The sequence below is a fragment of the SAR324 cluster bacterium genome, from assembly GCA_015232315.1.
Classification (GTDB): domain Bacteria; phylum SAR324; class SAR324; order SAR324; family NAC60-12; genus JADFZZ01.
Genome location: JADFZZ010000031.1, coordinates 1 through 57,671 on the forward strand (window position 1 = coordinate 1; position 57,671 = coordinate 57,671).

The window sequence follows — 57,671 nt, forward strand, 5'->3', positions numbered from 1 at the left end:
AGGGAGTGTGGCCTTGGCTTCGGTGACGGCCTTAAAAAAGAATCAGGAATATCCAACCTGGTTTAAGCATCATGTCCTTGAGTTTAAACTGGTTGCGTAAAATACACCTGCACAGGTGGAAATTTTTGCTTTGTTAAAGAATTGCTGGAGTTTTTTTTATGGAAGTTGGATTAAAGGGGCTGGCATTCATCGGGAATCGTTGATTCCTGTATCCGGGTATCTGTTTTCGAGGGGAAAATATGGAAATGCAGGGTTACGCTCATCCCAAATTCTGGCGGGTCGCCAAGGTTTTTGAACAACAATTACAGCATATTCGCGGAGGCGCCGCGGCCTGTGTGTATTATCAGGGTGAACCTGTTGTTGACGTATGGGGCGGGGTCATGGACGCGCAGGGGAATCCATGGAAAAAAGATACTCTGGCCCTTAGTTTTTCGACGACGAAAGGTGTGACTTCGACCTTGATCCATATTCTGGCAGACCGGGGCTTGATTGCGTATGATGAACCGATTGTTTCCTATTGGCCTGAGTTTGCGGCACATGGAAAAGAGACCATCACCATGCGGCATCTGCTGTGTCATGAATCAGGACTGTATGGCATCAAGAATATTGTAGAAGATTTTGAAGACACTCAAGACTGGCAGTTGATGGCCTCCCGACTGGCTGAAAGTGACCCGGCGCATGCTCCAGGCAGGGCCAGCGCATACCATGCGATCACCTATGGGTGGCTGTTGGGAGAAATTGCTGAAAGAGTGACTGGAAAAACGTTTGGGCAACTGATGGAAGAAATGTTGATTCAACCGCTCAAACTGGATGGGCTTTATATCGGTGTTCCTCAGGAACAGCTCAACCGTGTCGCTGAAATTATTGATCCCCCTGTCGCAAAAGCGATTCAATTTCTGGATAAAGCCTCAGATTATCATCCGGATGTGATTTTACCAAAAAATTTTCCTGTCAGTTTGAGACGCATCAAAAAAGCTCTGCTTCCCAAACATGTGGAACTCCTGTTTCACAGTGTGCCGGAATATCTCAAAGCAGCCATACCCTCAGCCAATGGGGTGTTTACAGCCCGTTCGCTGGCAAAAATGTATTCCATGCTGGCCGCAGGGGGTACGCTCGATGGGGTAAAACTCTTGTCTCAACGTACCATTTTTGAAGCAGGGCGAATCCAGAGCCGGAAATTTGACAGGGTTGTTCCGATTCCGTTTCACTGGCGGATGGGATACCACAGCATTCCGTCCATCTATGGCTTCATCCCCAAAGCCTTTGGTCATCTGGGACTTGGAGGTTCAGGCGGTTGGGCTGATCCGGCCCGTAACCTTTCCTTTGGCATGGTTATTTCTGATAGCTGGATTGGTATGCCCCGAACTGAAATGAAAGCAACAATCGTGGGCAGTGCCGCACACCGTTCGGTGTGATTCACAATGTTGCGCGGGGGCGACCCGGTCGCCCTCTTTCATCCACTTAAAGAATTATTCCCTCTTCTGTATTGATCATGAAAAATAAACTACTTCTATGCGTTCTGGTATTCAATGTGACCCTTCTGGAAATATTTGTGTTTGAATATGCACAGTTTCTTGCATCGTCCTTCCTGTCAGATTTGAATATTCGCGTCCTTCTGGGGTCACTCATCGGCATCCTGAACACAAGTCTGCTGTTTTATCTGTATCGACATTATGAACGCCTGCATGATGCGTTGCGCCAAAGTAACAATGACCTGAGGCAGGAACACCAGACCCGGCAACGCACTGAAAAAACCCTTAATCATATTTTATCCGTCACCACAGAAGGTTATATTCATCTGGATCTGTCCTCACACATCATTGAGGTCAATCCTTCTGTTTCTACAATTCTTGGTGTGCCCATGGACAGCCTTCTTCATCAGAGCTTGTTTAATTTTATTGAAGATGGTCCTGCGGAAGACGCAATGCTCCATCAGTTGGATCTGCTGAAGTTAGGACGCAAATGCAATTTTGAAATAGAACTGGTGCATGACCAGAAATTCAAGGTTTCCTGTCTGTTTCATGCCAATCCGCTGATTTCGGAAAAAGGTGATTTTATTGGTTTTTTCGCGATGATCACGGATATTTCAAAACAAAAACACATTGAGAAATCACTCCGATCAAACAAGGCCGATCTTGAACAGGAAGTGGGGAAAAAGCTTCAGGAACTGCAAACCATGAATCAGCAATTGCAGGAGGAAATCGCCGAGCGCAAAAAAACAGAAACAGCCCTGCGGGAAAGCGAGGAACATTACCGTTTGGTCACGGAAGCCGCCACTGACGCGTTTGTCACCTTTGATGAATCCGGAAAAATATTGTTCGTGAACCATGTGACTGAAAATTTGTTTGGTTATTCCACTGAAGAGTTGCTTGGCATGCCGGTGATGCGTCTGCTCATGGATCTGTCAGAGATTCATCATCTGCTGGAGGGTTTGTATGTGCGCAATGAGATTATTCCGTATAACTCCAAAGAAATCACCGGGGTTCATAAATCCCGGGTGGAGATTCCCCTCGAAGTGTCGCTTGGAGTGTCTTACAAAAGCAATCATCCCCTGTTTACAGGTATCTTCAGAAACATCAAAAACAGAAAAGAGGTAGAAAAAGAATTGATCGAACTGGCAACCGCGGTGGAACAAGCCGCGGAAACCATTGTGATCACAGATGTCGATGGAAACATTAAATACGCGAATCCGGCCTTTGAACAATCCAGCGGGTATTTTCGGCATGATGTGCTGGGGAAAAATCCCAGAATATTGAAAAGCGGTCGGCACGATCAGGCGTTTTATCAGAAAATGTGGAGCAAAATATTGACGGGAGATGTCTGGCGGGGGCGCATCACCAATCGCAAAAAATCAGGCATGCTGTATGAAGAGGAAATGACCATTTCGCCCATCAGAAATGACTTGGGCCTTATCACCAATTTTGTGGGTGTCAAACGAGACATCACCCATGAAATCGAACTGGAACAACAAGTGCGTCAATCACAGAAAATGCAGGCGATTGGAACACTGGCCGGTGGAATTGCCCATGATTTCAATAATATTCTGTATGCCATGATGGGTTATACAGAAATGACAAGGGATGATCTCCCCCCTGATTCTAAACTTGCCGGATATCTTGACCAGGTGATGCTGGCAGGAAAGAGAGCCAAAGATCTGGTTCAGCAAATCCTGACCTTCAGTCGGCAGAGTCAGGAGGAAATCCATGAAGTGATGGTGATGCCCATTTTGAAAGAAACCCTGAAGTTTTTACGGGCCACTTTGCCCACAACCATCCGTATTGATCAGCAACTGGATTTGCAAAATGGACAGGTCATGGCAGACCCGACCCATCTCCACCAGATCATCATGAATCTTTGTACAAATTCGGCCTATGCCATGCGTGAAAAAGATGGTGTGTTGAGCATTAAACTTGAGCAAACAGAGATTGATTCTACCAACAAGAATTTGATTCCGCTGTCCGTTGGAAAATACCTGAAATTAACAGTCCAGGACACTGGAACCGGTATGTCCCGGGAAGTTAAGGACAGAATATTCGAACCGTTTTTCACCACAAAACCTGTCGGCGAAGGTACCGGAATGGGGCTGTCGGTTGTGCATGGACTCGTTCAGAAATACAAGGGCTATATTTCTGTTGATAGCCAGGAAGGAAGAGGAACCTCTATCTCTGTTTTTCTGCCCCTGATTGAAAAAGGTTCAGAACAACCGGTTATCCCGACGGACCGCTTGAATCATAAAGGCCATGGACGCATCCTGCTGGTGGATGATGAATCGAGTTTGCTGGAATTGATTCTCAAAATTCTCAAACGAATGGGCTATGAAGTGACAGCCACAGCACAAAGTTTGAAAGCTCTGGAAATCTTCAGCGACAGCCCTGAAGCGTTCGACCTGATCGTGACAGACCACACCATGCCCCATCTTACCGGTGTGCAACTGGCACAAAAAATTCACCAGATCCGTGCGGATATTCCCGTTATTTTAACAACAGGTTATCACTCTTCCGAGCATCTTGTCATAGATCAACAGGACATCCATGCCATCTTGCAGAAACCGGTTGACAGAAATCTGCTGGGACAAACCATTCAACGGTGTCTCAATTCTCAGAATAAACAAACCCTGCAAAATAAGTAGAGACTTACAAATTGTGCGTCTCTACAGATGAAACGTTGCATTGCAGAGACGTAGAGACTTACAAATTGTGCGTCTCTACAGATGAAACATTGCATTGCAGAGACGTAGAGACGCACAAATTGTGCGTCTCGTGCAAAACCATGATCCCTATTGAAGCAGAGACGTAGAGACTTACAAATTGTGCGTCTCTACAGATGAAACATTGCATTGCAGAGACGTAGAGACTTACAATTTGTGCGTCTTGTGCAAAACCATGATCCCTATTGAAAAGGAAGATGTTTGTTGCGGGGGAGACTTTTCCAGGCATTTCCGGCATGTTTTGTGGAACTCCACAGCAATCCCGTAATCAGCAAGGACGAGGTCAGGCACCAGATACAGGTAGCCCCAATGATGAAAGGTTCTAAAAAGGTCAGGTAAATTGCAAACAGGGTTCCTGCAAGCGATATTCCCCAGAGAAGTAATGCCCAGAAGGGTTTCCAGGCGGGAATCCCGTAATATTGAAACAACCATATTGCCAGGATGAGTCCATAGCCTACAACCCCTGCAACCCCGACAGGAAGCCAGCCCCACAGATAGGCATAGGAACTCTGCTGAACAGTATTGCAGTCGCCGACAGGACCACAAATTGCGACAGAATGGGATATCTCAAGATAGGAGAGATAAGTTGCAACCATGATTCCCAAAACCGCAAGCACCGGGATTTTGCGGGGCAGTCTGGTTTCGGCAAGATTTTCAGGGGCGTTTCGAAACAAATAACCAACACCTCCCAAACTCAGGATCATCCCCACCAGCACAATCACAGCCAAGGTGTTTCCTGCGGGATCGGCAAGAAAATTCTGCAGAAAAGAACGTTCTTCAGCGGAAGCCTCAAAATCCGGTTGAGTCCATTTTTCGTCCAGACCGGGAACGGTCGGCCAAGTGAGGCCTCCCTGCTGGAGTCCTGCTTCAATCAAACCTGTCAAACTGGCAGGAATCTCCAGGGCACCCACCAGGATTGTATCTCCAAGAATCAAGGTTGGCACTCCCCAGCGTTCTTTGGGAATATTGAAATGAGCGATGGTATTCTGGTAGAGTTGCTTGCCTTCCGGAGTTGAAATATTGACGGTCGCAATTTGCAACTGTTTGCCATATTTCTGGAGGAGGGGCGGTAAATACTCTGTCATTATCTGATGACAATGTGGGCATGTGGGCGAAAAAAACAGAACAGCCTGAATGACAGGTTGCTTGCTCAACACCACAGGGCTGTTCATTCCCAGTAGAAGCACGATCAGTAGTCCTGTTCTTTGTATCCTTGCTCGCATTTGTACCTTTTATTTGACGGGATCTTCATTAGGCACAAATTCGCAGGAAGCGGCTTCTACCTTTGGTTGAGCACAGTCAGATTCTGCCGTTTTTTCTTCTATTTTCTGAGCTGTTTTTTCGGATGGAGCCATTGGAGTTTTTAATTCTTCATCTGAATTTTCCTGATTTATCCGGTCCACTGGAGTTGCTTGAGGAGCAATGGAATTATTTTCTTTTTTCTCACAAGATATGAGGATCATTGAGAAAAACACGATGATCGGGATTGAACAGTATTTAATTTTTTTTATTACGCTCATAGCCTTTGTCTCCTGTTTCCTGTGTCTTCGTAGAAAAGTTACCTATCAACTTATATTTGGAAGTGGTGTCCTCTTGACCAACTGGAGAGAACTTGAATACTGTAAAATCAGCAACTTAAAAAGTTCAAGATCCCTCTCATGCGTTCTGGATGACAAAAAAACACAATTGCGCGACTGTGACTGTGTTACTTCCCTGAGCAGGAGAAAATTCACAAGCCCTTAAATCCCAATAAGGCTGGTCTGAAAAGTTTATAAGCGCTCAGGACATGATGATCTTGAAGGCTCAGATTGACCATGATAAGGGTGTACCATCTTTCTGTAATTCATACAGGATCGGGCCTGCCGGGATAATAAAAGCGCAGACTCATGCATCACCAGACAACTGAACCTAAAGAGTCAACGCCTATGAACAGTTTAACAGGATTTGTCATTAAATTCATGTACCGCATTGTCAAACATGTGGATATCGGGGAACTCGCAAAAGCAATCAATCAGATCTATCTGGATCACCCTGATTTCACCACAGATCTGCTTGGAAAAATTGATCCCGTCAATATGGGAAAATCTTCTTCCAAATTTCTTGAGAGCTACCCTGATTACCTGTGCAAACTGATGAGTGCCATTGATCCGCGTCTTGTGGGGAATTTTGTCAACCAGATTTTCACCCAGGAACCAGACTATCTTCCAACGCTTGTTTCCCGGATTCAACCTGAATCACTGGGTGAGTTCATGAACAGACTGATGACGCTGAATCCTGAGTTTGTTTCCAAACTGGTTGGAAATATTGCCCCGGAAAAACTTGGACAAGCCTTGAAACATTTGCTTGAAACCAGACCTGAATTTTTTAGGGAAATTCTGGAAAAAGCAGACCCCGAATTATTACAAAAACTGGTTTCACCCCAATCCTGATCAACCCTGTTATCTGAAGGAATGCAATGTCCGGATTTTATGATAAACTGAATGAAGTGGTTCAACTTAAAAAAAGCTGGTTATGTGTCGGGTTGGATCCTGTTCTGGAAAAATTGCCTGAAGGCATCGAAAAATCCCCTCAGGGAGTATTGCGATTTCTCAGGGAAATCATCAATGCGACGGCCCGTTGGACGCCGGTGTATAAACCCAATTTTGCCTATTTTGAGGCCTTGGGCCCTGAAGGCATGTCGGTCCTGAAACAAATCATCGAGGAAATTCCAGCCGGGGCATTGGTGATTGGTGATGCCAAACGGGGAGATGTCGGGCATTCCTCAGCCATGTATGCCAAAACCCTGTTTGAAACTTTCGGTTGTGACGCGGCGACAGTTTCACCGTATCAGGGGTATGACTCGGTTGAACCTTTTCTCAGTTATCGGGATAAGGGAACCTTTGTTTTGTGCATCACATCCAATTCAGGTGCGGATGATTTTCAAAGGCCTGCGGATCTGTATCTGAAAGTTGCCCAAAAGGTGTGTGAGTGGAATCAGTTCGGAAATTGTGGTTTGGTCGTTGGTGCTACCCGGCCAGAGTTGGTAGAAAAAGTCAGAAGTGTTTCCGGACCCATGCCGTTTTTGATTCCGGGCGTGGGCACACAGGGGGGGAGTCTGGAAAACACGCTACAAAATGTTGCCGATGGGACCCCTATCCCGGCCCTGATCAATGCCTCACGGGCAATTTTGTACAGCTCCTCCGGCAGAGATTTTGCGGAACAGGCGGCCATTGCCGCTGAAGAATTATGGAACCAGATCAACCAGTGTCGCCTTTGACATCTGGTCATGACTCCGCAGAATTCTTTAGTCTTGCGATCAAACTGGAGGTATCCCAGCGTTTGCCTCCCATTTTCTCAATTTCCGCATAAAATTGATCGACCAGCGCTGTTAAGGGCAGAGATGTTCCGATATGACGGGCTTCTTCCAGCGCGATTCTTAAATCCTTGCGCATCCATTCCACCGCAAAACCAAAATCGAAACGGCCTTCCAGCATGTTCAAATATCGGTTTTCCATCTGCCACGACTGTGCGGCACCTTGTGAGATAACATCCACGACCGCATGCGGATCCAGACCTGCGGAAACCGCAAAATTCAACCCCTCTGCCAAGCCTTGAATAATCCCGCCGATACAGATCTGATTCACCATTTTTGTCAATTGGCCATAGCCTGAAGGTCCCATGAGGCGTACAATCCTGGAATAGACTCTTATTGCCGGTTCTGCTTTGGACAACGCATCCTGTTCGCCGCCCACCATCACACTCAATCTCCCTTTTTCAGCACCGGACTGTCCACCGGAAACCGGCGCGTCCAGAAAATCAAATCCCCGGCTTTGTGCCTGTTGAGCCAATTCTCGAGCAACCTGGGCGGAGGTGGTGGTATGATCCACAAACACGGATCCGGGTTTCATTCTGGAAAACGCTCCCTCGGGTCCCAAGGTGATTTCAAGAATATCTTCATCTCTGCCGACACAGGCAAACACCAGATCCGCATTTTCAGCGGCCTGTGCGGGCGTTTCGCGAACCTCGCCGCCAAACTCAGCCACCCACTTCACAGCTTTTTCCCGGGTGCGATTATAAACCGTAACCGAATACCCGGTATTTTGCAGACGTCCCGCCATGGGATAGCCCATGACACCCAGACCAATAAACGCAACGTGTTGACTCATGGTTTCTCCTCTACCAGAATTCCATTATGTTTCAAAAGGGGAAGGATGCTTGGACTCCGTCCGCGAAACTCTTCAAACAGTTCCATCGGATCATGACTTCCCCCGGGTTCAAGGATTGAATGTAAAAAATCGCCACCGGTTTCAGGATTAAAAATGCCTTCTTCTTCAAACCTTGAGAAGGCGTCACTCGAAAGCACTTCGGCCCATTTGTAACTGTAATATCCTGCGGCGTAGCCGCCTGCGAAAATATGCGTAAAGCCATGCTGGAACCGATTGTAGGGAACAACCGGAACCACGGATACGTTACTGCGGACCTCATCCAGAATTTGCTGGACCCGTCCACCATGTGCGGGCTGATATTCCTGATGAATCCTGAAATCGAACAGTGAAAATTCCAGTTGACGCATCATTTGCATGGCAGACTGGAAATTTCTGGCTTTCAACAGACGTTGCAGTTTTTCCGGAGGCAATGGCTCACCTGTTTCATAATGGGCTGAAACGAGTTTGAGCGCGTCTTCCTGCCACAACCAGTTTTCCATGAATTGACTGGGCAGTTCCACTGCATCCCAGGGAACACCATTGACCCCGGCCACATCAGGATAATCCACCAGTGTCAGCATGTGATGCAGGCCATGACCGAATTCATGAAACAGAGTTTGAACTTCATCATGGGTGAACAATGCGGGTTTGTTGCCAGAGGGTTTATTCAGATTGCACACCAGATACGCCACCGGGCTTTGCAATACCTGATCACTTTTCCTGAAACGGGACATGCACTGGTCCATCCATGCCCCGCCCCGCTTATGCTGGCGGGCATACAGATCCAGATAAAAACTGCCCCGATGATTTTCAAATTCATCAAATATCTGAAAAAAACGCACAGATTCATGCCAGACATGCTCCGTAGGTGCTTCCCTGATGTCAAGACCATACAGGCGTTTTACAATTTCAAACAAGCCTTCCAACACCCGGTTTTCAGGAAAATAAGGCCTGAATTCTTCACTGGATACCGCATAGCGTTCCTGTTTCAGTTTTTCCGAAAAATACGCCAGATCCCAGGAAGCCAGGTCGGATTGGCCAAATTTTGTTTCGGCAAATTCCTTGAGTTCTGCCATTTCTTTCATGGCGCTGGCTTTGGAACGATTCGCCAGATCTGTGAGAAAATTTAATACCTGTTCCGGATTGGACGCGGTTTTGGTGACCAGTGACAGTTCTGCGTAATTGGAAAATCCCAGCATTTGAGCCTTTTCATGTTTCAATGCCAGTAATTCTTCCATGATCCTGGTGTTGTCCCATTTTCCGGCAAACGGCCCCTGATCTGAAGCCCGTGTGACATACGCCGTATAGATTTCTTGCCGGAGTGCCCTGTTATCCGCATAGGTAATCACTGCCAGATAGCTGGGAATTTCCAACGTGATCAGATATCCCTCCATAGCCCGTGATTTCGCGGTTTCAGCCGCGTTTTCCAGTGCGGATTCCGGCAGTCCCTGCAACCCCTCCGTTGTGGGGAAATGCTTGGTCCAGGCCATGGTCGCATCCAGCACATGATTGCTGAACGTATTGGACAGTTCGGCCAGTCGTTGCTGAATTGCCCTGTAGCGGGTTTTTTCTTTTTCAGGCAAGCTGACTCCGGATAATTTGAAATCTCGCAGGGCATTCTGAATGATTTTCTTTTTCACATTATCCAGTTCCTGATATTCCGCACTTTCAGATACTTGCAAAATGGCCTGGTACAACCCGGAATGCTGTCCCAATTCTGAGGAATATTCAGACAGTCTCGCGATACAGTGATTGTACACTTCACGTAATTCGTCATTGTTGGCCACCGCGTTCAGATGACTGATGGGCGACCAGATGCGGCTCAGATGATTGTCATCTTCGGCCAGAGGATGCATCAGATTATCCCATGAATAGTGAACTGAAGCCGCAAGGAGTTCTTCCAGATGAGCCTTGTTCCGGTCAATGACAGCATCCAGCGCTTCCTTCATGTTTGCCGGTGTGATTTCCTTGAAGGGGGGCAATCCTTTCATACGCTGAAGTGGGTTGAACATAGATCTCCTGTTTTGAATGAAATATGAAAAATCAGTGAGGTTTGAATTTTACTCCGAACCCGGATTCAATTGTTGCTGAAGTTGTTCAGCGACACGGTTGGTTTGTTTGGTATAATATTGATGAAATTCCATCATCAGCGATTGGCCCTTTTTCAACAAGGCCTGGGCATTGGCGTCATTGGGTTTTTTCATAAGGCCCGCCAGTCCTTTTGCCATGTTTTCCGCTCCTGCCTGAAATTTATCCCGGAACATTTGCGCAAATTCAGAATCCACACTTTTCAGAAATTTTTCGGAAGTGAGTTTGGCATAATCCCGGATATAAATGAAATCCTGAACCAGTTTCAGCATTTCTTCAGGCGTTTTGGGGAAGTCCTGCTGTTGGACCTGCGCCCATTTCGCAAAACTTTTGGTCATGTTGTCAACAGCCTGAAAATCTTCCGGTGAAATTTGCGGAATAATCTGGGCCAAAACCGGAAAGCCTGAAAAGAGCATGAAAACCACGATAAACATCACTCGCATGACTGCCTCCTTTGTGCCTGGGCAAGACGTTCTTCAATTACGGGTTTGAGGATTTTATAAAGATCATCCAGATGGTTTCTTACCCGTGTGATGGATTCGACATCCAGATCCTGAACCAGAAATTCCACATAACTGCTGATCAACTCCGGAGAAACCCTGCTTTTAAGTTCTGTCAGCAACTGGTCCACGGTTCGGACGCCCGCATTGATCCAGTTTGGAATGGCCCCCACCACACCCAGCGAAATTTCAGGTTCGTTCCATACAATAGTTTTGATGGTTTCCGGCAACTTATCCAGCGGAATATTCCGGATCCAACGGGCCGCTGTGCGCCGCACCCGATTTTCTGTGAAGAATGTCTGGGTGGTATGACTGATCATTTCCATAATTCCATCATGACTGATTATGGAATGTATGAATTCATCCACATGTTTTTTAATATCTTTTTCATGAAGAAATGATTCAATGAAGCCTAATAACCCCAAGTCTTCAAGTGCCATAATGCGTCCTGTACAGAAGGCTTTTCAAATATATTTTTAGGGGATTCAGTTCAAAAAAACTGAGAACTGAAAGCTGAGAACTTACCACTGTCGAACAATTTAATAAAATTTCCACGGAAGAAATTCAAAATTATTTTTTATAAAAAATCGCACAGGAACCCATTATGATCAAACCTTATAAGTACCCGACTATAAATCTTTAAACATTTTTTCTGGTTCCCTACCTCTGGTGCAAGGCTGTTAAGTTAGAAATTACCTGCGAGAAAATCCCCCTTTTCAAAGTGGGCATGGGGGATTTAAAGCTCAGAATAACATCCCCCTAACCCCCTTAAACCAAGGGGGAATTGGTGCCAGTGACTTCACAGGGCTTAACTTAACAGACGTGTACCTCTTGGTGGGGAACCCTCTATCCTACCTCCGGTATTTTGCCAATGAGCCAAGGGTACCAGAGGTGCATTGTGGATGATTCGTTGAGGGCTTTTGCCGGCAAACTGGAGTTATACACTTTGTCTTGCGGCGAGGCCCTTGGCCTGAATACTCACGCCGGTATGGAAAATAGAGAGCTGAGAAGAATTCCTAAGTTGACGACATTGGGGGGCACGTAGGGGCAGACCTGTGTGTCTGCCAAAGATCAAGGCGACCACACAGGTTCGCCCCTACATATTGTGGCCGAAAACAGGATCACCCCTCAGAGCGGCAATCATATCCGGCAGAAGCGTCTCATCCATTAAACCTGGCGGCTCGCTGAATGAGTTTATCCAGCCCCGGTTCTTTCGGGTTGAGCGGGGTTCCGGGGTGAATACACTCTGCGGGACATTTTTCAGCCGCAGATACCAGATGTTTGAACGTTCCTGCGAGCGGATTTTTAATCATGGCAAGTTTGTCTTCATTGTACCCGAACATCGTCGAATTGACGGCAATACAATCCCCGCAGGAAGTGCATAACACGGATTCAATCCAGGGTGCTTCAGAAGCAGGTCCTGAGGTTGCAGGACCTGTTTTTGATTCAGGCTCCGCGTTCGTGGAAAATGTCGGCGATTTATCGTCACGCGGTGATACCGTTGCAGAGTGCATCGGTGCGGACGTTGCAGAAAAAACAGACTCGCCCGCATCGAGATTCAACAGAGTTCGAGCCAGATTTTCCATTGTCTGCCGTGCGGCATTCTGACTGACTTGCTGAATTTTTCGGGCATGTGCCTGTTCCAGTTCTTCAATTTTTTGTTCATATTCCTGCGACACCTCCCTGCGTGCTTTTTCGGCGGCAATCTCGGCGTGATAATTTCTGGTTCCGCCAAGATCCTGGAGCATGTGCCAGAAATCGAGCCGTTCCTTGCAGGTTCTTACAATGGCAAAAGAAACCAGCACCCGGTGGATCTTGCCCTCCGTATCAGCCATCCAGATAAACGGGCGTTGCCGATAATACTGCTCCTGTGGACCTTGAAGAAATTCCTGCAACGGCACCATTTCGGGTTTCACACAAGCATCTGGAACAAGCAGAAAGTTGGACCGAAATTCCGGAATCAGCGACGCATAGTCCGCAAACGTGAAGTCAAAGCCACGCGACTGGTTTTGCCCTGCATCAGTCTCGATCATGATTTCATACTCCGGCCAGTCCTCAAAGGCGGACGGATTGATGTCTGTTGAAAAACGACTTCCCCACAACAAACCTTTTTCTGGATCATAACTGAACAGGGGAAATTCCCGGCCTTCAATGGCCGCATGTGTCAATAACCATGGTTGCAGTTCGTCAGAAGACCATGAAGGACTGGATAAAACATACAACAACGCTGATTTGGCGATGTTCAGGCCTCTGGTGATGGAAGTGACACAATGCTGGATGAGTGCGGTTGACGCTTGAGCGACATAGGTTTGTCGATGAGAAACAGCCACTTCGCCCAGTTCCAGACGGAGGGTGTGAAGCATGTCTCCCTGTGCATCGGTGGCACTGGAACCAGACTCGGTTTTCAGGATCACGATTTTTACGGGTTTTTCACTCAAGAGCAGTCTGGAAAGATCGGAAAAGCCATTGTGCTGAATGGTGCGTTCCTCTTCAAACATCACCAGTGGCGGGCACATCTCCAGTTCTTCAACGGTCATGAATTTCCAGTCAAAATGCTCAAAATAATCATCATGGATGGATTCATCATACTGCTCCTTCAGTTCCAGTTTTCCAATTCTCAAGGCTTTGATCAGCTCAACCCATGGTTTGATATGCACCTCAAATCTTGTTTGAAGTGTCTGAAATCCCTGTTCTGAAGAATAAAATTGAGGTTTGCATTCCGGAAAAAACATCTGGAGGGCTTCGGAACAATGACGGAACGCGATTGATAGCGCCAGACTTGTTTCTGAAGCAAACAAGCGTGGAACATCATCAAAAGTTTTCAGAACATTGCGAATGCGCTCCAGACGTCTGTTGGATAACGGATTATTGGCGGATTCCGGTAGCACCCTGGACAGGGCCAGTGGATTGATAAACGCACTGCCCAAGCCCAGTGATGACTGGATTTTTTCGGGGGAATGACCTTCTTTCCCCTTGGACTGATTGATCCAGAGCATTGTTTCAAGGGGTTGCCGAAGTTTCTGGATTTGTTCCTGAATCCTGGTTTCTCTGGTTTTTGTGTCTCTTTTCAACAGTGCGGCCATGAGATAGATGGGGGTTTCCATACAGAACGGAACCCATATCCCTCCGGGAATATCCCGGAGCAACACATGGACGGAGCTGTCAAATTGTTCCTGATCGACTGGATTCCAACCATGTTTGATCTTGTCCAGAGCTTCTCCCAGAAGGGCTTTTCCTTCCAGGGGTTTGCTTTCGAGCATGACCTTGTCGCGGATCAAGGATTCCAGACGGTCCAGATTGTCTCTAAGCAACCGCCCTTCTGAAGGCGCCAGTGTTTTTTCAAGAGAACGTTCCAGCATGGTGCGCAAGGGTTGGATCACTTCATTTCCCGATGCGTTTCCATCGGTTGTCACCCACAGGGGATAATCATGGCGGATATGTACCGGCTTACGATAGAGCGACAGCAACGGCGGCAACAGGCTGGGGTCAAGAGCGCCTCCAGATCCTGTTCTCATGAAATCTCCTGCTTTTTTCCAGAATTCTTTGGACTCCGGAGTCAGCATGTCGGAAGCAGGAGGATCCTTTTGCATTTTCAGGGTTGGTTTTGCCTGAGACAAAAGGGGTTTGGAATCAATTTCAGATGGTGTCATATAGCCTCAGCAGACAAAACGTTAAACAGCGTAGCGGTCCAGTTGACGGTTCAGTGCTTCTTTTTTCTGTTCAATGGTAAAACCCATGTTATGCGCTCCATAGTCATTGTAACAGGCATTGCTGGTATTCTGATACAGCAGACCCAACGGAATCTTGTCTTCTCTTCCTGCGACTTCCCGGGCTTTGTTCAAATCAGAGGGATCATGTTCCAGAATATTCGGATACCGTTTTTCAAGAGCGGCATCCATTTGAATGCCCTTTTGATGCCTGAGCAGAAGCGAGGCGTCCGCGTCATGCGCCAAGGTTTCAAACGCATCAGCATTGAAATGCGGACAACGTTGCAGGATTCTGACAAAGGAAAATCCCTTGTGTTCATGAGCCGCCATCAGCGTGGCGTACATATGGGGCGGATTCCAGTCTGCGGTTTGGGCGACAAAGGAAACATTGCTGATTCCAAGGGTCGTGGTCAGTGGATTGATGGCGGGAAGAATGGAACCTTTGGGGTGCGTGTTGGATTTGGTTCCTATTCGTGAAGTCGGAGATGTCTGTTTTTTAGTCAGACCATAAATTTCATTGTCCAGCAACATCACGGTGAGGTCCATGTTGTAGCGGACCGCATGCACCCAGTGACCGGCGCCAATGGAGCAACAGTCGCCATCGCCGGTGGCCACAAACACATGCAGATCAGGTCTGCGGAACTTGATGCCTTCAGCCACTGGAAACGCACGGCCATGCAATCCATGGAATCCGTAAGTTTTCATGTAGTGTGGAAACCGGCTTGAACAGCCGATACCTGAGACAAAAACAGTTTTTTCAGGAGGGAGTTGACGGTCTCTGCACAACCGTTGAATTACAGTCAACACGGTGTTATCGCCACATCCCGGACACCAGCGGGGTACATTCCCTTCATAATCCTTCAAGGTGTAATATTCTTCAGGAACTTCCAGAATACAGTCTTCGGATAATCCAAACATAGAACCTCATTGTAAAAAGTGGATAATTTTTGAGAAACTTGCGCCTGAATCAGGAAATTCCCAATTCCTGTTTAATCAGATTCACAATGGATCCGGGACGGATGGGTTGTCCATGAACATTGGAGTAAAAATCCACATCCGTGAGGGTCTGTGCTCTCAGATACCACGCAAGTTGAGAATATCTGCGGTTCTCGCTGGTGATGATGGAACCATCCAGTTTATCTCCATAATTGTTTTCTACCGTCATGATTTTTTTGAACCGTTTGAACAATTCAGGCAGTCCAGGTTCAATCGGAGACAAGAATCGAAGATGGATTGACGACACACGTCCACCCATTTTCTGAACTTTCCCCACGGCTTCCTCAATAGCGCCCCGGGTAGAGCCCCAGCCAACTATCAACAAATCCCCTTCATCATTTCCCATCACTACAGGGGGTTTCAGGGAGCTTCTGAAGGTAGCGATTTTGCGACTTCGATTATCAGATGAAACCTGATTGATCGCGGCATCATAGGCCACTTTGCTGTTGGAATCATGTGCCAGACCAGTCAGTGTGTACATTCCGTTTTTTTGTCCGGGAATGGGGCGTGGAGACAAACCCGTTCCGGGATCCCATTGATAGGGTCTGACTTCAGGATTCCACGGGCTTTGATCCACTGGCGGCGCCACCCAGTCCGGGTTGAATTCAGGTCGGGGAAACGGTTGAACGCCTGTGGCAAGATTGGCATCTGTGAGCAGAATAACCGGCATGCGGAAGGCTTCTGCCAACTGTCTGGCCACAATGACAAAATGAAAACACTCTTCAATGGTTGATGCGGCCATCACTATTTTTGGCGCGTCACCGGGTTGTCCATAAAGAGCATAAAGCAGATCGCTCTGCTCGACTTTGGTGGGGAGTCCTGTCGAAGGTCCACCTCGTTGCACATCCACAATCACCAGCGGAACTTCCGCCATGACCGCCAGTCCAAGAAATTCGGTTTTCAACGCCATTCCAGGACCCGATGTGATGGTGATGGCGGTTTTTCCGGCATAGGAGGCCCCAATGGCAAATCCAATCGCGGCAATTTCATCTTCTGCCTGATGAACGAGTCCGCCCGCGGATTCAAAAAATTCTGCCAGATAATGGGATGCGGATGTCGCGGGGGTGATGGGATACATGGAACAGACTTCTATGCCGGCGGCAATCGTACCCATACCGATGGCTTCATTGCCGTTCATGACCACTTTGGGGCTGGTGTCCGATCCGGGCGGGATGTTGTATTGAAAATCAAGATGTGTCACGGCGTATTGGCGGCCGGCATTCAGCAGGTTGATATTTTTTTCGATCACATTTGCTGATTTTTTGGAAAACGTGTGTTTAATTTGTGCTTCAGCAATGGACATATCCCGATCATAAATGCCACAGAGCAGTCCCAGAACCCACATGTTTTTTCCCAGTGCGGGATTTTCCACAATTTTCTGACATTCTTCCTCCATCGGTATTTCATGGACGATCATGCCCATTGTCCGGAATTCTTCAACCGCTTGCGTGTATTGGGAAACAATTTCAGGATCAATGTGCGTGGCCCATTTATTTTCCAGTAGCAGAATTGTTCCTGCCTTGTAGGCTTTCTGGTCGATCCGCCCGTAGAGTACCTGTTCATTGAACGCAATGACAACATTCGCTTCATCCCCCATGTTGGTGACAGCCTTTGAGCCAATCCTGATGCGGATGCCGGAGGCCCCGGCTTTGGAACGAGCGGGAGGTTTTACTTCTGCGGGGATGATTTCCACAGTCCAGGTTCCATTGTTCATTTTGGCGCACAACGCACCGAAACTCTGCCCAGCTTTCTGGGCACCTTCTCCGGAATCACTCACAATTTCAATAATGTGTTCATCCAGCGTGACAGCTTTGCCTGAATCTGAAGAGGTGACTTTACTCAGAATATTCTTGATTGACATGACAACCTTCATGATAAAAGGTTAAGAATCCGAGGTGAGAATAAAACGCGTTTGCGGAAGGAAATCTTCCATATTACCTGGAATTGAAGTGGCTTATAACAGCCTTCCATGACAAGTGCAACCTATTGATTCCATGATGTATAAATCAATTGAATTCTGAACCATCGATTGAACTGATCTTGCGGATCAAGGGGAATGATTATCGACCTGACAGCAGTACAAACCATTGTCCCTGAACAACTCCCAACGTTGTGATCTGCATTTTCTGATTCCATTGATCCCGGACCCAGTCATGCGGAAACTCGCGGGAAATGCTCCACACCTGATGGTTCCAGCCGGTATTTCTGGTTGTTACGGTACACAATTCATTACTGGAACAACCAATTGCCGTAATGAAGTCATCCTGCCGCTGATATTCCTCAAAAAGTTGTTGTGAAAATTGTGGTTCCCTGAGCAGTCGTTGATCATGGAACCTGGCATTTCGAGACATTACGAAAGTCCATTGATTCCAATGCTGTCCTGCTACGGTGAGGGAATAGCCGTCATTCCATTTTTCCTGTATCCAGCCTGCTGGGAAGTCAATGCTGTGATACCATATCTGGTCCTGAGACAAGGCATCTCTGGACATCACAACCAGCATGGGGCGATCACCGATTACCTGGGTGATCTGATAGCCGTCATTCCATTTTTCCTGTATCCATTCTGCAGGCCATTCCTCAGTAAGTTTCCAGCATTGTTCACCCGGACTGTCTGTTTTTGACATGACAATGGCCCATAATCCATTGAGATAACTGCCACTGGTCAAAAAATAGCCTCCGTTCCAATGCTCACTAATCCAGTTATCAGGAAAGTCCTGTGTCACGTTATAGGCCTGTTCCCATAAAACAGGCTGTTGCACAAGGGGGACCTTCGTGAGCAAGTTGATGTCCTTTACGGATGTTGGCAGAACGTCTTGTTCAAGATCATTTGTTTCGGTTTCAGGGTGTAAGGTCGCTGTAAGAGGTGTTGCGGGTTCTGCCGGGTTGTCATTTGTATTGACCAATGTTTTCAGTGAAATGGATGGGACAAAGCGAACCTTGTTTTTATTTCTGGAGGATACAACCTTGAAAATTCCGAAACTGCTGAGAGAAATTCTATGGTGAGTGACTAAATTTTGCTGAATGGTAGTCAGCATGATTTCGAGCATTTTTGACACTTCAGCAGGGTCCATCGTGATTTTTTTTGAAACTGTAGCAATCAATTCTTTTTTATTCATGATCATTCTCCCTTCGTGGAATTTGCCAATTGTACTGCAAAAAAAAGCATCGTTTATCAGTCTACAGAACAATAAATGACTTTTTTTTAAGCAGTCTCACCCAGAAATATCCTCTGCTCTACCTTTCAGCAATGGTAATGCCACTTGATTGAGTCTCGACAGAAATGCTTCTTACAGGTCTGGTTTACCGGAGGCTGAAGGGCTAGAGACTATTTCTGAAAGGTGCCCAACGTTGATTTCCACAGATTAAATGGGGTGCCCATAGATATCTTGAAACTATCCTCAATTGAGATGATTTTAGCGATACCTTTTTATTTTTCAAAAATTTCTCATGAGAACGAACTATGTCAATTAGCGGATGGCGACCTGAATACAGTCTCAATATTGCTTTGTTGGATGAACACCATCAAAAACTTTTTGCGGGAATTCAGCAATTGAAAGACTCGTATGGAACCCACGAAGAGATTCCTGTTATTTATGAAACCCTGAAATTTTTTATGGATTACGCGATCTTTCATTTTTCTGAAGAAGAGCGCTTGATGCGGGAACATGATTATCCCCATTTTGAAGAACATCTGGTCGAGCATAAAGACTTCGTAAAAGCAGTCCGGAAGACGTTTGTGGAATTTCAACGGACAGAGGAATTTCCTGATGACTTTATGGAATATTTACAGCAATGGCTGGTCAGGCACATTTTGAATGAAGACCGGAAATACCAGTTCACGCTACATCAGAATGGAATTTATTGATCTTCTTTTCCTGATTTACCGGGAATTTTGAACTCCTGAAGTTGCTGGTTCAGTTCAGTCGGATCACGTCGGTCTTTGGGGATGCCATTCACTTCCTTGCCATCAGGCTTGTACATGATGAATAAATAGTTGAAGCCCCTCAAAAAAAAGTTTCCTTCCACTGCCGCAGTGTGCCAGTTGTTTCGTTGTAATTTCCGGTTATGTCTTAACACTGAAATGATATCGACGGGCACAAACGATTCACAAAGCAATTCAAACAAACGAAAACCAATCGGCATGAACGGTTTGCCTTTTTCATATGAATCACTCACGTACAAACCCATATATCTTCCGGGACGCATGACTCTGTGAATCTCATGAATCACAGCCCCCATCGCAAGGTAATATTCTTCTGAAGTGGCTTTCAGTTTGCCAATACACCCGGCCTGATTGGAATAGTTGACATGGTCTGAATAAGGCGGATCCACAAACACGAAATCCGCTTTTCCATCTTCCAGAGGCAATTTTCTGGCATCCGCCCTGAATATATCCTTGCGCGACGGTTCAATATCATACCCCAACGCCCGACGGTTCAAATCCCGGGAAACATCAATGGTCGTTCCCGAGCCACACATGGGGTCCACAATCAGATCTTTGGGGCGTGTATAGCGCTGAAGCAGATTCCATATCACATAGGCGGGGGTTGCGCCGATATAATGTTTTAAGGATTCCATGGAGGGATCATAATGCTGGGAGGGGTATTCCCATAAGGACAGCGTTTGTAGTTTTAAGGTCGGTTTTGCCATGGTCTTTCTCAGTTTAAAATTATCGTAAGCGTTCAGCTTTCAGTGTTTAACGGCTGAACGCTTACAAATTATCATTCAAAATAATTTGAATCCATACCCTGCCCTCTGAGCATTCTCAAGTGAGTTCCTTGAGGCTCTGTCAATCAATCCACAGAACCAGGGAATGGCCAATAACTCCTTGACATCCCTGATTTTCAAACATACGTTTCCTGTGCATCGCCATTTCTTCCAAATATGTTAACACTGTTGATCAAGAGGATTATGAGAAGAATCAAACTGATATGGCTGTTATATCCTGTATTTTTAGGCACCATGCTGATCACCTTGCTAGGCATGGCGTGGTATGCCTCGCGGACCTTCAATACTTTTTATTCAAACTCGGTTGAAAAACATCTGAAAGATCTGGCCTATACCACAGAACGACTCATGTCAGGACTTGTAAACAACAGTCAGAAAAACGTAATTTCCCAGTTGTGTGAAGAACTGGGACAGAAAACCAGCACACGGATCACTGTCCTGGACATTACCGGCAAAGTCCTTGGTGATTCCAGAAGTGATCCCGGGAAAATGGAAAATCATGCCAACCGTCCTGAAATCATGGCGGCCATGAACGGTGCCACCCAATCCTCGATACGGTTCAGCAAAACACTTTCACAGCAAATGATGTATGTCGCGGTTCCCATTCTGGCAGAACAAAAAGTGGTTGGCATTGTGCGCACCTCGGTTGCCCTGAAAAATGTGGGTCAAACGCTGAGAGAAATCTACGTCAACAATCTGGATGGGGTATTGATCCTGGCATTGTTGTCCATGCTCATCAGTTTTCTGATTTCCAGAGGCATCAGTCGTCCACTGGAACGCATCAGGGAAGGCGCAAAACAGTTTGCTTCAGGCAATTTCATGGAAAAACTGCCGTCACATCATTCTGAAGAAATTGATGACCTGGTTCACACCTTGAATCAGATGGTGGATAAACTCAATGACCAAATTCAGCAGATCACCCATCAGCGGAATGAAAAGGAACTGATTCTGAACAACATGAAAGAAGGTGTACTGGCAGTCGATCATGACGAAAATATCATGGACATCAATCCTGCCGCCGCCAAAATCATGGGCGTTCAGGATTTTCATGTCAAGGGCCGTCATTTGTTGGAACTGACCCGGAACCGTGATCTGAAACGATTCATCAACCGAACCCTTGAAAGCGACCACCCCATTCAGGATGAAATTGCCTTCTGGAATGAAAATGAACTAACGCTCCAGATCAGCGGCATGGCCTTGCGAGATATCCACGGTCAACGAATCGGCTCGCTGATTGTCTTCAGTGATGTGTCCCGAATCCGGAAACTGGAACATATCCGCAGTGAATTTGTGGCCAATGTCTCTCATGAACTCAAAACGCCCATCACCTCCATTCAGGGGGCCGTGGAAACCTTGCTGGACGGTGCGTCCCAAACGCCGGCGGATCTGGAACGATTTCTTAAAATGATTGAGCGGCAATCACACCGTTTACTGGCCTTGATTGAAGATCTGCTTGATTTGTCCAGAATTGAACAGGATGCTGAACAGGGCTTGGTTGAACTAACTCACTTTGCCTTGGGAGATGTTGTAACGACAGCATTGCAAAATTGTCATGGTATCATTGAAGACAAGCAAATGATTGTGGATAACAGGACCAGTGATTCGATCAAAATCCATGCGAATCCGTTGCTGATGGAACAGGCTCTCACCAATCTCCTGACCAATGCGTTCAAATATAGCGACCCTGGCAAAACCGTCACTATTGATGCCTCAGAACAGAATCAGCGCATTATGATCCATGTGCAGGACCAGGGATGGGGAATTCCAGACGCCCATCTGCCTCGTCTGTTTGAACGGTTTTATCGGGTTGATAAGTCCCGAAGCCGCGAGATGGGCGGCACCGGACTGGGGTTGGCAATCGTCAAACACATTGTGCATGCTCATAAAGGTCAGTTGTCGGTTAAAAGTGAACTGAGGAAGGGGAGTGTTTTTACCATTGAAATCCCAATAACTCCACCAATGAATCAAGATTAGGGATGCGAGAAGTGGGAACAGGCATTTTTTACGTATTTCTGCTCCCCCCCTTTTCCCTTTAACCTTTAACCTTTAACCTTTAACCTTATTTAATAGGAGTCCTATGAAAACATCGGTCAGACACCCGGCAGTAGCTTCGATGTTTTACCCGGGTAATCCCTTAGAATTAAAACACCAGATTCAGGACTTTCTGGGGCAGGTATCAATGACGGTGGCACAACGCCCCAAGGTTCTGATCGCACCACATGCAGGATACATTTACTCTGGTCCCATTGCCGCTTCCGGCTATAAAATGCTGGAACCCCAGCGTCAATCCATCAAAAAAGTGATCCTGCTTGGACCAGCGCATCGTGTTTATCTTCAGGGACTCGCCGCGCCTTCTGTTCACTATTTTGAAACACCTCTGGGCAAGATTCTGCTGGATCGTGAGATGCTGGATCATCTGCTCATTGAATTCCCTTACGTGGTCACAATGGATCAGGCTCATACCCAGGAACACAGTCTGGAAGTCCACCTCCCCTTTTTGCAAATGTTGCTGGCTGATTTCACGCTGGTTCCACTGGTCGTTGGCGACTGCTCCCCGGAAAAAGTAGCTATGGTTCTGAACAGATTGTGGGGAGATTCAGAGACACTGATTGTTATCAGCACCGATCTGAGTCATTTTGAATCCTATACCAAAGCTCAAAATCTGGATCTGCAAACGGCAGAAACCATTGAGGCCTTTGACTATGAAAAACTGTCACATCATGGGGCCTGTGGTTATTTTCTGGTACGAGGAGTGCTGGCTTGCGCAAGGGAACGACATATGCAGATCAAACGGATGGACTTGCGCAATTCCGGAGATACCGCGGGTGACAAATCAAGGGTTGTCGGCTATGGTTCATGGATTCTCTCAGAATTTGATCAGAAAGGGAATTAGTGGCATTTCATGGGGGTAAAACAGGAGAAGGGAGACCGAATGGACCTTGAAAATGAGAAAAAACAGCTTGCGAATGAACTTGCCCGAGACATGCAACAGTCGCTGGATGCGCTGTTTGCGGAAAGCATTGAGCTTGAAAAAAACGAACGGGAACGTGATGACCCTTACGGTGGCAGTGAGCTTGATAAAATGAAGGCTGAGTACCGCAGGGGAATGGTTTACGCACTGCAAAAAATGAAACGGGTTCTCCTGGTCTATAAACAAAAATATGGAAAATTTGACTGAACGGAGTCCTTATGTGTCCATCAAATTTAACATTGTTTTTGTGTCTCATCAAATTTGAAAACGCTATAGGAATGTTTTAAAGCTGTGCCACCCTGTGTTCTATGGCTTCCACAGACGCTAAAATCATGGATATTTCCCGTTCCTGTTTTCGCCATTTCTCCGGAGACGGGGTTGACAGCGTCATTTGGGAAACAGGCAATGATTGGGAGACCACCTGTTCAATCCGTTGATCCCAATGAAACTGGGCAAACCGGCTGATTTCACGAATGGTTTCCCCAGGGTTCTGAATTAAATCCGCATATCGAATCAGGCGCCAAGAGTCCTGAGGCAGAGCCTGGAGATCATCCAAAATGCAGGAATTAGCGGCGTTCCATTGATACGCCGCGATTTCCACGAGTGAACTGTTTTGCAAGGCGGACCATCCAGGTGGTAACAGAAAACTCCATTCCTTATACGGCCATCCCGGTAAATCCCGATAAGCGACAAAGCGTCTTGACCTCCAGCATTCCACCATACTGCTGATATTTTCTCGTGGATCCCGATACAGATAAATAAAAAGAGCCTCTGGAAATACTGTTTTCAGAAAAGGAATGCGCAATGCGTTTTTAGGGGTTTTTTCCAGAAACCGGATCTGGAGAGGTCGTTGACTGACTGGAAGGTCAAGATACGCGCAGCCATCTCGATCCTGCAATTCCCGGACGAACCGCTTTTTAAGAGTCTGGGCAACAGGATGAGGCGCATCCTTTTCACTCAAACGATTTGAACTGAACTCGTGAGATGACGGATGAAGGGCTTCAATACCTTCTATCAGTTCGTGACTTTCTTCGCCTATTGTCCATAAATTTGGAAAATGCGCTAAGGTATTAAATAAAAGAGTACTCCCGGCTCTAGGTGGAGATACAATAAAGAGCGGGCGATCAAATTGAGGCTCAGGAAAAATCTCGGTTAGACGTTCCTGTGACATATGAATTTTTTGTTTGCTTTTTAACCTGTTTTTGGTGAGTAGCAGCCTGCTAAGACGTTTGGGTTCCGGTGGAGACATTGTTAACATGGAACGGATCACCTCCATGGCATATCGACCCTTGCTGTCGGGAGAAAGTATTTTGTTGACGTTGGGGACAATTTGCTCATTGAAGTCCAGAATGAGATCCTGATAGGCTAATTCTCCCGTAGGATGATGTCCAAATCGGGAAAACGCCTTCTTCCATTGACTTCTAAAGTCCTCCATCGACTGAACCAGATTTAAAAACTCCGCTTGAAGCATTTTTGATTGTTCTGCCCCGGAAAGAATATCATCGGTCAATTCACTGATTTCCTGCGGTGTCAGTACTTCAAAGCAATAAGGCTCTAAAACAATTGAATTCTGATCCTTGGGGGAAGATGGCATTTCTTGAGCATAGAAATCATTCGGGCTGTAACCCGGCGCACAGATTTGTTCGGGTTGAAGCAATTTTTTTTCAATCGCCGATGATCCTTTTGTTTCTATAATCAGATGAAAACAGTCTTCTGCGGACCCGTTAATCATCCAGTGCTTCATGGTCTGGTCAAAAATCCAGGTATCCCCGGATGCCATGTGGATACTTTTATCATTACAAAATAATTTGACCGTGGGATTCGTCACAAGCGGAATATAGAGCGACACCCTTCGAAACCAATGGTAATTGTCAGCTCTCTGGACCGGGGTCTCCGCCCCTGCTTTGAGTCTGGTTACACGACAACGGGAAATGGGAATATTGAAGGTGCTTAATATTTGACCAAAGTAAGGACAATGCGCCATGAGGTGCGTCGGTTTGGTTTGACCAGCCAAAGCAAAATCATGATTGGGGAGCCCCCCGGCTGAGATCAATATGATGGAAGAATCACCAGCGTCTGTGGGAACATGAAAAAACCAATCCGACTCGCTGATTTGAGATAATTCTTGTTCCAGTTGTGCGGAATCAAAGCGAAATGGAAGATGATAAAATTCAGTATTCAATTTCATATATTGAATAACTCAGCCGTTGCATCGTTAATAATTGGTAGTGACTGGTCAATTTTCAAAAAATAAGTATTGTACATGCGGTTTAACTTGGTTAAGAATCAAGCTGATTTCTTAAATCAAAAATACGCTGAAAATACAATGTCTCATTTCTCCGGTTGAAGGTTGAAAAATGAAACAAGATCAAGAATCAGCTTATAAATTTTCATCTCTTCCGTAAGCATTCAAAATACGTTAAGTATTAGATTGTAAACGCATGACAGGTAAAACATATCTGGACCATTGATTAACCCGAATCTAGAGAGTGCTATGAAAACAAAAAAAATCAGTAAATTGCTAATGTCCACTTTGAGTATAGCAGCAGGACTCACTTTGATGAGTACGGATGTCGTTCAGGCTGCTGAAAAAAATCTGAATGTTCAAGGACGGTTAAGAGCCTGGATGTCCGCTGAATCTAAAACACCAGACAAGGACTCGGATACCGGATCAACTCTTCAAGTGGATGCGGATGCCAGATTTGGCGCAAACGGACAAAGTGTGGGGAATGATGGCTGGACTGTGGGATTTAAATTGGAAAGTGAAGGTTTGGCAGGGAAACCCATTACCGTAAATCGTGATCGGTGGGTGAGCCTGGAAAATGATTCATTCAAAATCGTTTTGGGAAATCAATATCTTGTTGGAACATATGGTGGGGTGAAACTTAAATATGCTGGAATCAAGTCCAGTATCCGTTACATCCTGGATTATTACCTGTTCCGAAATGGTGTGACCTACTACATGAAAGGTCTGGATGGAATGGAATTTAAAACAATGTTGCTTGTCAACGATGATGATGGCGCAGGCAGAGGTGAAATTGGATTAGCGCCTTCGTTTAGAATGAATATTACCGATTCCATGACGATCTCAACTGAGGCAATTGCCACCACCATTACTGGTGATGAAAAGGTCAATCCTCAAGTTGAGGGTTATGAAAAAGCCGAAAACGGTTTCGGTTTATTGTTTGAAGGAAATTTCGGGATCGGTGTTTATCTGGGAATGGATTCACTCACTTCCAAATTGACCAGTGCTACAGCGGAAGCCGAAGAAGAAACCCAGGTAATGAGCGTTATGGGTGGACTGAACTTTGCTATGAGTGACATCAGTGGTGTAAATCTTGAACTCGTGAGTGCTTCTGAAAAATTAGATGAAGCCGCGGCCGTAGTTGAAAACTCGCTTTCGTTGTCTTATGGAACCCAATTTGCAGACATCAGATGGGTTGTGGGAATTTATTCCATCACGATCTCTAATCCTGATCAGACAAAAATTAAAAATAGAGGCGTTTGGCGTGGGGGCGGTATTGATGGTTATTCGTCCACTTCACTCGACATTGGTACCGTTTATAAATTCTAACAACCGGGTCGCTATGAAAGACTGATAGACCTACCACTCAGGTATGCTTGATGATGCAATTATAGCCATTGCTTCATCAGCAACCTGTGTGATTTGCCCTTGACGTGAGCCTTTGAATCCAGTCATTGATGTTTTCCCTGTTCTGCCTCATGCAGAAAAAGGCTGTAAGATTTGAGGTGTTTTTCAAAAGAACTTTACAGTTTGTCTTCTCAACAACGGAAGATATCTTTCGTCACTCCTTAAAATCCCTCGTCACTCCTCGTTAGAGTTTGTCTTCTCAACATTTCAGCATTTTTGTATCCCACACCAATGAATACCGCTATCCGCACAAAACTGATTACTATTGTGATCATATCTGTTTCCCTGGGAGCACTGTTCAACATTGGTTACATGAATTGGCGGGCTACCACACTGGCTTACCAGGCCATCGAAAGAAAAGCGTTGTCCATGTCGGAATATGCGGCCTTCAACAGTGCGCCCAGTGTGTTGTTCGCCAATGAGGAAGTGCTTCATGAAATGCTGACCGGACTCGAAAGCACCGCGAATCTGATCTATGGGGTATTTGTCAATAATATGGGAGAGGTTTTATCAGAATTGCATCAGGACAGGATGAAACTGCCTGAACCTTTGCCCACACCAGATCACACCACCAGTATTCTGGATGATGATCAGATTCATGTCATTTCGCCTATCAGGGACAGTGATGAAGTTGCCGGATTTTTATACCTGAGCCTGTCCTTGGCTGAAACTCAGGAACAATTGAGAAAGAATCTGGTTGAATCCATTCTGCTGGATGGTGCTCTGGCTGTTCTAATCACGCTGTTGCTGATCTGGAATCTGAACCGAATGATTCTGAAACCCACGATGCTTCTCTCGTCAAGCGCAAAACTGATCAGCATGGGGAACTACAAAATTGATGAATTGATCACACAAATTCATGGACGGGATGAAATAGCACAACTGGCCCAGGCCTTTCTGGACATGGATCATTCCATTCTGGAAAGCCAGAACGCCCTGAAAGAACAGAACCGGGAATTGAAAGAACGGGATGAACGACTTGAAACAGGGGTTCAATTTCTGTCCAATTATTTGCCCAAACAATTTGTACAGGATCTGCTGAATGAGGATCATACCGACATCCGAAATATCCCTGAACGCAAAATGCTCACGGTCTTTTTTTCTGATCTGAAAGGATTTACCAATTTGACCGATCAACTGGAAGCGGAAGATCTGTTCCAACTGCTGAACAAATATCAAAATTTGATGACCGGCATTATCCATAAATATGATGGAACCCTGGACAAATATCTGGGTGATGGATTGAAAATATTTTTTGGCGCACCGCATGGCTACGGCACTCAGGAAGACGCCCTGCGAAGCTGTCTGATGGCGCTGGAGATGCAGTCTGAAATGAAAAATCTGCGAAAAACATGGTTTCGCCAGGGCATTGAAACCCCGATTGATCTGAGAATCGGCATCCATACCGGCTTCTGCACCGTCGGAAGTTTCGGCTCAGAAGCTCGCATGGATTATACAGCGATTGGTCCCGCGGTAAATTTCGCGTCACAACTCGAAAGCGAATGTGTGCCCTCCAAAGTTCTGGTGAGTCAGTCTACCTGGAATCATATTCATCCCTTCCTTCAGACAGAGCCTCATGAAACCCTTGAAGTGAAAGGCTCAGATGGTGAAAAATCGCCCACCTATCTTTTAGCTGGCATAAAACACGATATTGTGGAACAGACCACACATCATGCCCTGTCAAACAGTCTTTTAACTATCATCAGAACCATGCCGACAACTCTCACTCAGGATTGAAAACATGTTGACCGGAAAAAGCCACAAAGCACCAACCCTTCTTCGACGAAAACGACTGCTCCTGTCCCTGTTGCTGGCAGAGTTTCTGCTGGTTCCGGGATGGAGCTGGGCGCTTGAAACCATGGACATTCCTGTCGAATTGCAGATCAAACTTCTGGTTCAGGCTTCAACCTATGACCGTAATCAAAAAAATAAACCACCACCGGGGGTACTGCGTATCGGCGTCATTCATACAGAGTCCACTGATTCTCAAAAAGTGGCCGATGAAATAATGGGGCAGTTTGCTGAGAAACACATGACAGTCCGGAAATATGAACTTCAACTCGAATCAATTACCTTCAAGGACGCGTCCAATCTCAAGGAAGCCACACGTTCCAGAAACATTCACATGTATTACATCGCGCCGGGTAACAGAAATAACCTTTCCACCATTATTGATCTGGGCAAAGAGATGAAAATTATGACCATGACCGGAGTGGCGGATTATGTTTATGCCGGAACAACCATAGGGGTTCAGAACAACGGTTCCAGACCTCAATTTCTGTATAACCAGCAAAGCGCGGAAGAAAACGCTGCTGATTTTGACGCCAATTTTTTAAGAATGGTTAAATTTGTTAAATAATCGCCCACAGGAAACATTATGAAAACATGGTTTGTTTTGCTACTGTTCCTTGTGATGGTAGCGCCCTTATTGGCCCAACAAGCCGATGAATCCTCTCTGGAGGATTCTATCGGATCAGAAGAATTTATCATGGATGAATCTGTCGAAGATCTCCTCAGCACAGAACTGGTCACCATCACTTCCCGTCAGGCACAATCAACCGCGGAAGTTCCCAATATTGTCACCGTGATTACGGAAGAAGAAATAGCGCAATCAGGCGCCAGAACACTGGGTGACGCCCTGTCGCTGGTGCCCGGAATTCATGTCAGGCATACCAGTCCCATGGGAATCGTGGATAATACGGTACGATCTGAAGTATTGCTGATGCGGGGGGTGGTGTTCGGTTCAAACCGTCAAATCCTGATCATGATTGACGGACAACGGATCAATAACAGCCAATCAGGCGGAACCGATGGCACACTGCCGGCTGTTCCGCTTTACAACGTCAAACGGATTGAGATCATCCGGGGTCCGGGTTCATCAGGTTACGGCACGGGCGCGTTTGTGGGAGTGGTGAATGTCATCACCAAAACAGGCCGTGATATCCGTGGCGGTTCGATGGTGATCAGTGCCCACAATCACGGTGGAAAACAGATTGGCCTCTCGGCCGGAAACGCGTATGGCGACTGGAGTTATTCCTTTCATGGCCTTTATTCCCAGGAAGACGGTCAGGAGCATGAAGCCAAAAAATCCCTGGCAGGAACCCAAACCGTCACAGATGGCGGCATGACTCAGAACGCTGACTTGCGTCTGAATTACCAAAACCTGGAATTTCACTATCAACAGTATCAGCACGACAATGACCCTTATTTGATGTGGGGAAATCCTAATCCCGCGGATGATTCGAGTTTGTTTGACAGAGGATATACCAGGCTTTCGTCCATCAGCTATGAAATTCCTCTGTCTCATGGAACCATTTACGCCTCCATCGGGTACTCGGATTTCAATGCTGAAAACGTGGGTGTGGAAATTGAAGCGGAAACTCTGGATTATTTGAGTGCTCAGGGTTCCTTGAGTGGCAATCCCTCATCCTCAGGCGGCCCACCGCCTTCCAGACAGAACCCACCACCACAAAACAGCGGTGGAACGGCGCAACCGTCTTCCACACAAGGGGGAACCAGTTCGGGAACACAACCGTCTTCCACACAGGGTAGCACCAATGCGGGATCCCAACCCGCGGCCGGTACAACCAGCAGTGAAAATTTCCGGAATCCCAGCCGCAAGGGCCGTTTCGTAAACGAAAACCGTCTTGAAAGTAAAATCGACTGGCTCTACACCGGATTTGAAAACCATGTCTGGGAAATAGGGTTCAGCCAGTCCCGTGAAACTCTGGTGAATTACGGAGTTTTCTACAACGCGCAGTCCGCGGATAAAAGCTCGACAGGTTCGTTTGCCGCCAATGACTCGGACACGACCCTGACTCTGCTACAAAACAGAACCAGAGAAATTTCCGGGGTATATGCCCAGGACAACTACCGGATGACCACCGACCTTTCTGTATACATCGGTGCCCGCTATGACAGTTACAGTGATTTCGGTAGCACTCTCAACCCCAGATTAGGTATGGTTTATCGACTCACAGACCAGCAGGTGATCAAACTGCTTTATGGTCAGGCCTTTCGTGCGCCATCGCTGTTGGAGCAGGCTTCCTATGAACCCATGACAGGTTCCCTGGCTGAATATGATCTGGATCCTGAAATCATCAATGCGACCGAAATCGCCTATCAATATGGAATCTCCAGGCGGATGAAATTCAAAATAAATCTGTTTAACAATGAAATTCACAACATTATTTTTGCCAATCCCGGGAGTGTCTACAACATGAGTTATATGACCTCTCAGGGTAGCGAAGCCGAACTGCGGATTGAATTTCTGCCAGATCATTATTTTATTTTCAACGCGTCCTATGCCACAATCGCCTTTCCTGACCGGGATTCGACCGTCACAAATCAGTTGTTGCCCCAGACAACAGCAAATGTGATTTACAATGTACCCCTTTTCCGGGTCATGAACCTGAACACCTCGGTGTCTTATCGAAGCGAACAAAAAGTGGAGGAGTTGGCTCAGGAAACAATGCTTCCAGCCTATGTCATTGCCAATACGCATCTGACCATCCACCCTTCCGGATTTCGTTCCTGGGAAGCCTTTGTCGGTGTGACCAATCTGACCAATGAGGAATACTATTCGCCCATCATCAAATTGAGTGAGGAATCTCAACTGAGAAATTTACCTGTGTATACAGCCTATCGGGAAAATCATCTTCAGGAACGGGAACGTGAGTTGCAGGTGGGAATGACTCTTAAATTTTGAGAGCGAAATGCGCGTATCTTCCATTCGTGTCAAACTGGCCGGTATTGTCATCCTGTTCATTCTGGCGGGTTCCCTGTTGAACATCCTGTATAATGCCTGGAGCGCATGGTCCCTTGCCCGGAATGCCATCCGGCAAAAAGCCGTTTCCGTAGCGGAATTTGCCGCGTTGAACAGTTCTCAACCGGTCTGGCTGAAAGATGGCCTCGTTCTGGAAACATCCCTCCAGGGTTTGGAAAAAAATCCTGATCTGGTCTATGCGTTATTCACGGACGATGCCGGCGAAGTTTTATCCTCGTTGCCTGAAACACAACCCCCTCCATTTCAGGCAGTGGAACAGACAACCGTTCTGTTCCAGAATGATCAGATTCAGGTCAGTGTGCCGATTGACCATGAAGCCAACAGGGTCGGCTATTTATTTCTGGGACTCAGCCTGGCAGAAACCAATCAACAATTGATCCAGGATGTGAAACTGGCGTTGGGCTTCAACCTCAGCATGGGAGTCATCATCATTCTGCTACTGCTGGGAATGTTGCGTAAAATACTGCTACACCCGCTCAGTTTGCTGTTTTCAAGTGCCAGAAATATTCAGAAAGAACAATTATCCATTCAAGCCCTGACCTCTCAAATCCAGTCAAAAGATGAAATGGGGCAACTGGCACGTTCTTTTGAAGAAATGACCGGGGCTCTTGCACAAAGTCGAGCCACAATCCTCCGTCAAAATGAAATGCTGATTGAAAAGAAAAATAGACTGGAATCCATGATCCGCTATCTTTCTTCCTACTTGCCCGGTCCTGTCGTGAAACATATCCTGGCTCAAGGGGAACAATCTGGCGGGATTTTATCCAAACGGGCAAAAATATCGTTTTTATTTTCGGATTTAAGCGGTTTTGCCCAACTGACCACAGCCCTGGAAGCTTCAGAATTATCCAAACTACTGGAGATATATCAGGATGAAATGACCCGGATTGTGAATCGATATGAAGGCACCCTGGTGCAGGTGCTGGGAGATGGCATGATGATCTTTTTTGGCGCACCCCAAACGCATGGTACTCAGGAAGATTCATTGCGAACCTGTCTGATGGCGATGGAAATGCAAAATGCCATCAAACCCCTGGAACATCAATTGAGCGCACAGGGCTTGCATATCCCGCTCAACATGCGCATCGGTATTCATAGCGGATTCAGCACTGTCGGCAGTTTCGGCACAGAATCCCGGCTGAATTACACCGCGCTGGGACTGTCGATCAATCTGGCGTCCCGCCTGAAAGATGCCTGCCCTCCTGGGGGAGTGCTGGTCAGCCATCCGGTGTGGGCAAATATTACTGATTACATTCAGGTCGCTGAATATAAAACGTTCACACCCAAAGGACTCAAACGACCCATGTTGACTTATCTACTGGAACAACCGCAGAAACACATTGTGGAGCAAGCCATGCGGGATCGTCTCTCCACCACGTTTCAGGAAATTTGTGAAACATGGGCACAGCATCCTGTCATCCTGGATGTTCAGGCCCAAATTGCCATGAATGTCTCCATTGGAAAACAATGACCGTTTAATCAATTTGTGGGAGGATTATGATCGTGAATGCCAACTATCCTATTGTTGAATATAAACAAGGGGACATCGTGTTTGAGGAAGGCGATACAGAAGGACATTTTGCCTACCTGATCCTTGAAGGTTCCATGGATGTTTATCGAATAATTGACGGCAAAAAAATCATTCTCAACACCTTGCCTCCACGAGAGATCTTCGGGGAGATGGCGGTGATTACGGCAGAACCGAGATCCGCGTCCGTTGTAGCGGCAGAAGACTCAAAACTGGTGCGTATTGATGAACGGTTGCTGATGAAAATGCTGGGGGACAGCGACATGATCGTCAAAGCCATCACCCAGCAATTGATCCAGCGCTTCAAAATGAAAGACAAACAGGTCACCGCCCAACTTTCCGGAAATCCGTTTATGAGCTTTTCTCATCTGACACATCTGCTGTATTACAAACATCGTGGTGTTCTGGGTTATGGCGATTTATGTGTCACAGTGAAGGATATCCTTGCGGTGTCACATCTGGAATTGAACAACATGCTCAAATGGATTCAACAGGCATCGCTCCTTCAGATTGAGACGGTGGACGGGAAAAAAATGATCAAGATCCCGAATCACAAGGAATTCATGGCAAATATCCAGCTACTGGAGCAGGAAAAACCCTATAAAACCATGAAACAGGAAGAGCAGTATCTTGATATTTTCACGCTGGCCAAAGAACTCAAATGCAAACCTCAACAGATTGTCACCCAGATTCAGGCAGGCCGCTTTCCAGTGGATACCCTGTTTTTTCCCAAAGCAAAAACCCTGGAATGGTATGTGAGGCACCAAAGTCAGAATGAAGTACAAAGTAACCAGGCTGAATCAGCTTCAACGGTGAAAAAATAAGGAATGGCAAAAGAATAAGTTGTCAAAGTTTGCTCGTGCCCTACGTCCCGTGGGGCACGTTATCCACCTGGCGAAGCTCTGCTTCGCACCCACCTCCGGTGGGTCATGGAACGGTTACGAACGTCCCGTTCGTAAGCAGAAAGTTTTCCATGTTATTTTTTGAACGTTCACCTAAGGGAGAATCATGAGAATATTCGTGTGTATTGTATTTTTGATGATTTCAGGTAAGGCCTTTGCGTTATCACCCGGAGTCAAGATTGGCGGCGTGCAAACCGCGCCGGGAGTGATTGTAAAAAACAATGTCACCGGAGCTTCAGGACATATTCAGGCCAGTGCGGATCAGGGCGGAACCGCAGGGTTGTTTTTTGCCCCTGATCCCAAAGCGGTTTTTGGACTATTCATCCATCTGGATGCGTTTAACTTCATTGCTGATAAACAGGCAATTGGGGATCAAAAGACTAAAGTCACGCTAGGATCGAGTGTTGCGGCAACAGTGGTGGAACTGGTTCCCGGTGTCTCGATGGCCATGCATTTCACAGACAGTTCCTATATTTCACTGGGCGCTGGAATGGGTGCCCGCTATCTGGATCTTTCCGGAAATATTTACCTGACTGAAGACAGTCAGGTTGAAACCTGCACCACCGGAGCCACAGAACTCAACGCACAAGTCATGCGCGCCAACTGTAAGCGTGTTACCGTCAACCAAATCCTGCAAACCACAACGACCGTGATGCTGGCTGACGTGAAACTGGGTGATTTTCTGCTTCAATATTCTGTGGCGACCTCCAACCTCCAGGGCACTTCCCAAACCAAGGAAATTGATAAAAAAATCGGTGATTTCCAATATCAGGTTTCCATGACAACCATCAAGCTGGTGTATGTCTACATGTTCTGAGTTTCTTGCAAAAGCCTGCCAGAAAATTTCGCTGAAACCCTCAAAACCAAACCCAATCTGAAAACTTTGGTTTGTAAAAATCCCTCACGTTGTTCTGTTAGACTCTTATCAAGAGACTAACCATAAAATACAGGACACACTGACTCATATCAATTGAGGCGATCCATACCGCCCATCATGCGAATCCGCTCTTCAGGGGTGACAATTTCCAAAATCCGGACTCCGAATTTTTCATTGACCACCACGACTTCGCCTTTGGCAATCAATTTGCCACTGACAAACAGATCCAGATCTTCTCCCACAAGTCGATGTAATTCAATCACAGACCCCTGCCCCAAAGACAGTAAATCGCCAATTTTCATTTTGGACCGACCTACTTCAAAGGTCACATTGAGTTGCATATCCAGCAGAAAATTGACATCAATTTCAGCGTCTGGCTCTGTGACTGCTGATGGAACAGCGGACTGGACAGAATTGATCAGAGACTGGATATCCCCCTGGTTCATCTGGGTGCTACCCATTCCTGAACTGGGTTGGATTTCATTGAGCAACTCGTCAATGTTCACCTCGGCGGGTTTTCCGCCACCTGAAGTTTGCTGGATTTCGGCCAGCAATGAAGCCATGTTGGAATCAAGTTCATCATCATCCAGTTCAGCATCTGAAGCATTGACTCCGGCAAACTGATTGCTGTCAAGAAGTTCATCAATGAGATTTTGATCGACGTTAGACTTGCGGGTGGTGCCACTGGAAGGGGTATCATCCGGAGAAAATGACGTATTCAGTAGCGCATCGATATCATCCTGCGCCATGGAACCACCAAAGGCAGATTCTTTTTTTTCTTCTTTAGGCGCACTGTCCCCGGCAATATCAAAATTTCCATTCAGCAGCGCATCAATGTCAGCCTGGTCCATTGCCATAAGAACTCATTCTCCCGGAAATTGAAGGATGTGATTCAGATGTTTCCTGAATTTATGTGATTGTCATTCTGAAGCAACACTATCGTGCGTCTCTACGAGTTGGAGTATCCAGCGATTGCGAAGTTCAGGAGGATTATCGCAACTGATGGGACTCTCAAATGTTTTTCGTATCAGGCTCAAGGTCAACGATTTGACAGGATTCGTAGTTGGCGAAGTGAGTTCGATGTCGCAAATCAGATTTTCGTTTTCCATTCTGGTCTGACGCAACACAGGACGTGCATCAAAACCCTGTTCATAACAAAATTGCCGGGCATAGGCGTCAGCAATCTGAGAAATGTCATTCAACCACGCATTGCCCCGATAGGCCGGACCATACACACGGTTTTGCAACAACATAGTGACCCATGTGGAAACATTTTCCCCGGTCAACCAGCCATAAACGTCTGCCTGGGGAAACACCATGGCTGTAGCGGCAAAGCGGTGCCCGCCAAGGTGAGAGCTTTCCCAGACATCAATGTCCGGGTGGGCAATTTCGTTTCGAAGTGACTGATAAATTTTCTGTCCATACCTGGCACAGCATTTATCATGCCGACCATGGGTGCATACGAAAATTTGAAGATTGTCCACCGGAGCCGGGGGAAACTCCTTCAGCGGGGTGCCTCCGACATGGTTTTCCAGGACCTCCATCAAACTGTCGCGTGGAACATTCCGATATTGTCTGGAATCTGGAAAAATCATCACGGTGTGTTGTTCCGGTGATGTCCGGGATTGGCTGATGAGACGCAATTGAACTTTTCCCTGGAGCCGTTTTTCCTGTGCCTCAAGCCATGGTGCCAGTTTTTCAGGAATAGCAGGCGTGTCCAGCGCGTCATACCCCCATTGCGCTTTGGGCCATGATATAAAAACAAACATTTTTGCGTGAGGCGCTGTACCCGCAAGGGGTTCTTTGAGTGCTAACGCTTTATCAGTACAGAATACATCATGAGAAAATGAAGTCGTTTCCATAAGGCCATTTCATAGAGATTCAAAAGGGGATTCAAAGACATCAACAGAAAAATCAGGCAACTTCCAGTTCCAGATCACTTTGTTGCTGGATATTCCATTTTTCAACACTGAGTTCAAAATCATCATGGATGGTGCAGTGGATCGGCCCCATGCTTTCAAGTTGAACGACACGGATGATTTTCATTTTGGCCATCTCGAGCATCGCCATGAAGGTAAGAATGATGAACGATTTTGAGAGATCTCCGGTAAACATGTCTTCAAACAGAATTTGAGGAGAAAGCCAGAATTTATCAATCAGTTCATTGATCCGGTCTTCAATCCGGTATTTTTCCATTTCCACGATATGTGTTGTGATTTTGGGGCGGCGTTCCATCACCCGCTGAAAGGCTTCCATGAGGGCGTAAATGGAAACTTCTTCAAACACGGGATCTTTTTCCTCAATATCAGCCAGCAGAATTTCCTCCTGCTCAGGCCGGCCAAACACATCCCGTCCCAGGATATCCCGGACAGACAATTTATAGGCCGCGTCCTTGTATTTCTGATATTCAATCAGTCGGAGTCTCAGTAATTCTTCAGGGTCGTCCTCATCCGGCACAACTTCTTCGGTTTTAGGTTTGGGCAGGAGTCTGCGGGATTTGATGAGAATGAGCGTGGCGGCAATATCGAGAAACTCACCCGCGATATCCAGATTGATGGATTGCATGATGTTCAGATAAGACAAATAAGATGCCGTCAAATCGGACAGACGGACTTCGTAGATATCCAGTTCTTTTTTACGAATCAGGTGCAGAAGTAAATCCAGCGGACCTTCAAACACTTGCAACTTGATTTCAAGGGGGTTATCCGGGTTAGGAAAAATGGCAAATTCTTCAGGAATCGCTACGGGATTCATCGGCTTTCTTTTCTCACACGCTGGGGCGGAATGATTTCTTCAATCACTTCCTTGTGCAGTTGTTTGGTTTCGTTGGCTTTGTGATAACGTTTTTCAACAGTGGTGGTGACTTCCAGCAGGTCTTCCTGATTATGAATAATGTAAGGTCGAATGAACAGGAGCAAATTGGTTTTTTCCACTTCATCCTCACTGTTCCGGAACAACCAGCCAATCAACGGCAAATCGCCAAAGCCCGGAATTTTGGTGCCTGTCTTGCTCACTTTTTCATTGATCAAGCCACCAAGAGCCACAATCTCACGGTTACCGGTCAACACTGAGGTTTCCAACTCACGTTTGAGTGTGACAACACCAGCCTGATCGACTTCAACCGGACGGGCGACAATATTGCTGGATGTTTCCTTAATTTGCAAGAGGATGCTGTCATCGCCACTGATTTGTGGCTGGATCGTTAACATAACTCCAACATCACGGTATTCAATCTGTGTTGTACGGTTGCCGCTTGCGTCCACCACCGAGTTGGTTCCCACTGGAACCACCGTGGCCACATTGATGGTCGCTTCTTCATTATTCAGCATGAGGAGTTGAGGGTTTGCCAGAACATTGATTTCCGAATCACGTTGTGTGGCATTGATGAATGCGCTGAAGGTAAAAAACTGCTCTCCCCCCATTTTGATACTGCCGCCAACCGTTCCCAGGGTAAAATTTCCAGTGTTGGAAATGGCTTCTGTTGCTGTCAGCGGTTTGCCATCAGGAAAGCCACCGACAGAAGCACCACCCGTCCGGGGTGCCGCCGCATTCCAGTCTACGCCCAGTTCCAGGCTTTTGCTGAGTGAAACCTCCACAATCATGGCTTCCACATAGACCTGCAATCTGCGAGAGTCCAGTTTTTCCACAACACGGTCCATGGTTGAAAAGATCTCGGCAGGACCAAAAACCAGCAAGGAATTGGTTGCTTTGTCAAAACTGATGGACACCTCACTTTTTTTCTGTGAGCCGGATGCCGGTGCCGCGTCTTTATTTCCACCGGCGACATCTGTAATTCCTCCAGTGAGTTCTTTCAACAGTTTGGAGACGTCTTCCGCAATGGCGTATTTGAGCGTATAAACCTTGAAATTGCCGCTACCTTCGCCCACGGGCACATCCAGTTTTTCCAGCAGGTCAGTCGCTCGTTTTGTACTTTGAGGGTCGGCAATGATCAGCAGGGCATTGAGCCGTTTTTCCGGAATGATTTTAATGTTGCTGACCGCGTTTGCATTACTGCCGCCCTGGTCGGGGCTGGCAGGTTTATTCATGGTGGATTCTTCCTGAAATACGTTTTTCAGCATCGCGGCGGCATCCTGTGCAGACGCATATTCCAGACGATGAAATGTTGTCTGAAAACTTCCGGAACTTTCAGAAATATCCAGCTCCTCCAGCAAGGCCAGAATCCGTTGAACCGAGAAACTGTCAGCGACCAGCAGTAAGGCATTCAACCGGGGTTCCGCGATAATCGTGACACGACTGTCGGGTGAGGCCTCGCCTTTTCCTTTTCCAGCAACCACCCTGTCTGAAAACACACGAGACAGCAAGGAGGCCATCGTGTTGGCTGAAGCGTATTTCAAGGGATGCAACTTGACCTGAACATCTCCGCGAGACACATCCAGTTTATCAATCAGATTGTCAATTTCCTTGGTAGTCAGAGGATCCGCGATAATGATCAGCGCGTTCAGATTATCAAACGGGATCACCTTGGTGGGAATGGCAATCGGTGGGTTGCCCGCATTGGCATCACCAGCCGGTACAGGTTTGGCCAGTTGAGACTGATTGCTATAAATCTGGGTCACGATGGATCCAACCTGGCTGGCAGAAGCAAATTTGAGTTCCTTGACGGTCAGGGTCGCGCCAATTCCCTGCGCTCTGACATCCACTTCCTCAATAAACTGGATGATCTCCTCAGTCACATTTTTGTTGGCCAGAATGATGATGGCGTTGAGTTGTTCTTCCATCATGAGTTTGATCTTTTCACGTCTTCCATTGTTGACCATATTGGAAAACAGACTGGAAACCGTGTTGAACACATCTTTGACCTGCCGGTTCTTCATGTTGTAAATTGTGACAAGTTGTTTGCTCACTTCCGGTTCACGAACATCCAGATATTTGATGATGTCCGTAACACGTTCCACATTGATCTGGGTGTCAATGATCAACAGCATGTCCAGGGGTTCATAGGTGATGATGATTCCGGATTTCGAAAAAATCGGCGCAAGTGCCGCTTTCAATTGCTGAAGATCCGCAAACTGAATCTGTACCAGCCGCATCATAAAGGTATTCTGTGGATCATCAATGCGGACATTGCCCGTGATGAGCGGTAGTTTGGAATATTTGGCATTTTTTTCTTCCAGAATTTCAACTACATTGCTGTTTTCGCGACGCACCATGGTCAATCCCTGGGCAGCAAGGAGTTGTTCAAAAATAAAAAAAGCGTCCGCAGCGGTCACTTTGATATTCGGTGGCGATGTGATGGACATTTTGCCCTTCAAATCATTCTGCTTGTAAACAAAAACTGTTTCTGTCTCGGTGGCGATTATTTTTATAAACTGTTCCAGATCGACTGTCGGTGGCAGGTTGATCAGAACCTTTTCCTTGTCTTTTGTTTTTGGAGGGGCTGTTTTTTTGGGGGGAGGAGGAACCGGCTTGGGTGCTTCTGCTACAGGTGTTGCTGCCGGTGTTTCCTGAGCTTGAACCATAGAAATACCGCCAAGGACAATGCTCACGAGCAGTAATAAAAAACTGTGTTTCAGGAATGATTTCATAAAATAATTTTCCATCGAGTGTTAATCAAAACCTTGCGTCATTCTTAGTGGATCCAGCCAACCAGGTTGCCCACTTCCAGTCAAGGGGCGTTGTGATTTTAATATTTGTTTCTTCTCCGGGAATCATGGCAACTTCATGCCCCAGATGTTCCACAAGAGAAGCATCATCCGTGACTTTCCGGCCATCTTTTCTGGCCTGGTCATTGGCTTGCAACAATAGTTCCGTTCTGAATCCCTGAGGCGTCTGAGTTGCGAAAAGGATGGAGCGATCCACTATTTCAGATTTATTTTCTATTCGCCGCCGGATTGTATCCTTGAGCGATATCACAGGCACTGCCGCCGCACTGGTTTCGCAGGCCTCAAGAATCCGGTCAATGAGTTCATGGCTAAACAGGGGACGGGCACCATCATGCACCAGAATCCATGCTGGCAGAGATTCTTTACGGATCATTTGCAGGGCATTCCAGACAGAATCCTGACGTTCCTCACCACCATAAACCATCCGAATCTGATCCCCCATTGGCTGAGTCATTGTCCGAATTTCAGCTTCATCTTCTTTGGCAATCGCTAAATAAATCGACTTGATTCGAGGATGAATTAAAAATTTTCTGAGCGTGCATTCCAGTATGGTTTCATTGCCTAGAGACAGAAACAGTTTGTTTTTTCCGGCACCCATACGTTTTCCCTGTCCAGCCGCAGGAATAATGACGATCGTATCCGGGGTTTTCATAATTTTAATTACCAATATGGGTTCTGTTTTTCAAAAACAAATGCAAAACGCAAGAATCCGTTGCGAGGGATTTTCAAGGGTATTTATGAGCTTTAATATATTCATTCCCTTGTTTCAAGAGAAAGTTTGCAAGGTTTCAGACAGGATTTGGTGTTTATGCGAGATTGAGGAGGATCTGTCACGAATAAATTACAGCGACATTTATTTTATTTGAGGGCTTTGATAGGAGGCTGTCTTGAACTATTTAGGGCTAAAAAAACATTTTTCGAGGGTGCCCTGTAATTTCAGAGAAAATTTCTTGAAAATATATTGACGGAGACCTGAAAATTCCTATCCCCGCCGCAAGCGGACGGGGTATTACGGAATTTTTTCCCTTCATTCTGAAGCTATAGCTCAGGAAATTTTCTGGGGTGCTGGAATTTGTCCAAATCGTTTCATTAATCCGCCAATGATTAATAGGGTGAGAACATACACAATCAACTGGATTCCTGAGGGTCGATCATCATAGCCAATCAAGGTATGAAACAATTCGCCAATCATGGAATTTTCTGACAAAAGAGACGAGGTATCCCACACCACAGGTGCGATGGGGGAGATCATTCCGGCCTGAACCAGATAGACGGTGGCTTGAGATGCCATGCCCGCCGCCAGTAACAGAAGCAACCAACCCGTCACGGTAAAGAAGTGACGTGAAGGAACCTTGAGCAGTCCAAAATACAGCAAGACACCAATGACCACACCACCGGCCAGGCCAATACCGCCACCGGCCATCATCAGGGAAACATCACTACCGCCAGCGGCAATTCCATACAGAAACATGACCACTTCAGCGCCTTCTCGTAAAACAGCAATTGCGACTACGGCCTGCAACATAAGCAAGGACTTTGTGCCTTCCGCAACTTCTCGACCAACCGTGCTCATTTGTTGCGCCATTTCACGCCCATGCCGACTCATCCAGATGTTATGCCATCCTAGCATTACGACGGCAATACCAAGCACACAGGCGTTAAACAACTCTTGTCCCACACCTTCAAGGGACATTGCGATCGATTGGGCAAAATACGCCACTATACATGCTCCCGCGAGGCCTGAGGCAACTCCACCCATAATCCATAAACCCCTCTGTTTGACTTCTTTGGTGGCGGCCATGACAATACCAATGATCAACGCCGCCTCAAATACTTCCCGAAATACAATGACCGCTGAACTTAACATGATTCCTCATTTTTTTGGAAGTTGTTGAACTCAAAATTCTCTGTGAATTTATTAAATATAGTTGTGGTTTGGGGCAGTGTACGAGTCATTTGGCGATAATATTACCTTTTGCGGATTCCTCATGAAACTCACCCACAAAAGGATAGGTTCCCTTCTCCAGAGGACCAAGGAATAATATGATTTTTCCTTTCGCTGGAATAATTTTTTCTCTGTTCAGCGAATGGCTTTCGAATTCTTCAGGAGTCACGTCCTGATTTTCCACGATCAATTTGATTTTTTCTCCAGCGGGAATTTCCAGTTGAGTTGGTTCAAAGAGGTGATCCTTGATGATCAGGCGAAACTCCGGTACCTCCGCAAAGCCAGTGTTAACACTCAGAAAAATTGTTGAAATGGTTAATCCTGCCATTGCGCATAATCGCCATATGATTTTTTTCATAATTCTCCTTCTGATTCAGTTGTTGCCTGTTGCGTACATGACACATTCATGTTCACCTATTAAAATAATAAGTATAGGCGAAATGTTTATTTACACTCCGGGTCTAAGTCAAGTCCTGATCGGCAAACCAAATTATTTCTATCGTTTTTTATGGGCTAATCTTGTTGTATTGAGGAGAGTATTGATTGGCAACACAGGAGATAAATAGTTGCTGTAGCGAAACTGTATTTTTGTGTCATAGTGAACGCAAGTGAGTGACCTTAAACTTGTTATATTACTGATTTCACAATATTTAAGATCTCTCACGTTGTTCAGGATGACACGACTTCAAAATTATGCGACAGCCGCTAAATATTGAGTTTTGAAGAACAGGCGAGTTGGGAGTTGAGTACTTGTAACTACTGAGGTAATCTGGTGTGACTGAAAAAATGATAGGGTTCCATAACTCCCGGGATATTTGGAATTGATCTTGCTTGGCTGTTTCCTTAATAATATTCGTAGTATGTTTGAGACAAATACTACCCTATCCAGATATCAAGGACCTTGTATAATCTTAGATTGAGACGGAATTTCCTATGGCGGAACAAGCCAACCCCTTAAAAGACATAAGTTTCCAGTTCCAGAATTTCTTTGGTTCGCTCACGCTGGCAAAAAGAATCACCATTCTTGTCTCGTTGGGCATCATTCTGGCGGGAATGGTCACCATCGTCATTGTCTCGAATCGAGACACATGGGCACCACTCTATTCCAACATGGATCCGGGAGATGCCGCAAAAATTGTGGAAAAACTTCAAGAAAATCAAATTCCTTTCATGCTCGCGCCCGGTGGGCGAACCGTCATGGTTCCGCCGCACATGGTTGATCAGGCACGATTGACAATGGCCAGTGAAAAAGTTCTGCCCGGAAGCGGAGTAGGATTCATGGATATGTTTGGAACCCCCAGTCTCGGCGAAACAGAATTTCAACAGCAGGTAAAATACCGAATCGCTCAGGAAGGTGAACTGGCAAGATTGATCGGCAGGATCACCAATATCAAATCGGCCAAAGTCTCTCTGGCACTGCCACAGAAAACGCTGTTCAGTGATTCGCAGGAACAACCTACAGCCGCTGTTTCACTGGATGTCGCTGGAAGCTTGTCTCGTCAGCAGGTTGAAACGGTTTCTCATCTGGTCGCCGCCTCTGTGGAAGGAATGGAACCCAAATTTGTCAGAATCACAGATCAATCAGGAAACCTGCTGAGCCGTGGACTGGAAGATGAATCGCTGGGAGGAAAACTCAGTGAACACTACACCTATAAACGTCGGCTTGAAGCAAATCTGGAAAAGGAAATTCTCGATCAACTGGAACCCATTGTGGGGGTTGACCGGGTCAAGGTCAAGGTTGCGGCAAAACTCAAATTTGACAGGGAAACCGTCAAAGAACAACGCATTGATCCTGAACAAACCGCAATCATCAGTGAGCAGGTCTCCAATGAAAACTCAACAGGTTCGCGATCCATTCCTGTTGGACCCGCCGGAGTGAGTACCAATCTTCCAGAAGCAACAGGTCGTGAAGCCGCGACTGTCACCGATTTTGGCAAACAGAATTCCACCAGAAATTTTGATATCAGCCGCCAGGAAGTTTTCAGGGAATCCGCAACAGGAAAAATCATGGGCTTGAGCATTGCGGTTCTGCTGGATCATAAACATCCTGCGGTGATGGATGGAGATGGCAAGATTGTAGGCCGTGAAAACATTCCCTGGACAGTGGCGGAAAAAGAGGAAATCAGCAATCTGGTCAAAGCGGCCATCGGCTTCACCAGCAATGACGAACGCAAAGACAATGTGTTTGTGGCCAACATGTCGTTTGGAAAACCTGTGGAAGAAGATCAGCAGGCACAAGTGGAAGAAACCAGAAGACAACGAATTTTCATTCTGGATATTGTCCGCTATTCGGCTTTGGGCGTTGCGATTCTCGCACTGATCATGCTTGTGATCCGCCCGATGGTTCAACGTCTGAGCGCCAAACCCGCGGATCTCGATCTGTTGATGGGACTTCCTGCAACCATTGGCGAACTCGAGGGCGAAGAACTGGAGATTCCAACAGAACGCGAAGCGGGTATTCCACCAAGAGACAAAATCATCGACATCGCTCGTCAGGATCCGCTCAAAACAGCATCACTTATCCGTTCCTGGCTGCGGGATAAAAAATAATTCCCGACCAGCCTCTTCCCACATCACATTCCCGTTCCTGTTTCCGGTAAATCATCCCGGAAACTGCGGGGTTCATTCAATGTTGAAATATGTTCAAATTTGATTCTTCACAGGTACAGAAATTTGAATTTCCCGAATTCAGGATTGTAGAGGAACCCTCGGAAGAAGAGGGTGCGCCACCCGTCAAAAAAGTGGAACACATCCGCTCCGCGGACGCGGAAGAAATGAGAGTTGCTGATTTTCAGCCACTTGAATTTACCAATTTAAGCCCCACACATGAATCCCCGGTACTCAATTCTGCTACCGATGATGAAAAAATTATTTTGGCGGAAAATTTCAGGGTTGGAGAGTTTATCCCTGAAGCCAGCTTGCTCAGTAACGCTGAACAATATGCCAAATCCATCAGGGAAGGCGCTGAAATTTATGCGGAACGGATGAAAATTGCCGCTGAGGAAAAATACGCTCAGGCAGAACAAGTCAAACTCGATGCTGATGCCATCAAGCGCGCGGCCGATCATGATCGAACCCGACTTCTCAAAGAAACTGAAATGGAGGTGGAAAAGATCCGCAAAAAAGCCTATGAAGATGGTTTCAGGCAAGGGCAGATCGAAGGTCTCAATCAACGTTATGTGGAGGCGGAACCACAGATTCAACAACTTGAAGCTTTGTTTGACCAGCTCAAAAACCTGAGACAGGTGATCCGGTTCCAAAGTGAACAGGAGTTGGTACAGCTTGCTGTTCTTACCGCGAAAAATGTGGTCATGGAAGAACTGACGGTGAATCCTGATGTGCTTTATAATATTTTAAGAGCCGCCTTGAAGGAAATTGAGGCCCTGGGGAAAATCAGGGTATTCCTGAATCCGGAAGACTATGATTTCATGGAAAAGGCTCAGGCACAACTTCAGAACTATTTGAATGAAGAGCAGACGCTGATGATCAAACCGAGTGTGGATGTGGCTCCGGGAACACTGTTGATTGAAACCGATGAGAACATTATCAACTATGCTTTTGAAAAACAGTTTGCCGCTGTCGAAGACGCCTTGAGCCGAAAACTCGCAGAACGCCATTCCCGTCTGAATGAGGTGGATATGGACGCTTATGACTTCTCACTTTCTGAAGAACATCCTGATGCAGACACAGATCTACTCTAATCTTGGCGATTATATTGAAGAAATGCACCGGTTTCCCAAAATTCAGTTGGAAGGCCGGGTGATTCAGATGATTGGTCAGATCATCGAAGCCTATAATCCGGGTTGCTCGATGGGCAATCTGTGCCACATTTTCAATCCTGCCGATATGTCGCAAACCCTGGGCGAAATCGTTGGTTTTCGTAAAGACCGTATCCTGGTCATGCCGCTGAAAAATATTCATAATGTCGGCCCGAAATGCCGGGTGATTCCTGTGCACCGTCCACCAACGATTCAGGTTGGCGAAGGCTTACTCGGACGCGTGGTCAATCCCATGCTTGAACCTCTGGATGGACTGGGCGATATTTCTACAAATACTGATGCCCCTTTGTATCCTGAAGTGATCAACCCACTGGACCGTCCGAGGATTACACGTCCGCTGGATGTTGGAATCCGTGCGATCAATGCCAGTCTTACCTGTGGCAGAGGACAACGTGTCGGAATTCTCGCGGGTTCAGGCGTTGGAAAATCTGTTCTTCTGGGAATGATGGCCCGCTATACGGATGCGGATGTCAACGTCATCGCACTCATCGGTGAACGAGGACGGGAAGTGAAGGATTTTATTGAAAACAACCTTGGCGCTGACGGTCTCAAACGATCTGTAGTGATTGTGGCGACTTCCGATCAACCGCCATTGCTGAGGATGCGCGGGGCCTATGTTGCCACAACCATTGCGGAATATTTCCGTAATATGGGCCTCGATGTGCTGTTGACCATGGATTCTCTGACACGCTTCGCAATGGCACAGCGTGAAATCGGACTTGCCGCCGGGGAACCGCCCACCACCAAAGGATACCCGCCCTCCGTTTATTCCATGCTTCCACTGCTTCTTGAAAGAGCCGGAACAGCGGGTGAGCAAGGCAGTATCACTGGTTTTTATACCGTACTGGTTGAAGGGGATGACATGAATGATCCCATTGGAGACGCGGTCAGAGCGATTGTGGATGGCCACATCATTCTCAGTCGCAGTATCAGCGCGAAAGGACACTATCCGTCCATTGACATTCTGCAATCCGCCAGTCGGGTCATGGGGGATGTTGTGTCACCTCAATATCGTCAGTTGTCACAATTGTTGCGGCGAACTTTGGCTACTTACAGGGAATCGGAAGATTTGATCAACATCGGAGCGTATGTCAAAGGCAGCAATCCTGAAATTGATTATGCCTTGGCCAAATACCGACAGATTGAAGCCTTTTTACAGCAAAATGTGGAAGATCATTCCACATTGACAGAATGTGAAGCTAAATTATTACAGCTTTTTCGAGACAGGATGTAATCCATGGCATTGTAAGGGCGACCGGCGGGTCGCCCCTACGATTTGTGCCGGAGGAATCCTTGTAAGGGCGACCGGCGGGTCGCCCCTACGATTTATGCCGGAGGAATCCTTGTAAGGGCGACCGGCGGGTCGCCCCTACGATTTGTGCATATTGCCATAATAAAACATGAATCCGCTTCCTAACCTCCCATGATCAATAGAATAACAACCACAACGCAGAAATGGTGGCAAACCATGTTGGTCTGCTGGTCCAATGTCTATGTTTACAGGATCAATTTTCTCCTGCAAATTATTGGTCCGGCCATTGTCTTTTTTTTCATCAAATACAGTTTGTGGTTCAGCATTTTCCAGGGCGACTTTTCCCGGGAAATTGGAGGCTACACCCTTTCTTCCATGCTCGAATATCATTTGTGGACTCTGGTCGTTTCAGTCATTGGATTGGGCAACAGCGGCCATGAATTGTCCCAGGACATCCGTATGGGACGCATCACCAGTTATTTCATCTATCCGTTCAGTTTGTGGGAATTTCACATGGCCCAGTTTCTGGCAATGCAGGTCGTCAAAATATTTACCGCATCGTTGGTCATTGGCCTGAGTTTTACGTTTCTGGATCAGATTTTCACCGGATTTTCATGGCAGGCCTGTCTGAATGGCTGGTTGATGTCAATGGTCGTTGCGCTGTTCTGGTTCATGGTACAATACATGATTGGACTGCTGGCGTTCTGGTTGGAGGAAACCTGGACCTTCAGGGTGATTATTCACACCGTCACGCAGTTCTTTTCAGGGGCGATCATTCCGTTGGATCTGTATCCTCAATGGATGCGTCAGGCACTGGAATACACACCGTTTCCCTACCTTGTTTATCAACCGGTTCATGCTTTTTCCGGTCGTGCGGTCGATGTGGGCTGGAGCATCACCATTTTGTGCTTCTGGATCCTGATCACAAGTGCCCTGACACTTTGGGTCTGGAAACGAGGCGTCAGACTTTATACTGCGGCCGGGATGTAACAATGACAAATATGTGGAGCAGAATCCGACATTATTTATCGGTCTATCAGGTGTTTATTATCACCAGTCTGTCAGAAGCCATGAGCTATCGGTTGCATTTTGTCATGCTGGTGCTGATGGATTTGTTGTTCTATGGCGCAACCCTGATGTCTGCGGATATTATTTATGATCACGTTGCGCTCATTGGCAACTGGCGGCGGGAACAACTGCTGTTTTTTCTGTCGATCATGCTGATGATCAATCAGTTGCACATGACCTTTGTCAGTGAAAATTTCTGGATTTTCCCCATCCATCTACGCACCGGAACACTGGATTTTATTCTGCTGAAACCGATCCATCCCCTCTTCCCGAGTTTTTTCAGATATATCCGTGTTGGCAGTTTTTTTAATATTTTTATCACCTTGGGGATTGTGATTTATTATGGAAAACTGGTCGGTTTATCATGGCTCAGTTGGGTGGTTCTGGTGCCCTCAATCGTCATGGGATTTTTATTGCTCTCAATTCTGGAAATGACAATTGCGTGCAGTATGTTCTGGATGTTGGAAGGAACAGGGATTAATTTTCTGCGGATAGAGTTACAGCAACTTTCAAGATGGCCTGACTTCATCTATGGTTCAGTCGCGCGCCGATTACTCACGTGGGTGATCCCCGTTCTGATGATTGGAAACCCGGCAGCAAAATTTTTGATGGATGTTCATGATTTCATTCCTATGATTTTTATGGGAATCATGACAGCGTTGGTCTGGGGCTTTCTGAATTTTTTCTGGCAACTGGGACTTCGGACTTATGAGTCCGCTTCGAGTTGACTTAACCGTTCAAACACTGGATGTTTCAGCCTGATCATTGCCACGGAAAGTTCCAATGATCAGCAGAACCACGCCCAGACTGATGAAGCAATCCGCCAGATTGTTCACAAACGTAGGAATCAGGGGAATTCCATACCACAGGAAATGAAGAAAATCCGTGACAGTTCCATAAATCACCCGGTCCACCAAATTACCCATTGCTCCGGGAATCGTCAGAATCAGCGCACTTTTTGTGAACAGATCCAACTGGATCCAGTAGCGATAGAGGTAAAAAACCATTCCGCCGATGGCCAGGATGGACATTCCTGACAGTAAGGGAATCCGTATCATCGAAGGCAATCCCGCCAGAAAACCAAAACTGACTCCCGGATTTTCCACATGAGTCAATTCCAGCATATTCGGCAGCAACACGGTCACATCACCAATCGGGATGTAGAGCCGCACCAGAATTTTGACACCTTCGTCCAGCACCAGCAGCAATGCCATGATCAGAATTGAACGCTGAATGGTCATGCACCCCTGGAATATGAAGGTAAAAAAGCCAGCAGGGGAAGTACCTGTTGATCATGAGTTTTCATGTCCTTGACAACAATCTGTTGCTTTTGCAGTTCTTCAGGAAACAGAAACAGAACCTTGGACACATTGAGATCGTTGGCCTGTTGCAGAACTTTTTTCATTTTTTTCATGCTGAAATTGCATTCTACCTTGCTGCCTCTGGCAGTGAGCGCATTGGCAATTTTCAGTGCCAACGATGCTTCATCCCATGAAAATGGAACAATCATGTAATCCAGTTTTTTCCCAAGCTGAGGCAACAGGTTGAGTTCCTTGAGCATGTCCAGGATCACCACATCGCCAAACCCGAAGCCCACAGACGAGATCACATCCCCACCATACGTGGAAAGCAACGAATCATAACGACCGCCCCCGCAAATGGCCCGCTGGTTTTTGGAAGGAGTGTTCATTTCAAACACGGTTCCAGTGTAATAGGACAAGCCTCTGACAATGGTGATATCGAACTGGAAATAAGCGGCCAATCCGGACATTTCCATGGTGGAAAGAAGTTTTTTAAGATTCAGGATTCCCTCATTCTCTCCCAGTTTCTCACCCAGTTGATGTAAATCTGAGGTGGACAGATATTCCTCCAATCTGGAAATCTGATCTTCAGACAGAGATGCTTCTTTCAACAATTGACGAAAATCTTCCGGACGGAGTTTGTCTTTCTTATCCAGAATCACAAGGATGGCAGGATGTTGATCGTCAGCCACAGACAGATTGGTCAAAATCGCGTTCAGGATACGTCGATCATTGATGAATATCCGAATATGTTCCGTGGTGAGTCCCATGCTGGAACAGGCCTTGATCAGTGCGGACAACAACTCGGCTTCCGCGACAATGTGATCCTGCCCGACAATATCCATATTCCATTGAAAATGCTCACGTCGGCGACCTTTGGTCATGCGTTCATAACGAAAACATTGAGCCACAGAAAACCATTTGATGGGAAATGACAGAGCTTTCTGCTGGCTGATGATCATTCTGGCGAGGGTTGGCGTCATTTCTGGTCTCAGACTCAATTTTCGCCCGCCCTTGTCTTCAAAATTATACAACTGATCGCTGATTTCATCTCCGGCCTTGCGAATATACAATTCCTCGCTTTCCAGCACACAGGAATCATACTCTTCAAAGCCAAACATCGCGGCGGTTTCTCGCCACAAGTTAAACAGCCAGTTGCGTAAACGCATGTCGTCAGGAAAAAAATCTCTTGTTCCCTTAACAGGTTGCAGATCAATCATACATGTCCGTTATTCAAATGGATGGGGTTCAACAGCGGTGAGCATCAGGAGGTTCCAAACGCAAGTTCTATGACTTTTTTAAGATCATCCCAGACCAGTTCCATCGCTGATGGCGTGCGTAACAGATAGGACGGATGAAACGTCGGAATCACATTCCAGTTTTGATACCGCAAAACGGATCCCCGAGCCAGGGTGATGCCTGGTGCGTCCGGGATCAGGGCATGGGTTGGAACATTTCCCAGCGTGACGATGACTTTGGGATTCAACAATTCAATCTGACGCCGGATGATAGGAAAACATTGGGCAATTTCATCGGATGCCGGGACCCGGTTTCCGGGCGGGCGACACTTGACCACATTGGCGATATACACGTCAGGACGATCAATTCCCATCACCTGAATCATTTTGGTCAGAAGTTGTCCCGCTTTTCCGACAAAGGGCAGACCCTGAGTGTCTTCATCAGCGCCGGGCGCTTCACCCAGGAAAAGAATTACGGGAGACACATGACCTGAACCGAACACAAAATTAATCCGGGTTCCTCCCAGGGGACATTGCTGACATTTGCAATAGAGACGTTCCAGTTCAACCAGATCATGAATATCTTCCACTTGAGGCATAAGTGAATTATATTCACGGACAACTGGAATTTCAGGAGGGTGTGGGGTTCGTTGATTTACGGGAAATGGTTCTGGCCCGGATGAGTAATTTTCTTTCAGGAAGCGGTTTTTAACAGGGTTGCCGGAATCTGACTGAAACAAGTCGGTGGGGGAATACTCTTCACCGATATCGGCTTCTTCATTGAGCGTCGAAGTTTTCTTGACCCCTTTCATCAGCGTGCTGAGTTCAACTTTAGGGAGCGCTTCCAGATTAAGATAATTTGATTTGTGCTTGTTCAACCATTTTAACTGGTTTTCAAGATGGAGCAGGATGGTGGTGATGTCCATATTTTTTTCAGATAACAAAGATGGGAATGACTGAATTTCGATGAGTCAGGATACAACCAGCCTTTGAAGTGTCAAGGCCTGATCCCTGGTCCATATTTTGATCTTCCGGTTGGGTTCAGCGGTTAGTTGTGTTGCGAAACATGTTTGGTGTGTCATTCTGAAACTGTATGCAATAAAGACGCACGATGGTACGTCTTTACCAGAATTCTTCGTTTTTTGAATTTCCCGACAACCTGACGGTCAAAGAATATAACGGCTCAAGTCCTGATTTTTCAGCATGCTTGCCAGGCGACCATTGATATATGCCGGGGTGATTTCAAAGCTTTTTCCTGCCATTTCAGGCGCGTCAAAACTGATATCTTCCAACAGCTTTTCCATGATGGTGTGCAGTCGCCTGGCACCAATATTTTCAGCTTCCTCATTGACCCTGCACGCGATTTTGGCGATTTCCTCAATGGCGTCATGAGTGAACTTCAAGTCAACATTCTCGGTTTTCAGCAGTTCGGTATACTGGACAATCAGAGCATTTTTCGGCTCTGTCAGGATGCGGATAAAATCTTCCTTGGTGAGCGACTGAAGTTCGACACGGATCGGAAAACGTCCCTGCAATTCGGGAATAAGATCAGAGGGTTTGGCGATATGAAACGCTCCTGCCGCAATGAACAGAATGTGATCGGTTCTCACGGGACCATATTTGGTATTGACTGTCGAGCCTTCCACAATCGGCAGAAGGTCACGCTGGACCCCTTCTCTGGAAATATCGGGGCCATGGCTTGAGCCTTTGCGCATGGCGATCTTGTCCACCTCATCCAGAAACACAATTCCTGTCTGTTCGGTCCGGTGGACTGCTTCCCGGGAAACTTCTTCCATGTCGATTAACTTGCCGACTTCTTCCTGCTCCAGGATGGTGCGGGCATCGCTGATAGTGATTTTTCTGCGTTTGGATCGTTTGGGCATCATGTTTGAGATCATGTCCCGAATATTCATATCCAGATTGTCATTGAGCGAAATCGGCATGAATTCAACCACGGCTCCAGAGGCCTTCTCGGTCACATCCATTTCAATCATTTTGTCATCAAGCAGATTGTTGCGGAGTTTTTCCCTGAATTTTTCCCGGGTTGGATTCGGTTCATCACTCTCCTGGGTGCCTGTAGGCGGCAACAACAGATCGAGCAGACGTTCCTCAACAATGGTCTGGGCATGTTGGGTTTTGATTTTAACATGTTCCTGACGTACCAGATTGACAGACACTTCCGTCAAATCACGAATGATAGATTCCACATCTCGTCCGACATAGCCAACTTCGGTGAACTTGGACGCTTCCACCTTGACAAAAGGCGCATTTGCCAGTTTGGCGATCCTGCGGGCAATTTCTGTTTTCCCCACACCGGTGGAGCCGATCATGATAATATTTTTTGGTAAAATTTCCTCGCGCAGATCCTCCGCAAGCTGGAGTCGTCGCCAACGATTTCTTAAAGCGATCGCAACCGCTTTTTTGGCGTCTTTCTGGCCAATGATATAACGGTCAAGAGAGTCCACAATCTGACGTGGTGTCTGGTCTGCGTTGGTGGCTGATGTTTCCATGGGATGTTCTCTAGAAAGATAGTTCTTCATAATGGATATTCTGATTGGAATACAGGCAGATTTCTGAAGCGATGATCATTGATTTCTGGACGATTTCTCTGGCCGACAAGGGGCTATCCTTGAGCGCCCGAGCCGCCGCAAGAGCGTACATCCCGCCAGAACCGATGCCGATAATGCCATCTTCCGGCTCAATCACATCTCCGTTGCCGGTAATGATCAGGATCGCTTCGGAACTGGCCACAGCCAGCAATGCTTCCAGATTTCTGAGAATTTTATCGGTGCGCCATTCTTTGGCCAGTTCCACAGCAGAGCGCAATAATTTGCCATTGTACTGTTCCAGTTTTTCATCAAATTTTTCAAACAGGGTAAACGCGTCTGCGGTTGAACCCGCAAAGCCTGCGATGACTTTGTCATTGTGAGCCAGTCGTATTTTACGGGCATTGGTTTTCATGATGGTGTGACCTTGTGTGACCTGACCATCGCCAGCCATTACGACCTGATTGTCTTTTCTAACGCATAAAATGGTTGTCATAGATTTCCAATTTCTAAAAAGAAGGGGATTGAATGGATAACTTCATCAGAGGAGAGCTGTGTCCAGTGGTTACGTTTCAGGCTCCTGATCTTTCATCGGTGGAGTCGCTGTTATTGTCAGAGATTGGTAATACCGATTCATCACTTCCTGAAAAACGGTTTTTAGTGGAATTGAATGTTCTTCGGCAATTCGACGGCAGTCTTCATATTCCGGCTTGAACGATCGGGAAATTCCATCGCCTGAGACTTTTCCCTGGACCATTCCCCAGGAAGTTGCCACCTGAATCATCTGCCGGGGCCATACCTTACGATAATATTTTTGATAGCGCAACCCGATAGTTGTGGTTTCACTCCTGATTATTTGATGAATCTGATCCCGGATTTCCTGTGGATACAATACCTGGAGCATTGTTCCGGGACGATTTTTTTTCATATAAACAGGAACAAACCAGACATCCAGTGCCCCATTTCTTAGCAACTGTTCCTGGACCCATCCCAGCCATTCCCCGGAACAGTCATCCAGATTCACTTCCGCACATTCCACTGTCGGCTGATCAGAAGACCTCGCCGGAGTTCCCAACGTGGCTCTCAAAATATTGGGAACTTCGCTGAAATCTTTGGTTCCAGTACCAATACCCGTGCGAAGAACCACAAATTCCAGTGCTGCTGGTCGGGGCTCAGCCAGTGCCGATAATACTGCCGCCCCCGTGGGCGTGGTCCGTTCAAACGGCAATTGATCCCAAATCACGCTGAAACCGCGCAAAAGTTCCAGTGTGGCCGGTGCGGGAACCGGGAGTTCACCATGCTGACTCATGACAGTGCCGGATCCAAGCGGAATACTTCCTACATAAATTTTCTCAATATTGAAATATTCCACCCCGACAGCAATGCTCACAATATCCGCAATGGAATCCCAGGCACCCACTTCATGAAAATGTACGGTTTCAGGAGAAACGCCATGAATTTTACCCTCAGCAATGGCCAGTTTATGAAATATGTTGATCGCTGTCGCTTTAATTTGAGGGCTCAATCCTGATTGTTCCAGCATGACACGAAGCGAAGCAAAGGTCTGATGCGAATGTTGGTGGATCAGTGGTGTTTGCTGATTTGTTGCCGACAATGGAACGGCATAAGCGGGTGGGAAAACCTTGAACTGGATGCCTGTGAGGGAATGGCGGGTTTGAGACGATGCTGACATTTCCAGAAGCCCCACTGGCAGTTTTGCCAAATTTTCACGAAGCACTTCGATGGGAAGCCCCAAGTCAAGGAAACATCCTGTCAGCATGTCCCCGGCAATCCCGCCGACAGGTTCCAGATAGAGAATATTACCCAGGGATTCCAGCTCAGGCATATCTTATTGCTGGGGTTCTTCGTGAGGGGTATTGCGGTAATAGGCCATAAAATACTCCACTCCGCTCCAGAGAGAAATGACCGCCGAAGCCCAGAGCAATACCAGACCGATGATGTGAAACGGGATATGCCAGGTATCATGATGCACAATCAGAAAGCCAATGGAAATCATTTGAATCAATGTTTTGAGCTTTCCGGCCCAGCTTGCGCCAATCACCAGACCATCCACTACCGCGATGGAGCGGAGTCCGGAAATAGCAAATTCACGGGAAATCAGAATCACGGTGGCGATGGCGGGAGCACGATCCATGGCAACCAGCAAAACCAGAATGGAGGAAACCAGAACTTTGTCCGCAATGGGATCCAGCAATTTTCCAAGAGGGGTGGATTTTCCCTCAAAACGTGCCAGCACACCATCCAGATAATCAGTAAAACAGGCGATGGTGTAAAGCACTGCCGCGGCAAACAAAATTCCGGGAGTATCAATCCAGATCAGCAGATAAATGACAGGAATCAAAAACATTCTTGCCACAGTGAGTTGGTTGGGAGTTACCAGCTTTGAGAGTAAACCGAGCATAAATCAATATCCATCTTGAGTTATTCAATCATATTCATTAATGAAGGCTGTAAAAGATTTTAATGGAATAGTCCATAGTAAATTTGGAAGCCTGAAAAAATTAACGCAACTGGAGTGGACATTATGAAATTTGCGGTGCTGGGCTGGAGTTATCGACAAACTCCGGTAGAACTGAGGGAAAAAATCGCACTGACGCCCCAGCAGCGCTTCTCACTCGCCTATGATCTGAAACAACAGTTTGAACTTGAAGAACTGCTGATCCTCTCCACATGCAACCGCACAGAATTCTATTACCGTGCGGTCCAGCCAAGGCACGTCAGCCAACAAATTTTAAAATATTTAACCGACTTCTGGAAAAATCCTGACATCGGGAATCTGTCCTATCAGGAATATGACATGGATGCCGTCCGGCATTTATTCCGTGTATCCGCCAGCCTGGATTCCATGATTCTGGGCGAACCTCAAATTCTGGGACAAATCAAGGACGCGTATCAGGAATTTCAGGAAATGGATATGACGGGACGTGTATTCAAATCGCTGTTTCCTAAAGCGTTTTTTACAGCAAAACGCGTCCGCACAGAAACCCAGATCTCCAATTTCGCGGTTTCCATCAGTTTTGCCGCAGTGGAACTGGCACGACAGATTTTTGATGATCTGGAGAAGCGCAGTGTGATGATCATCGGTGCCGGTGAAATGGCCGAACTTTCAGCAAGACATCTGATCAAATGCGGTGTTTCCCGACTGCTGGTAACCAATCGAACTTTTGCCAATGCTGTCAAAATGGCCGAACGCTATAAGGGGTCAGCCATTCAGTTTGAACAGATGGCGGGCTATCTGCCCAATGTCGATATTGTGATTTCCTCCACGGGTGCCAGTCACCACATCATCACAGAAAGTACTGTCAAAAAGTGCATGAAGCTTCGCAAAGGCGATCCCATGTTTTTTATTGATATCGCGGTTCCGCGAGACATTGATCCCCAAATCAATAATATCTCTGACGTATTCTGTTACGATATTGATGATTTGCAGAATGTGGTGGACCGGAACCTGAAAGAACGTCAGAAAGAAGCAGAACTTGCGGACCATATTGTGGAAGAGGAAATCATCAAAACTCATTCATGGTTCAAAACACTTTCATCGGTGCCTACCCTCAAGGCCTTGCGTAAACAATTCCATGACATTGGTGAAGATGAACTTTTCAAAACACTGTCAAAACTGAAAGGCCTGGATTCCCAGCAACAGGATGCTGTGAAATATCTGGTCTATAAAATCATCAACAGGCTGCTGCATGCGCCCTCCACCAACCTTAAAGAGGCAAGTCACAGAGATGACGTGCATCTTTATCTCGAAGCACTTTCGGATCTGTTTGA

Annotated in this window: 47 protein-coding genes (1 of these 47 running past the window's edge); 21 read left to right on the plus strand and 26 right to left on the minus strand. The window is 46.6% G+C overall.

Going from position 1 to position 57,671, the window contains the following annotated elements; all coding sequences use genetic code 11:
* Positions 1-239 precede the first annotated feature (239 nt).
* On the plus strand, positions 240-1,415 hold the full coding sequence (locus HQM11_16795) for a beta-lactamase family protein (protein ID MBF0352693.1): 1,176 nt from the start codon (positions 240-242) through the stop codon (positions 1,413-1,415).
* A 77-nt stretch (positions 1,416-1,492) separates the two neighbouring features.
* Positions 1,493-4,129: a PAS domain S-box protein gene (locus HQM11_16800; GenBank protein ID MBF0352694.1), complete on the plus strand. Its 2,637-nt coding sequence runs from the start codon at positions 1,493-1,495 to the stop codon at positions 4,127-4,129.
* 260 nt (positions 4,130-4,389) lie between these two features.
* Here the strand turns inward: HQM11_16800 and HQM11_16805 are convergent, their stop codons facing one another.
* Together HQM11_16805 and HQM11_16810 are read right to left on the minus strand one after the other, a co-directional pair.
* Positions 4,390-5,430 (minus strand): vitamin K epoxide reductase, encoded by a 1,041-nt coding sequence (locus HQM11_16805; protein MBF0352695.1) that lies wholly within the window; start codon positions 5,428-5,430, stop codon positions 4,390-4,392.
* A 9-nt stretch (positions 5,431-5,439) separates the two neighbouring features.
* Positions 5,440-5,727, minus strand: coding sequence for a hypothetical protein (locus HQM11_16810; GenBank protein ID MBF0352696.1), 288 nt, complete (start codon positions 5,725-5,727; stop codon positions 5,440-5,442).
* A gap of 405 nt (positions 5,728-6,132) precedes the next feature.
* On the opposite strand from HQM11_16810, the gene HQM11_16815 reads away from it, so the two are divergent.
* Together HQM11_16815 and pyrF are read left to right on the plus strand one after the other, a co-directional pair.
* Complete coding sequence (locus HQM11_16815) at positions 6,133-6,636, plus strand: hypothetical protein (protein ID MBF0352697.1); 504 nt, start codon at positions 6,133-6,135, stop codon at positions 6,634-6,636.
* A 26-nt stretch (positions 6,637-6,662) separates the two neighbouring features.
* Complete coding sequence (pyrF, locus tag HQM11_16820; protein ID MBF0352698.1) at positions 6,663-7,463, plus strand: orotidine-5'-phosphate decarboxylase; 801 nt, start codon at positions 6,663-6,665, stop codon at positions 7,461-7,463.
* A gap of 7 nt (positions 7,464-7,470) precedes the next feature.
* Here the strand turns inward: pyrF and HQM11_16825 are convergent, their stop codons facing one another.
* The 8 genes from HQM11_16825 to HQM11_16860 all read right to left on the minus strand — a co-directional run bounded on the left by HQM11_16825 (position 7,471) and on the right by HQM11_16860 (position 18,798).
* Positions 7,471-8,352, minus strand: a complete 882-nt coding sequence (locus HQM11_16825) for an NAD(P)-dependent oxidoreductase (protein ID MBF0352699.1) — start codon at positions 8,350-8,352, stop codon at positions 7,471-7,473.
* Complete coding sequence (gene prlC, locus HQM11_16830) at positions 8,349-10,403, minus strand: oligopeptidase A (GenBank protein ID MBF0352700.1); 2,055 nt, start codon at positions 10,401-10,403, stop codon at positions 8,349-8,351. The genes HQM11_16825 and prlC overlap by 4 nt, the downstream gene beginning before the upstream one ends.
* A 48-nt stretch (positions 10,404-10,451) precedes the next feature.
* On the minus strand, positions 10,452-10,922 hold the full coding sequence (locus HQM11_16835; protein ID MBF0352701.1) for a hypothetical protein: 471 nt from the start codon (positions 10,920-10,922) through the stop codon (positions 10,452-10,454).
* Entirely contained in the window at positions 10,913-11,419 is a 507-nt protein-coding gene (locus tag HQM11_16840) for a hypothetical protein (GenBank protein ID MBF0352702.1), read from the minus strand. Before HQM11_16840 ends, HQM11_16835 begins: the two co-directional genes overlap by 10 nt.
* 720 nt (positions 11,420-12,139) lie before the next feature.
* Positions 12,140-14,629 carry a hypothetical protein gene (locus tag HQM11_16845; protein MBF0352703.1) on the minus strand — a complete coding sequence of 830 codons (2,490 nt, stop codon included), beginning with the start codon at positions 14,627-14,629 and terminating at the stop codon, positions 12,140-12,142.
* A gap of 21 nt (positions 14,630-14,650) precedes the next feature.
* Entirely contained in the window at positions 14,651-15,604 is a 954-nt protein-coding gene (locus tag HQM11_16850) for a 2-oxoglutarate oxidoreductase (protein ID MBF0352704.1), read from the minus strand.
* A gap of 49 nt (positions 15,605-15,653) precedes the next feature.
* The gene (locus tag HQM11_16855) at positions 15,654-17,555 is read right to left on the minus strand and encodes a 2-oxoacid:acceptor oxidoreductase subunit alpha (protein ID MBF0352705.1); all 1,902 of its coding nucleotides are present in this window, start codon (positions 17,553-17,555) and stop codon (positions 15,654-15,656) included.
* A 187-nt stretch (positions 17,556-17,742) separates the two neighbouring features.
* Positions 17,743-18,798 (minus strand): HU family DNA-binding protein, encoded by a 1,056-nt coding sequence (locus tag HQM11_16860; GenBank protein MBF0352706.1) that lies wholly within the window; start codon positions 18,796-18,798, stop codon positions 17,743-17,745.
* Positions 18,799-19,142: 344 nt separating this feature from the next.
* Between HQM11_16860 and HQM11_16865 the strand changes: the two genes are divergently transcribed.
* Positions 19,143-19,547 carry a hemerythrin family protein gene (locus HQM11_16865; GenBank protein ID MBF0352707.1) on the plus strand — a complete coding sequence of 135 codons (405 nt, stop codon included), beginning with the start codon at positions 19,143-19,145 and terminating at the stop codon, positions 19,545-19,547.
* Here HQM11_16865 and HQM11_16870 read toward each other — a convergent pair.
* Positions 19,541-20,332, minus strand: a complete 792-nt coding sequence (locus tag HQM11_16870) for a DNA methylase (GenBank protein ID MBF0352708.1) — start codon at positions 20,330-20,332, stop codon at positions 19,541-19,543. The two genes, HQM11_16865 and HQM11_16870, sit on opposite strands and share 7 nt — an antisense overlap.
* Positions 20,333-20,593: 261 nt before the next feature.
* Here HQM11_16870 and HQM11_16875 point away from each other — a divergent pair, with 261 nt between their 5' ends.
* From HQM11_16875 to HQM11_16885, 3 genes are all read left to right on the plus strand, one after another.
* Positions 20,594-22,384 (plus strand): PAS domain-containing protein, encoded by a 1,791-nt coding sequence (locus HQM11_16875; protein ID MBF0352709.1) that lies wholly within the window; start codon positions 20,594-20,596, stop codon positions 22,382-22,384.
* Between the two features lie 103 nt (positions 22,385-22,487).
* Positions 22,488-23,303, plus strand: a complete 816-nt coding sequence (gene amrB / locus HQM11_16880) for an AmmeMemoRadiSam system protein B (GenBank protein ID MBF0352710.1) — start codon at positions 22,488-22,490, stop codon at positions 23,301-23,303.
* A gap of 39 nt (positions 23,304-23,342) precedes the next feature.
* Complete coding sequence (locus tag HQM11_16885) at positions 23,343-23,588, plus strand: hypothetical protein (protein ID MBF0352711.1); 246 nt, start codon at positions 23,343-23,345, stop codon at positions 23,586-23,588.
* 76 nt (positions 23,589-23,664) lie between these two features.
* Here HQM11_16885 and HQM11_16890 read toward each other — a convergent pair whose 3' ends face one another.
* Positions 23,665-25,569, minus strand: a complete 1,905-nt coding sequence (locus tag HQM11_16890; protein MBF0352712.1) for a sulfotransferase — start codon at positions 25,567-25,569, stop codon at positions 23,665-23,667.
* Between the two features lie 306 nt (positions 25,570-25,875).
* Between HQM11_16890 and HQM11_16895 the strand changes: the two genes are divergently transcribed.
* The 7 genes from HQM11_16895 (at position 25,876) to HQM11_16925 (ending at position 35,066) form a co-directional block, all read left to right on the plus strand.
* Positions 25,876-26,955 carry a hypothetical protein gene (locus tag HQM11_16895; protein ID MBF0352713.1) on the plus strand — a complete coding sequence of 360 codons (1,080 nt, stop codon included), beginning with the start codon at positions 25,876-25,878 and terminating at the stop codon, positions 26,953-26,955.
* 309 nt (positions 26,956-27,264) lie between these two features.
* Positions 27,265-28,770 carry a hypothetical protein gene (locus tag HQM11_16900; protein ID MBF0352714.1) on the plus strand — a complete coding sequence of 502 codons (1,506 nt, stop codon included), beginning with the start codon at positions 27,265-27,267 and terminating at the stop codon, positions 28,768-28,770.
* A gap of 4 nt (positions 28,771-28,774) precedes the next feature.
* Positions 28,775-29,392, plus strand: a complete 618-nt coding sequence (locus HQM11_16905; protein ID MBF0352715.1) for a DUF4154 domain-containing protein — start codon at positions 28,775-28,777, stop codon at positions 29,390-29,392.
* Between the two features lie 18 nt (positions 29,393-29,410).
* On the plus strand, positions 29,411-31,741 hold the full coding sequence (locus HQM11_16910) for a TonB-dependent receptor (GenBank protein ID MBF0352716.1): 2,331 nt from the start codon (positions 29,411-29,413) through the stop codon (positions 31,739-31,741).
* A gap of 7 nt (positions 31,742-31,748) precedes the next feature.
* On the plus strand, positions 31,749-33,290 hold the full coding sequence (locus HQM11_16915; protein ID MBF0352717.1) for a HAMP domain-containing protein: 1,542 nt from the start codon (positions 31,749-31,751) through the stop codon (positions 33,288-33,290).
* A 26-nt stretch (positions 33,291-33,316) separates the two neighbouring features.
* Complete coding sequence (locus tag HQM11_16920; protein MBF0352718.1) at positions 33,317-34,171, plus strand: cyclic nucleotide-binding domain-containing protein; 855 nt, start codon at positions 33,317-33,319, stop codon at positions 34,169-34,171.
* A 184-nt stretch (positions 34,172-34,355) separates the two neighbouring features.
* Positions 34,356-35,066, plus strand: coding sequence for a hypothetical protein (locus HQM11_16925; GenBank protein MBF0352719.1), 711 nt, complete (start codon positions 34,356-34,358; stop codon positions 35,064-35,066).
* Positions 35,067-35,215: 149 nt separating this feature from the next.
* On the opposite strand, the gene fliN is transcribed toward HQM11_16925, so the two are convergent.
* The 7 genes from fliN to HQM11_16960 form a co-directional block, all read right to left on the minus strand.
* Positions 35,216-35,983 carry a flagellar motor switch protein FliN gene (gene fliN, locus HQM11_16930; protein ID MBF0352720.1) on the minus strand — a complete coding sequence of 256 codons (768 nt, stop codon included), beginning with the start codon at positions 35,981-35,983 and terminating at the stop codon, positions 35,216-35,218.
* A 63-nt stretch (positions 35,984-36,046) separates the two neighbouring features.
* Positions 36,047-36,988, minus strand: coding sequence for a sucrase ferredoxin (locus HQM11_16935; GenBank protein MBF0352721.1), 942 nt, complete (start codon positions 36,986-36,988; stop codon positions 36,047-36,049).
* Between the two features lie 52 nt (positions 36,989-37,040).
* Complete coding sequence (locus HQM11_16940) at positions 37,041-37,880, minus strand: segregation/condensation protein A (GenBank protein ID MBF0352722.1); 840 nt, start codon at positions 37,878-37,880, stop codon at positions 37,041-37,043.
* Entirely contained in the window at positions 37,877-40,672 is a 2,796-nt protein-coding gene (locus tag HQM11_16945) for a hypothetical protein (protein ID MBF0352723.1), read from the minus strand. Before HQM11_16945 ends, HQM11_16940 begins: the two co-directional genes overlap by 4 nt.
* 25 nt (positions 40,673-40,697) lie before the next feature.
* Entirely contained in the window at positions 40,698-41,402 is a 705-nt protein-coding gene (gene ispD / locus HQM11_16950; protein ID MBF0352724.1) for a 2-C-methyl-D-erythritol 4-phosphate cytidylyltransferase, read from the minus strand.
* Positions 41,403-41,795: 393 nt separating this feature from the next.
* Positions 41,796-42,617 (minus strand): FTR1 family protein, encoded by an 822-nt coding sequence (locus HQM11_16955; protein ID MBF0352725.1) that lies wholly within the window; start codon positions 42,615-42,617, stop codon positions 41,796-41,798.
* A gap of 85 nt (positions 42,618-42,702) precedes the next feature.
* Positions 42,703-43,023: a cupredoxin domain-containing protein gene (locus HQM11_16960; protein ID MBF0352726.1), complete on the minus strand. Its 321-nt coding sequence runs from the start codon at positions 43,021-43,023 to the stop codon at positions 42,703-42,705.
* A 605-nt stretch (positions 43,024-43,628) separates the two neighbouring features.
* Between HQM11_16960 and fliF the strand changes: the two genes are divergently transcribed.
* The 5 genes from fliF (at position 43,629) to HQM11_16985 (ending at position 49,522) form a co-directional block, all read left to right on the plus strand.
* A complete protein-coding gene (gene fliF, locus HQM11_16965) occupies positions 43,629-45,245 on the plus strand; it encodes a flagellar M-ring protein FliF (GenBank protein MBF0352727.1) in 1,617 nt (538 codons plus the stop codon).
* Between the two features lie 89 nt (positions 45,246-45,334).
* The gene (locus HQM11_16970; GenBank protein MBF0352728.1) at positions 45,335-46,396 is read left to right on the plus strand and encodes a hypothetical protein; all 1,062 of its coding nucleotides are present in this window, start codon (positions 45,335-45,337) and stop codon (positions 46,394-46,396) included.
* A complete protein-coding gene (locus HQM11_16975; protein MBF0352729.1) occupies positions 46,374-47,708 on the plus strand; it encodes a FliI/YscN family ATPase in 1,335 nt (444 codons plus the stop codon). Before HQM11_16970 ends, HQM11_16975 begins: the two co-directional genes overlap by 23 nt.
* 189 nt (positions 47,709-47,897) lie before the next feature.
* Positions 47,898-48,716, plus strand: a complete 819-nt coding sequence (locus HQM11_16980) for an ABC-2 family transporter protein (protein ID MBF0352730.1) — start codon at positions 47,898-47,900, stop codon at positions 48,714-48,716.
* A gap of 2 nt (positions 48,717-48,718) precedes the next feature.
* The gene (locus tag HQM11_16985) at positions 48,719-49,522 is read left to right on the plus strand and encodes an ABC-2 family transporter protein (protein MBF0352731.1); all 804 of its coding nucleotides are present in this window, start codon (positions 48,719-48,721) and stop codon (positions 49,520-49,522) included.
* A 9-nt stretch (positions 49,523-49,531) separates the two neighbouring features.
* On the opposite strand, the gene lspA is transcribed toward HQM11_16985, so the two are convergent.
* The 7 genes from lspA to pgsA all read right to left on the minus strand — a co-directional run bounded on the left by lspA (position 49,532) and on the right by pgsA (position 56,301).
* Positions 49,532-50,035 carry a signal peptidase II gene (gene lspA / locus HQM11_16990; GenBank protein ID MBF0352732.1) on the minus strand — a complete coding sequence of 168 codons (504 nt, stop codon included), beginning with the start codon at positions 50,033-50,035 and terminating at the stop codon, positions 49,532-49,534.
* Entirely contained in the window at positions 50,032-51,315 is a 1,284-nt protein-coding gene (locus tag HQM11_16995) for a histidine--tRNA ligase (protein ID MBF0352733.1), read from the minus strand. The genes lspA and HQM11_16995 overlap by 4 nt, the downstream gene beginning before the upstream one ends.
* 44 nt (positions 51,316-51,359) lie before the next feature.
* Positions 51,360-51,932: a uracil-DNA glycosylase gene (locus HQM11_17000; protein MBF0352734.1), complete on the minus strand. Its 573-nt coding sequence runs from the start codon at positions 51,930-51,932 to the stop codon at positions 51,360-51,362.
* Positions 51,933-52,499: 567 nt separating this feature from the next.
* The gene (gene hslU / locus HQM11_17005) at positions 52,500-53,843 is read right to left on the minus strand and encodes an ATP-dependent protease ATPase subunit HslU (GenBank protein ID MBF0352735.1); all 1,344 of its coding nucleotides are present in this window, start codon (positions 53,841-53,843) and stop codon (positions 52,500-52,502) included.
* A gap of 10 nt (positions 53,844-53,853) precedes the next feature.
* On the minus strand, positions 53,854-54,375 hold the full coding sequence (hslV, locus tag HQM11_17010) for an ATP-dependent protease subunit HslV (GenBank protein MBF0352736.1): 522 nt from the start codon (positions 54,373-54,375) through the stop codon (positions 53,854-53,856).
* A gap of 69 nt (positions 54,376-54,444) precedes the next feature.
* Positions 54,445-55,725: a nickel pincer cofactor biosynthesis protein LarC gene (gene larC / locus HQM11_17015; protein ID MBF0352737.1), complete on the minus strand. Its 1,281-nt coding sequence runs from the start codon at positions 55,723-55,725 to the stop codon at positions 54,445-54,447.
* Between the two features lie 3 nt (positions 55,726-55,728).
* On the minus strand, positions 55,729-56,301 hold the full coding sequence (pgsA, locus tag HQM11_17020; GenBank protein ID MBF0352738.1) for a CDP-diacylglycerol--glycerol-3-phosphate 3-phosphatidyltransferase: 573 nt from the start codon (positions 56,299-56,301) through the stop codon (positions 55,729-55,731).
* A gap of 123 nt (positions 56,302-56,424) precedes the next feature.
* On the opposite strand from pgsA, the gene HQM11_17025 reads away from it, so the two are divergent.
* A protein-coding gene (locus HQM11_17025) for a glutamyl-tRNA reductase (protein MBF0352739.1) crosses the window boundary here: on the plus strand, positions 56,425-57,671 show its 5' portion. It continues 73 nt past the right edge of the window; only the first 1,247 of its 1,320 coding nucleotides appear in the window; it begins with the start codon at positions 56,425-56,427; its stop codon lies beyond the right edge, outside the window.

Bases quoted from the DNA above. Each gene is read 5' to 3' on its own strand.
- HQM11_16875 (MBF0352709.1), top strand. From the start codon at position 20,594: ATGAGAAGAATCAAACTGATATGGCTGTTATATCCTGTATTTTTAGGC.
- HQM11_16915 (MBF0352717.1), top strand. From the start codon at position 31,749: ATGCGCGTATCTTCCATTCGTGTCAAACTGGCCGGTATTGTCATCCTG.
- HQM11_16840 (MBF0352702.1), bottom strand. From the start codon at position 11,419: ATGGCACTTGAAGACTTGGGGTTATTAGGCTTCATTGAATCATTTCTT.
- HQM11_16860 (MBF0352706.1), bottom strand. From the start codon at position 18,798: ATGAATAAAAAAGAATTGATTGCTACAGTTTCAAAAAAAATCACGATG.
- prlC (MBF0352700.1), bottom strand. From the start codon at position 10,403: ATGTTCAACCCACTTCAGCGTATGAAAGGATTGCCCCCCTTCAAGGAA.
- HQM11_16945 (MBF0352723.1), bottom strand. From the start codon at position 40,672: ATGAAATCATTCCTGAAACACAGTTTTTTATTACTGCTCGTGAGCATT.
- HQM11_16890 (MBF0352712.1), bottom strand. From the start codon at position 25,569: ATGAAATTGAATACTGAATTTTATCATCTTCCATTTCGCTTTGATTCC.
- fliF (MBF0352727.1), top strand. From the start codon at position 43,629: ATGGCGGAACAAGCCAACCCCTTAAAAGACATAAGTTTCCAGTTCCAG.
- HQM11_16865 (MBF0352707.1), top strand. From the start codon at position 19,143: ATGTCAATTAGCGGATGGCGACCTGAATACAGTCTCAATATTGCTTTG.
- HQM11_16980 (MBF0352730.1), top strand. From the start codon at position 47,898: ATGATCAATAGAATAACAACCACAACGCAGAAATGGTGGCAAACCATG.
- HQM11_16935 (MBF0352721.1), bottom strand. From the start codon at position 36,988: ATGGAAACGACTTCATTTTCTCATGATGTATTCTGTACTGATAAAGCG.
- HQM11_16995 (MBF0352733.1), bottom strand. From the start codon at position 51,315: ATGATTGATCTGCAACCTGTTAAGGGAACAAGAGATTTTTTTCCTGAC.
- HQM11_16885 (MBF0352711.1), top strand. From the start codon at position 23,343: ATGGACCTTGAAAATGAGAAAAAACAGCTTGCGAATGAACTTGCCCGA.
- HQM11_16910 (MBF0352716.1), top strand. From the start codon at position 29,411: ATGAAAACATGGTTTGTTTTGCTACTGTTCCTTGTGATGGTAGCGCCC.
- HQM11_16970 (MBF0352728.1), top strand. From the start codon at position 45,335: ATGTTCAAATTTGATTCTTCACAGGTACAGAAATTTGAATTTCCCGAA.
- HQM11_16855 (MBF0352705.1), bottom strand. From the start codon at position 17,555: ATGAAGGTTGTCATGTCAATCAAGAATATTCTGAGTAAAGTCACCTCT.
- HQM11_16905 (MBF0352715.1), top strand. From the start codon at position 28,775: ATGTTGACCGGAAAAAGCCACAAAGCACCAACCCTTCTTCGACGAAAA.
- HQM11_17000 (MBF0352734.1), bottom strand. From the start codon at position 51,932: ATGCCTCAAGTGGAAGATATTCATGATCTGGTTGAACTGGAACGTCTC.
- HQM11_16825 (MBF0352699.1), bottom strand. From the start codon at position 8,352: ATGAGTCAACACGTTGCGTTTATTGGTCTGGGTGTCATGGGCTATCCC.
- HQM11_16815 (MBF0352697.1), top strand. From the start codon at position 6,133: ATGAACAGTTTAACAGGATTTGTCATTAAATTCATGTACCGCATTGTC.
- HQM11_16920 (MBF0352718.1), top strand. From the start codon at position 33,317: ATGATCGTGAATGCCAACTATCCTATTGTTGAATATAAACAAGGGGAC.
- HQM11_16805 (MBF0352695.1), bottom strand. From the start codon at position 5,430: ATGCGAGCAAGGATACAAAGAACAGGACTACTGATCGTGCTTCTACTG.
- HQM11_16925 (MBF0352719.1), top strand. From the start codon at position 34,356: ATGAGAATATTCGTGTGTATTGTATTTTTGATGATTTCAGGTAAGGCC.
- pgsA (MBF0352738.1), bottom strand. From the start codon at position 56,301: ATGCTCGGTTTACTCTCAAAGCTGGTAACTCCCAACCAACTCACTGTG.
- HQM11_16940 (MBF0352722.1), bottom strand. From the start codon at position 37,880: ATGAATCCCGTAGCGATTCCTGAAGAATTTGCCATTTTTCCTAACCCG.
- HQM11_16900 (MBF0352714.1), top strand. From the start codon at position 27,265: ATGAATACCGCTATCCGCACAAAACTGATTACTATTGTGATCATATCT.
- larC (MBF0352737.1), bottom strand. From the start codon at position 55,725: ATGCCTGAGCTGGAATCCCTGGGTAATATTCTCTATCTGGAACCTGTC.
- HQM11_16800 (MBF0352694.1), top strand. From the start codon at position 1,493: ATGAAAAATAAACTACTTCTATGCGTTCTGGTATTCAATGTGACCCTT.
- amrB (MBF0352710.1), top strand. From the start codon at position 22,488: ATGAAAACATCGGTCAGACACCCGGCAGTAGCTTCGATGTTTTACCCG.
- HQM11_16955 (MBF0352725.1), bottom strand. From the start codon at position 42,617: ATGTTAAGTTCAGCGGTCATTGTATTTCGGGAAGTATTTGAGGCGGCG.
- hslV (MBF0352736.1), bottom strand. From the start codon at position 54,375: ATGACAACCATTTTATGCGTTAGAAAAGACAATCAGGTCGTAATGGCT.
- HQM11_16895 (MBF0352713.1), top strand. From the start codon at position 25,876: ATGAAAACAAAAAAAATCAGTAAATTGCTAATGTCCACTTTGAGTATA.
- hslU (MBF0352735.1), bottom strand. From the start codon at position 53,843: ATGGAAACATCAGCCACCAACGCAGACCAGACACCACGTCAGATTGTG.
- lspA (MBF0352732.1), bottom strand. From the start codon at position 50,035: ATGACCATTCAGCGTTCAATTCTGATCATGGCATTGCTGCTGGTGCTG.
- ispD (MBF0352724.1), bottom strand. From the start codon at position 41,402: ATGAAAACCCCGGATACGATCGTCATTATTCCTGCGGCTGGACAGGGA.
- HQM11_16845 (MBF0352703.1), bottom strand. From the start codon at position 14,629: ATGACACCATCTGAAATTGATTCCAAACCCCTTTTGTCTCAGGCAAAA.
- HQM11_16960 (MBF0352726.1), bottom strand. From the start codon at position 43,023: ATGGCAGGATTAACCATTTCAACAATTTTTCTGAGTGTTAACACTGGC.
- HQM11_16835 (MBF0352701.1), bottom strand. From the start codon at position 10,922: ATGCGAGTGATGTTTATCGTGGTTTTCATGCTCTTTTCAGGCTTTCCG.
- HQM11_16850 (MBF0352704.1), bottom strand. From the start codon at position 15,604: ATGTTTGGATTATCCGAAGACTGTATTCTGGAAGTTCCTGAAGAATAT.
- HQM11_16795 (MBF0352693.1), top strand. From the start codon at position 240: ATGGAAATGCAGGGTTACGCTCATCCCAAATTCTGGCGGGTCGCCAAG.
- HQM11_16975 (MBF0352729.1), top strand. From the start codon at position 46,374: ATGCAGACACAGATCTACTCTAATCTTGGCGATTATATTGAAGAAATG.
- HQM11_16870 (MBF0352708.1), bottom strand. From the start codon at position 20,332: ATGGCAAAACCGACCTTAAAACTACAAACGCTGTCCTTATGGGAATAC.
- HQM11_16985 (MBF0352731.1), top strand. From the start codon at position 48,719: ATGACAAATATGTGGAGCAGAATCCGACATTATTTATCGGTCTATCAG.
- fliN (MBF0352720.1), bottom strand. From the start codon at position 35,983: ATGGCAATGGACCAGGCTGACATTGATGCGCTGCTGAATGGAAATTTT.
- HQM11_16810 (MBF0352696.1), bottom strand. From the start codon at position 5,727: ATGAGCGTAATAAAAAAAATTAAATACTGTTCAATCCCGATCATCGTG.
- pyrF (MBF0352698.1), top strand. From the start codon at position 6,663: ATGTCCGGATTTTATGATAAACTGAATGAAGTGGTTCAACTTAAAAAA.